Source organism: Streptomyces sp. GbtcB6 (assembly GCF_019091475.1).
Lineage (GTDB): Bacteria > Actinomycetota > Actinomycetes > Streptomycetales > Streptomycetaceae > Streptomyces > Streptomyces hyaluromycini.
This window is the reverse complement of the sequence record NZ_JAGXJL010000003.1, coordinates 411,298-468,012: the sequence shown is the minus strand read 5'-3', so window position 1 is coordinate 468,012 and position 56,715 is coordinate 411,298. Positions and strand designations below refer to the sequence as shown.

Genomic DNA, 56,715 nt, shown 5'->3' with positions numbered 1-56,715 from the left:
CTCGGCTGCGTCCTCGCCCACACCGCCACCGGCCGGCCCCCGTTCGGCACCGGCGGCGCCGCGGCCGTGCTGTACCGGACCGTGCACAGGGAACCGGACCTGGACGGCGTACCGGACGGCCTCGACGGGATCGTACGGCGATGCCTGGCGAAGGAACCGGAGTTCCGCCCCAGTGCGCCCGAACTCCGCGGTGTTTTCGGCGAGTTCACCGAGGACGGGTGGCTGCCCGAGCGGCTGCCCGCGCTGGTCGCCACCCGTGCCACACGCGTCCTCGACCTGCCCGTGCCCGAGCCCACCATGGTCACCCGGCCCTCCCCCGAGGTCTCCCCGGGGGCGCCGCCGTCGCCCACCCGGCGGCGGCTGCTCGTCGCGGGGGCCGCGCTCGGCGTCACCGCGACGGCCGGGGCCGGCGCGTGGTGGCGGTGGGGCCGGGCCCGCGCGTCCGCGAACACCGGCTCCGTACGACGGTCCCGGCACGTCGTCGCGCTGCTCGGCGACCCCGACGGAGCCTTCTTCACCGACCACCGGCGCGGCGCCCAGCTCGCCGTCGAGCAGCACAACCAGGACGCCCGGCGCACCGTGGACCTCGTGCTGCGCACCGCGGACGACGGCGGCACCGCGGCCGGCTCCGCCGCGGCGGCCGAGCGGCTGGCCGCCGACCCGGACGTGTCCGTGGTGATCGCCGCGGGCACCAACGCGACCGTGCCCGCGGCCCTGCCCCCGTGCACGGAGGCCCGGCTGGCCCTGCTGGTCACCCGCGCCGACACCGAGGCCCTCAACACCGTCAACACCACGACCGCGCTCGTGCTGCGCTCCACCCTGACCCTCGGCCCGCCCGCGGTCCTGCGCTATCTGAACCGGGCGGTCAAGCCCGCCCGTACGGTGGTCGTGCACGACCTGGCCGCCGCGGCGCAGAGCCTGCCCACGGTCAACATCGCCACGGCCCGCGGCAAACTCGACAGCGAGACGACGGTGGAGGAGGTCGCGGCCGACGAGGACTTCACCGGAGCCGCGCGCCGTATCGCCGCCCGCCCCCAGGACGCGGTCCTGTTCGGCGGGGTGAGCCCCGACCGTGCCGCCGCCTGCGCCCGCGCGCTGCGGGACGCGGGCCACCAGGGGGTCCGGCTGGCGGGCGAGCACGTCCTGGGCGCCTCCTTCCTCGCCGCGGGCGAGGGCTGGCGGATCGGCACCGGCTACACCGACGCGAGCGCCGACGCCCGCACCAAGGCGTTCGCCGCCGCGTTCCGCACCCGCCACGGACACCCGCCCGGCCCCTGGGCGGCCGAGGCGTACGACGCCGTACGGTATGCCGCCCAGGGCCTCGCCGCCCTCGACGGCGACGGCCGGTCGGTGCTGCGCTCCGAGCTCCTGCGCCGCCCCTGGCAGGGCATCACCCGACGCGTCAGCTTCGACGCCACCGACCAGTTCTTCGAGGCCAACGACGACGGCGGCGCGTTCCTGTACCGCGTGACCGGCGGAGCCGCCCGCTTCGTGACCCGCTCCGACGACATCGCCGAGGACACGTGAAACCGCCGTGGCCGGCGGAGCGGGCCGCCGCGCACGGTCCGGTCGCCCGCCGTTGGCGCCCGCGTCGCTTCGAGGACGTCGTTCTCCTCGACGACCGGACCCCGGCCGTCCGTCGGTGATCCCACCGCACAGCTCCCGACCGTAAAACTCCCCGCCGTAAAACTCCCGACCACGAGCCTCCGACCGTAAAACCCCGGCCGTTCCGGTGGCGGGAACGGCCAGGGACGGTGAGGGTGGGCGGCGGGGAACTTCTTCGCGCGCAGGGAGAAATGCACATGCCCGAGATCACCACTCCGTACGCGACCGGCACCCCGTGCTGGGTCGATCTGATGGCGCAGGACCAGCAGGCGGCGCTGGACTTCTACCGTGACCTGTTCGGCTGGCAGGGCGAGGTCGGCGAGGCCGAGTTCGGCGGGTACGCGGTCTGCACGCTGCAGGGCAAGCCGGTGGCCGGCATCGGCTCGGCCATGGCCCCCGAGGGGCAGCCGGAGCCGCCCACCGTCTGGACCACCTACCTGGCCAGCACCGACGCGCAGGCCACCCAGGACACGATCGTCTCGGCGGGCGGCACCCTGATCGCCCCGGTGATGGACGTCGGCGGTCTCGGCCGGATGCTGATCGCCGCAGACCCGCAGGGCGCGGTGTTCGGGGTGTGGCAGCCGGGCGAGTTCCACGGCGCCGGGCTGGTCAACGAGCCGGGCACGCTGATCTGGAACGAGCTGAACACCACCGACGTACCCGCCGCCACCGGCTTCTACGGCGAGTCCTTCGGGATCGAGATCCAGCCGATGGAGGGCGCCGGCGGGAACTACTGGTCGCTGAACGTCGGCAACCGCGGCGTCGGCGGCGCCGCCCGGCTCGGCGACGACCGCCCCGGCGTCCCGGCGCACTGGCTCACCTACTTCGCGGTCGACGACGTCGACTCCACCGTGGACGCCCTGGTCAAGCGCAACGGCACGGTGTTCGCACCGCCGTTCGAGATGATGGCCGGCCGCATGTCCGTGGTCGCCGACCCGCAGGGCGCGGCCTTCGCGGTGTTCAAGCCGAAGGAGATGTGAGCCGCCGACGGCAGAGCAGCGCCGCGCCGTAACCACCAGGTCCTGACCCCCTTCCGCTTTCCGTACGGCCCGGGATACCCCTGAGGGGACCGGCGGTACGGAGAGGGACGGGGACGGGGTCATGGTCATGGGAACCGAACAGGCCGAGCACGGCTGGCGGGTGGACGGGCGCTGCACGAACTGCGATGTCGCGCGGCAACTCGCCCCGGGGCTCATCGGGGAGGTGGCGGGACGCTCGGCCGTACTGCGCCAGCCGCGCGACGCGGTGGAGGCGGAGCAGTTGCACGCGGCGGCACACGCCTGCCCCACCCGCTCTGTCCGTCCCCCGGGCGGGCGGCTGGACCCGGCACGGGACCCGTTCCCGATGGCCCTCGACGACACCGGCACCGTGCAGCTGTGCGGGCACAACTCCCCGCACACCGCGGGCGCCAACTCCTACCTCCTGCGCCGCCCCGACGGCACGTCGATGATGGTGGACACCCCGCGCTGGAGCCCGGCGCTCGCCGCCCGCTACGAGGCGCCGGGGCCCGTCACCGACGTACTCCTCACCCACCGCGACCACGCCGCGCACGGCCGCCGGTACGCCGACCGCTTCGGCGCCCGGCTCTGGATCCACGAGGGCGATCTCGACGCCGCCCCGGACGCCGACCGGGTGCTGCGCGGTACCGAGCCGGCCGAGATCGCCGAGGGGGTGCTCGCCCTCCCCTTCCCCGGACACACCCGGGGCAGCGTGCTCTACCTGGCCGACGGGCGGTACTGCTTCAGCGGCGACAGCTTCTACTGGTCGCGTACGACGGCGGACATCGAGGTGGTCGACAGCGTCACCTGGTACTCCGTCCGCGAACTGGCCGCCTCGCTGACCCGGGCCGCCGGCCGGCTGCGCTTCGAGTGGCTGCTGCCGGGCCACGGCGACCGCCGCCGCCTGCCCCCGGACGACATGGCCGCCCGGATCCACCGACTGGCCGCCCGCACCCGCACACTGCGGCCCCGGCCCGTGGACTTCACGGCGGTGCGGTGGTGACGGCCGGACGTCAGCCGACGGCCCGCCTGCGGCGCACCAGGCCGCGCACGTAGGCCGACAGGAAGACCAGGTACCCGGCGCCCACCGTGACCGCCCAGGCGACGGAGAGCTTCCCGCCGACGATCACGGCCACTTCCAGCACGGCGACGAACAGCAACCGCGCGCCGTCGCGTATCTCCGTTCGGGTCATGTCCGGAATTCCACAGGTCAGGCCACGAGTGGGCCAGCCCCCTCCGGTCCCCCCTTCGGTCACGATTGGATTTCGGCCGTCTCCGGGCCCTTGCCCGACACCCGTGTAATCGATTCCAATCCTCGGTACACGCAGCCGTGTAATCGATTCCACGAGGAGGTGGAGCGGCGATGGCGAGCATCAAGGACGTCGCCGCCGAGGCAGGCGTTTCCGTCGCCACGGTGTCCCGGGTCCTGAACGACCATCCGTCGGTCAGCGACGACGCCCGTACCCGGGTGCTGGCCGCGGTCGCGACGCTGGGCTACCGCCCGAACGCCGTCGCCCGCTCCCTGCGCACCGACCAGACCCGCACCCTCGGCCTGGTCATCAGCGACGTGATGAACCCCTACTTCACCGAGCTGGCCCGCTCGGTCGAGGAGGCGGCCCGTGCCCTCGGCTACAGCGTCATCATCGGCAACGCCGACGAGCGGCCGGAGCTGCAGGACCACCACGTGCGGACGCTGCTCGACCGGCGGATCGACGGGCTGCTCGTCTCCCCCACCGACGGCGGCTCGCCGCTGATGCTGGAGGCGGCGCGGGCCGGGACGCCCATGGTGTTCGTCGACCGGTGGATCCCGGGCGTCGACGTGCCGGTGGTGCGGGCGGACGGACAGGCCGCCATCCGCGATCTCGTCGCCCATCTGTGCGGGCTGGGGCACCGGCGGGTCGCGATCATCGCCGGGCCGGCGGCCACCACCACCGGCAGCGAACGTGTGCGGGCCTTCCGCGAGGCCCTCGCCGAGTACGGCGTCCCGCTCCCCGACGCCTACATAGGCCAGGGCGACTTCCAGGCCGAGAGCGGGCGGCGGGTCACCGAGGGGTTCCTCGACCTGCCCGAGCCGCCCGACGTCGTGTTCGCCACGGACAACCTGATGGCGCTGGGCGCGCTGGACGCGGTGCGGGCGCGGGGGCTCCGGGTGCCATGTGACATAGCACTGGCAGCCTTCGACGACATCCCCTGGTTCGTGCACACCGACCCGCCCATCACCGCCATCGCCCAGCCCACCGGCGAGCTCGGCCGCGCCGCCGTACGCGCGCTGGTCGACCGCATCGAGGGCCGGCCTCCGCAGTCCGTCACCCTCCCCGCCCGGCTCGTCGTCCGCCGCTCGTGCGGCGAGGGCGCCGACGAGTACCGCGACGAGAACCGCGACGAGAACCGCGGCGACGACCGCGGCGAGAACCAGACCCCTGTGCAAAGGAGCACGTCGTGAGCAACCCGGACGAGTTGCTGCGCATCGAGGGCATACGCAAGTCCTTCCCCGGCGTGGTCGCGCTCGACGGCGTCGACTTCGATCTGCGCCGGGGCGAGGTGCACGTACTCCTCGGTGAGAACGGCGCGGGCAAGAGCACCCTCATCAAGATGCTCTCCGGCGCCTACACCCCCGACGCGGGGCGGATCCTGGCCGGCGGCGAGGAGGTGCGCATCCATGGTGCGCAGGACTCCGAGCGGCTCGGGATCGCCACCATCTACCAGGAGTTCAACCTCGTACCCGATCTCACGGTCGCCGAGAACATCTTCCTGGGGCGGCAGCCGCGCCGTTTCGGGATGATCGACCGGAAGAAGATGGAGGCCGACGCCGAGGTCCTGCTGGAGCGGGTCGGCGTGCACGTGTCGCCACGCGCGCGGGTCCGTGAACTCGGCATCGCCCGCCTCCAGATGGTGGAGATCGCCAAGGCGCTCAGCCTGGACGCGCGCGTGCTCATCATGGACGAGCCGACCGCCGTCCTCACCTCGGAGGAGGTGGAGAAGCTCTTCGCCATCGTGCGGCAGTTGCGGGCCGACGGGGTGGGGATCGTCTTCATCACGCATCACCTGGAGGAGATCGCCGCTCTCGGGGACCGGGTGACGGTCATCCGGGACGGGAAGAGCGTGGGCCAGGTGCCCGCCGGCACGCCCGAGGACGAACTCGTACGGCTCATGGTCGGGCGCTCCATCGAGCAGCAGTACCCGAGGGAGCGGGGAGAGACCGGCGGCGCGCTGCTCTCCGTGGAGGGGCTGACGCGGGACGGGGTCTTCCACGACGTGAGCTTCGAGGTGCGCGCCGGGGAGGTCGTGGGGATCGCGGGCCTTGTGGGTGCGGGTCGTACGGAGGTCGTACGGGCTGTCTTCGGAGCCGATCCGTACGACAAGGGGGCCGTGAAGGTCTCCGGTACGGCGCTCAGGCGGTCCGACGTCAACGCGGCCATGGCCGCCGGGATCGGGCTCGTACCGGAGGACCGCAAAGGGCAGGGGCTGGTGCTCGACGCCTCCGTCGAGGAGAACCTCGGCCTGGTGACGCTGCGGAAGGCGACCCGGGCCGGGATCGTCGACCTCAAGGGGCAGCATGCCGCCGCCGGGCGTATCGCCGGGCAGTTGGGCGTGCGGATGGCCGGGCTCGGTCAGCACGTGCGCACGCTCTCCGGCGGCAACCAGCAGAAGGTCGTCATCGGCAAGTGGCTGCTCGCCGACACCAAGGTGCTGATCCTCGACGAGCCGACGCGTGGCATCGACGTCGGCGCCAAGGTCGAGATCTACCAGCTGATCAATGAGCTGACGGCCGCCGGGGCCGCGGTGCTGATGATCTCCAGCGATCTGCCCGAGGTGCTCGGGATGAGCGACCGGGTGCTGGTGATGGCCCAGGGCCGGATCGCGGGCGAACTGGCAGCGGACCAGGCCACCCAGGACTCCGTGATGGCACTCGCCGTCAGCACCCCCGGTACCCCCGCCGCCCCCGCCACCGCCACCGCCACCGCCACCACAACCGACAAGGAGGCCGGACGTGGCCACTGACACGCTCAAGAACAGCAGCACGGGCGCCGCGGGCGTACGCCGGCTGCTCCTCGACAACGGCGCGCTCACCGCGCTGATCGTTCTCGTCATCGCCATGTCGGCGCTGTCCGGGGACTTCCTCACCACCGACAACCTGCTCAACGTCGGCGTCCAGGCGGCCGTGACGGCCATCCTCGCCTTCGGCGCGACCTTCGTGATCGTCGCGGCGGGCATCGACCTGTCGGTCGGCTCGGTGGCGGCCCTGTCGGCCACTGTGCTGGCGTGGAGCGCCACTTCGCACGGGGTGCCGGTCTTCCTGGCCGTCGTCCTCGCCGTCGCCACCGGCATCGCGGCCGGTCTCGTCAACGGCTTCCTCATCGCGTACGGCAAGCTGCCGCCGTTCATCGCGACGCTGGCGATGCTGTCGGTGGGGCGCGGTCTGGCGCTGGTGATCTCGGGGGGCTCCCCCATCGCCTTCCCCGACTCGGTCTCGCACCTCGGTGACACCCTCGGCGGCTGGCTTCCGGTGCCGGTGCTGGTCATGGTCCTGATGGGGCTGATCGCGGCCTTCGTGCTCGGCCGGACCTACATCGGGCGCTCGATGTACGCGATCGGCGGCAACGAGGAGGCCGCCCGGCTCTCCGGGCTGCGGGTGCAGAAGCAGAAGCTCGCCATCTACGCGCTGTCCGGGCTGTTCGCGGCGGTCGCCGGCATCGTGCTGGCCGCCCGGCTCTCCTCGGCGCAGCCGCAGGCCGCCAACGGCTACGAACTGGACGCCATCGCGGCCGTCGTGATCGGCGGCGCCTCGCTGGCCGGCGGCACCGGCAAGGCGTCCGGCACGCTGATCGGCGCGCTGATCCTCGCGGTGCTGCGCAACGGCCTCAACCTCCTCAACGTGTCCGCGTTCTGGCAGCAGGTCGTCATCGGTGTCGTCATCGCGCTCGCCGTGCTCCTGGACACCGTGCGCCGCAAGGCCGGGGCCACCCCGGTGGTCACCGGCGCGGGCGGCGGCAAGGGCAGGCAGGCCGGCACGTACGCGCTCGCGGCCGTCGTCACCGTGGCGCTCGTCGCCGCGACCTCCCTCCTGCACACGGGGTCCTCCTCGGCCAACCCGAAGATCGGCCTGTCCCTGTCCACCCTCAACAACCCCTTCTTCGTGCAGATCCGCTCCGGCGCCCAGGCCGAGGCGAAGAAGCTGGGCGTGGACCTGACCGTCACGGACGCCCAGAACGACGCCTCGCAGCAGGCCAACCAGCTGCAGAACTTCACGAGTTCCGGCCTCGGCGCGATCATCGTCAACCCGGTCGACTCGGACGCGGCGAGCAACTCCGTGAAGACCGCCGGCAAGGCCGGCATCCCGGTGATCGCCGTCGACCGCGGCGTCAACAACGCCACGACGGCGACCCTGGTCGCCTCCGACAACGTCGCCGGCGGTGAGCTGGCCGCGAAGACGATCGCCGAGAAGCTGGGCGGTCAGGGCAGGATCGTGATCCTGCAGGGCCAGGCCGGTACCTCCGCCGCCCGGGAGCGCGCGCAGGGCTTCGCCGACGGCCTCAAGGCCTACCCCGGCATCCAGGTGGTGGCCCAGCAGCCGGCCGACTTCGACCGCACCAAGGGCCTCGACGTGATGTCGAACCTGCTCCAGGCGCACCCGGACGTCCAGGGCGTCATCGCCGCCAACGACGAGATGGCCCTCGGCGCGATCAAGGCGCTGGGTTCCAAGGCCGGTTCGTCGGTCTCGGTGGTCGGTTTCGACGGCACCCCGGACGGCCTGACCGCGGTCAGGAACGGCACGCTGTACGCGTCGGTGGCCCAGCAGCCCAGCCAGCTCGGGAAGATCGCCGTGGACAACGCCCTCAAGGCCGTCAAGGACCAGCAGATCCCGTCGGCGATCAAGGTCCCGGTGAAGGTGGTCACGAAGGACAACGTGGCCGGCTTCACGGGCTGAGCCACCAAGGAGGCGGCCGGGCGGTTGAATTGAGCCCCGGCCGCCTCGACCCATTTGTTTAGGGAGTCATGTGATGTACGACTACGACCTCCTGGTCGTCGGCTCGGCCAACGCCGATCTGGTGATCGGGGTCGAGCGGCGGCCGGCCGCCGGTGAGACCGTGCTCGGCGGCGGCCTCGCCACGCATCCCGGCGGCAAGGGCGCCAACCAGGCGGTCGCGGCCGCGCGGCTCGGTGCCCGTACCGCCCTGCTGGCCCGGGTCGGCGACGACGCGCACGGCAGGCTGCTGCTCGACTCGCAGCGGGCGGCCGGTGTGGACACGGTGGGCGTGCTGGTGGGCGGGGCGCCGACGGGGGTCGCCCTCATCACCGTGGACCCCTCCGGCGACAACAGCATCGTGGTGTCGCCGGGCGCGAACGGCCGTCTCGCACCGGCGGACGTACAGGCCGCGGCCTGCCTCTTCCAGGCCTCCCGGGTGGTCTCCACCCAGTTGGAGATCCCGCTGGAGACGGTCGTGGAGGTCGTACGGAACCTGGCCCCCGGCAGCCGTTTCGTCCTCAACCCGTCCCCTCCGCAGCCCCTTCCGGGCGAGGTCCTGGCGGCCTGCGACCCGCTGATCGTGAACGAGCACGAGGCGAGGGTGATCCTCGGCGAGGCGTGCGTGAGCGAGGAACCGGCCGACTGGGCGCGGCTCCTGCTGGCCAAGGGCCCGAAGTCGGTGGTCGTGACCCTGGGCGCGGAGGGTGCGCTGGTGGCCGACGGCCACGGGGTTGCGTCGGTGCCGTCCGTGAAGGTGGACGCGGTGGACACCACGGGCGCCGGGGACGCGTTCACGGCGGCCCTCGCGGTACGGCTCGGCGGGGGCGCCACCCTCGCCGAGGCGGCGGCGTACGCGGCCCGGGTCGGGGCGGCGGCGGTGACCAGGCGGGGTGCGCAGGAGTCGTACCCGACGGCTGCGGAGGTCGACGCGCTGTGCTGTGCTATCCCGGGGGACAACCCCCGGACCCCCGGCCGGGGGTCGGACAGCGCGCCCGGGTCTGGTGGTCAAGGCGGGATGCTGTGAAGCGGGCGGGGATCCTCAACCGTCATCTCGCCGGCGCGCTCGCCGAGTTGGGGCACGGGCACGGGGTGCTGGTGTGCGACGCCGGGATGCCGATCCCGCAGGGGCCGCGGGTCGTGGACCTGGCCTTCCGGGCCGGGGTGCCGTCCTTCGCGGAGGTGCTGGAGGGGCTGCTGGCGGAGCTGGTCGTGGAGGGCGCGACGGCGGCGACGGAGGTACGCAAGGCCAACCCGGCCGCCGCCAAGCTGCTGGCCGGGCACTTTCCCGACCTGGCCCTGGTCCCGCACGAGCGGCTGAAGGACCTGTCGGCGGACGCGCGGCTGATCGTACGCACGGGCGAGGCCCGGCCGTACGCGAACGTGCTGCTGCGGTGCGGAGTGTTCTTCTAGGAGTCCGCCGCCGTGGGGAGCAGCACGGATCGGCGGGTCCCGGCGTTCCGGGGCCCGCCGATCCGTCATCCGCCGATCAGCAGGAACCCGATGCAGACCAGCGGTGCGAGCGGAACCAGTGGTTGAGGTTCGGCAAGGTACCGCCGTGCTGCGCGATGGCGTAGCAGACACCGGTGTAGTTCGCATCCGTGTAGAGAATGACCCAGTTGTACGAGGACGACGTGCCGCTGTTCTTGGCAGACCCGACGACTTGGTCGTCGGCCCACGAACACACGGTGGGGGCGTAGTACCAGTCCGCGTCGGCGTTCGACCACGTGCACCGGCTGCCCGTGCCGCCGATACCGGTCCAGACGCACAGATCGCCGCTCGGACAGTCCCACGCCGCTTGCGTCGAGGCACTCGCGGCACTCGGTGCGATCAGGCCCAGCGCGGCCGTGGCGAAGGTGAGCGCCGCGGCGACGAGGGCCCTGCGGCCCCGACGTGGTGTGCGGCTGGACTTCCGGTCGTGCTCCTGCTCGTACAAGGACATTCCGTGCCCTTTCTCGTGGACAGTGCCAACGCGCCTATGGCTGGCGAAAATCCATGTTTCCGACTGGGCATGTCACTGTCATCCTCATGCGAGTGCACTGACATGTCGCAGGTCGGCAACGGGGGCTCACGGGGATACAGATGCTCCGCTTTCATTTCACGTCCGAGGACCTCACCAAGGTCACAGTGGCGACCGAACCGCATGCGCTCTGGGAGATCGCGGTCAGTCTGCACCGGCTCCAGACCCGCGAGGGCCGCTGGGCCTACGTGCCCTGGTTCCGCACCGCACGTGCCGCGTTGCGCCAGGACGGGCTCGAACGGACGGTGCGGACCTTCCTGCTGCCACTCTTCCCGCGCGCCAGCTATTTCCCCGACTTCCTGACGCCGCCGGAGGGCACCCAAGGACTGGACGCCGGACTGGACGCCGTCCTGGCGACGCCGCGGGAGCGGATCGCGGGCGAGGTCGGCAAGCTCACCCGGGTCGTCGGTGCCCCGGCCTGGGCAGGACGGCTCACCGAGCGGGACATGCGCGAACAACTCGTGGGCGCCCTGCGCGCCTACCACCGTGCCGTGATCGCGCCGCACGAGGAGGTCATCCAGGAACGGCTGCACGCCGAGCGGGCCCGGCACGCCCACACCCTGTTCCACACCGGGACCGAGGGCCTGCTCACCGGACTCGGCCCCACGATCCACTGGCCGCCACCGGTCCTGGAGATCGATCCGTATCCGGCCCACCGCGACGTCCACCTCGACGGGCAGGGGCTGCTCCTGATCCCCTCCCACTTCTGCTGGCACGCCCCCATCGCCCTGGCCGACCCCGGCCTCCCGCCCGTGCTGCTCTACCCCCTCCACCACCTGCCGGCGATGACCCCGCAGGCCGACTCCCCACCGCTGAACGCGCTGCTCGGCCCCACCCGCGCCGCCATCCTGAGGGCCAGCGCGACCGGCTCCACCACCACCGAGGCCGCCCGTCGGGCCGGTGTGACCCCTACGACGGCAAGCCATCACACGGCCGTACTGCGGGACGCGGGCCTGATCACCAGCCACCGCCACGCCAACACCGTGCTGCACACCCTGACCCCACTCGGAGCCGCCCTGCTGCGAACCGGACCCGGCGGTCACTGACCTTCGTGCGGCGACCGCCGCCGGGTCCGGCCGCACCGCGCTGGGCGAGGCATGCTTCGAGGGGGCCCGATCCGTCGATCGAACCCCCTCGGCTTTTCCCCCTCCGTATCAGAACCCCCGCGATCCCCCCGGATCCCCCTCCGAAAGCCCTGACGCCAAGTGAGACCGCCGAGGTGGGGGGAGGGTTGTACGCCGGTACAAGATTTTTTCGAGCCGGGCCGGGCCGGTCCGCATCACGCCGGTCCGAGTCGGGCCCGGCTGCCGTGAGCGCGCCAATTAAGGACAATCTAAGGCAGCGGCAAAGACAGGTGACCCATAGGATCCATAGGATTCGGCGAGCGCGCACGCGCCCCGACGACACCTGCCCCACCCCGGATCGGACGGGGTGGGGCAGGATCTCGGGGCAGTCGGTCAGGGGAAACCGACATGTTCAGCCGCGGCGCACCGCGGACGAATTCAGCGGACCGTGACGGACACGTTCTTGGAGACGGCGCTGCCGTCCTTGACGCGGAGCACCTCCACGCCCTTCTTGTCGAACTTGTCGCCGAGCTTGTAGGCGCTCTTGCTCACCTTCGTGGTCGCGGGCAGCGAGACCCACTTCTTGCCGTCCTTGACCTGGAGGGTCACCTTGCTGCCCTCCTTGATGCCGTCGACCTTGCCGGAGAAGGTGACGACATCGCCCAGCTTTACGGTGGTGGCGCTCGCCTTGATGGTGATCGAGGGAGCCGGGGCCGGGGCGGCGACCGCGGCGGTGGCACCGGCGGCGACGAGCGCGGCGGAGGCCACGGCAACGGTGGCGATTCGCATGTTCACAGGGAACTCCTTGGTTATCAATTACCTTTTCCAACCGCAATCTTGGGCCCTTTGCTCGCCCTTGCGGATGACTCGAATCCTATAGACACGGCCAGGCCGGAGGCGGTTCCAGTCGATTGGAAAAAACCCGAACTGACAGGTGAACCACAGCAAATGCGAAACACGGAAAACGCTGAGCAGCAGACATGAAGAAAACCTGTGTGAAGAACTCCTCACACAGGAACGTCAGTTCTCCAGCCGGACCGGCATCAGGAGCGAGAAGGCGCCCTCGTCCTCGGGCCGGCGAATCGCGATCGGCGCGGCGGGCGCGCCGAACTCCAGAATCAGCCGGTCACGGGCCCCGGCGGCCAGCGCGGCCAGCAGGAACTCACGGTTGACGGCGACACGGTTCGGGTCCTCGTCGGCATCGGTGCAGAGGGTCACCGTGCCGTCGTCCTCCACCCTGAGCACGCTGAGGTCGGGTGCCCCGCTCTCCCCGGAGCGGACAGGACCCGTCTCCAGAGCGTGCCGGAAGGCCGCCACCTCGACGACGGTGCGGCGTCCGCCGGCCCGGGGCAGGAGACGACGGTAGTCGGGGAAGTCGTGGTCGAGGCACCGGCCGGCCGCCTGCCGGTCCCCGGCCTCCAGCGTCACGCGGTCACCGTCGAGAGAGAGTCGCGCAGGTCCCTCGCCGTCCGACAGCGCACGCATCGCGTCGGCGAGCGGAGTGGGCACGATGACCTGCACCCGGCTCCCGTCGTACCCGGCGACACCGGCCCGCGCGACCGCCATCCGGTACCGGTCGGTGGCCACGGCATGCAGGCTCCCGCCCTCGATGTCGAACAGAACCCCGCCGAGCATCGGCAGCTCGGGGTCGGTGCTCGCCGCGAAACGGACCGCGTCCAGCGCGGCTGCCAGCTCCGGTGCGGCGACGGACAGGCGGACGGGGGCGCTGCGGAACGAGGTCATGGCATTCTCCCGGTGATCGAGTAGCGCTCGGAGTGCGGAGAACTCGGCGCGGGCCTCGGACAGCCCCTGTTCGAGACGGCGCAGGTGTGCCCCGAGCAGCTTCCGCACCAGATCGGTGTCCGGGCCGGACCAGCCGGCCAGCACCAGCCGGACATCCGCCAGCGGCATCCCGGCCCGGCGCAGGCGGGCCAGCAGCCGGGCCTCTTCCAGCTGCCCGGGCTCGTACCAGCGGTAACCGCTCACCGGATCCACCCAGGCAGGGACCAGCACACCGGCACGGTCGTAGAACCGCAGGGCACTCACGCCCAGGCCACTGTCGCGGGCCATCTCCCCGATGCTGCGCATGTCGTTCTCCACACCCGGCACTCTGAGCCCTGCACAAGGTCGAGGGTCAACCCGGCAACCGCACGCCCCCGCTCTCGAAACTCAGGAGGCTTTCTCGCAGGCAACTTGATGAAGAGCCCGGAGCTGGTGGAAACCGTCTTCGGATGGCACAAGTCCAGCTGCAGCGGCGGTGTTGAGAACGACCGCCTGGAGATCGCCCCTGGCCACGCCACCGCACCGTCCGCGGCAGCAAGGCCGGAGCCGCCGGCCCGGCGTTGGTCTTCTCGGCGGGCGGCTGGGCCGCGTTCGTAGGGGCCGTACGAGGGGCGTTTCAGCAGCTGACCTCCGAAGTCGGCTTCCGTGATGGAGTGGCACGGGCAACTCGTCACCGCCCTCGGATACCGCAGGACGGATGAAGTCGCCTGAATGCGGAATATGAGATTCGGCCCGCCGAATATTCATGCCTCCGCTCGCCACAAAAGGCCCCGTCACGCCGTATGGTGATCTTCGTTCGAGCCGCTCGGGATGTAATTCGCCGACTTCTCCGGCGGCCGTCCCCACGCAAGTGGATTCAGAGAGCGGTGACCGATCCAGGGGACACGGACGCCATATCGAGCGCAACAAAGAACGATTAAAGATTGACTATCGATCTTCCCTGGTCCGGGCAGTCGGAAAGGGCCGTGAGGACGCTCTCTTCGACCGCGAACGCAATTACCAGGGTGCCGACAACCAGAAGGGCCGCTCTGTGGATCAGATGGTTCTCAAGGCGCAGCAATGGGTCAACGCAACGTATGCGGGCGTATCGGGATACAACCCGTGCACCGAGAACGGAATGACCGGCTGGGAGACGATCTACTGCCTCACCCGGGCGCTCCAGCACGAACTCGGCATCACCACGCTGTCCGACAACTTCGGGCCGACGACATGGGCGGACCTGAACGCGTACGGTCCGGTTGGGCGGGACTCCGGCAACATCAACATGCGGACGATCGCCGAGGCCGCCCTCTACTGCAAGGGCTACAGCGGCGGCGACATCGACGGCGGCTTCAACGTGTCCACCGGCGCCGGCCTGACCGCGCTGGTGGCCGACATGGGCCTGCCCGGCCCGGAAGTTCCCGGCTCACAGCTCTACAACGTGGAGCCGAAGGTCTTCAAGGCGCTGCTGACCATGGACGCGTACGTGCTCACGGCCGGCGGCTCCAGCATGATCCAGACCTGTCAGCGATGGCTCAACGACGCGTACTACGGAAAGGGCCAGTTCTTCATCGGCCCGTGCGACGGGCACTTCTCCCGCAACGTCCAGCAGGCCCTGGTCCTGGGTATCCAGTACCAGATGGGCCTGACGGACAGCCAGGTGACGGGCTCCATCGGTCCGACCACCGAAGGGGCGCTCAAGACGACGGCGTACGTCACCGACGGCTCGCAGGACTCGGGCTCGGCCGGCTGGGTGCGGCTGTTCCAGTGCGCCGTCGCGTTCAACGGCTACGACGCCCACTGGGGCGACGGCGGCGGGACGTTCGGCTCCGATCTGGAGGCCACGGTGAAGGCCTTCCAGCGGTTCAGCTCGCTCTCGGCTTCCGGCGCCGGCGACTACGCAACCTGGATGTCGCTGCTGGTGTCCACCGGTGACCCGGACCGCAAGGGCACCGCGTTCGACTGCATGTACCCGCTGAACGCGACCACCATCCAGACGGTGAAGGACAACGGCTACTCCATAGTGGGCCGTTATCTCACGGGCGGCACGAACAAGGTCCTCACGAATTCCGAGATCGCACTGATCTTCGACAGCGGTCTTTCCCTCTTCCCGATCTGGCAGGAAGAGGGGAACACGATCAGTGATTTCAGCGGACCGCTGGGGACCGAGGCCGGAAACGACGCGGCCGAAGCCGCGATCACCTTCGGTATACCGTACGGCACGGTCATCTATTTCTCGGTCGATTTCGACGCGACCGACGACGACATCACGAGTGCGATCATTCCGCACTTCCGGGGAATCAACAACGGCATCAGCGCGATGGGCAGCCAGTACGCGATCGGTGTGTACGGATGCCGCAACACCTGCCTCCGCCTCGAGGCCGAGGGCCTCACCACCCGGAGTTTCGTCAGCGGCATGTCCACCGGTTACAGCGGAAATCTCGGATACCCGCTCCCGGACAACTGGGCCTTCGACCAGATCAAGGACTTCACCCTGGCCACCGGCACCAGTGGGGCCGTCGAGATCGACAACGACATCGCCTCCGGGATGGACCCGGGCATCAACAGCGTCACCCGGCCGCGCGACCCCAACGACGCCTTCTACACGTACATGATCTGGGTGGAGGCCAGAGCGGGCCAGTGGATCGATCAGGGAAACACCTCGCGCTCCGCGCAGGAACTGGTCGCGCAGTACCTTCGGGCCCGCACGTCGAAGTACGTGTTCACCGGTTCCGACACGGTTTTCGGCGAACTCGACCAGGGTTTCGTCGACTTCGTGAACACCTATCCCGACGAGCCGTACGCGGGCCCGCTCCGCGACCCGGGCCTGCTGTGGGACGCCGACATCGACCACTTCGGCGCGTCCTGCGGCGCGGTCATCACCAGTGGAGTACCGGGCGACCTCACATCGGCCAACCTGACGGACTTCGGGAGTTGGGGCGGCGACCTCGTCAGCGTGTTGGCGCAGTTCTACCTGAGCGGGCTCTCCGACGACCAGGCGTACCTCTACGCCGCGGACCAGATCGCCGGAAAGGGCGACAGCACGTACTTCTCGCTCGACGACCTCCTCGCCGACATGGACTCCTACGTCCTGGGGCTTCCCGTCAGGCAGGGTTCCGGCCAACCGCTGTCGACGGGTTTCAAGGCGGGCTACGCGTCGGCCGACGCGGCTGCGGCACGCCGGGCCTCGTTCTACTCGATCCGCTTCGGCAGTTCCCCCGACACGGTGGCGGCCGCCGCCCTCAGCGCCATGACCAGCAACACCGCCGACCCGCAAATGGCCGGTATCCGGGATGCCTTCTGGCTCAAGACGACCCAGTCCGTGACCTGCCCGACTCCCGGGTTCATGTCCGACGCCGCGCTGTCCGGTGTGGCGACCGCCTTCAAGGACGCCGTCGTCCAGTACTGCTCATGAGGAATGGGGAATTCGACATGACCGACTCGAACGTCACCCGTCGGCGCGTGCTGGTACTGGGAGGTCTGACGCTGGGCGTCGGCGCCGTCACGTTCGCCGGTCCGGGCCCGGCGTGGGCCGGCACCGCGGCCGCCGGTGTGGAACTGGTCCCGGTCGCCGCGAGCCCGGTCGCCGTCCTCGCGAAAGTCGGCACCGAACCGGCCGCGTTCCCCAGACAACTCGCGGTCCAGGTGCAGCACTCCGGTACGGATCTGCCTGCCGGGACGCAGGTCGCCATCAGCTACGACCCCCGGGTCTACGCCCCGCTGCCCAGCGCGGTGGCCACCGTCGGCACCCGGCGGCTGCGCACGACGAGCACCATCGCCACCGACCCCAAGACCCTGGTCACCACCTGCACGATCACTCTGGCCGAGGCGCTCCCGGCGGGCAGCGACCCGGTGGTCGTCGTGGGGACCGCGTCTCCCGTGCTGTACCCCCGCGACCTCGTCGCCGGACCTGCGGACGCCACTGCGGCCGTGGGCCACAAGGACACGAAGCCGGGCGGTCGGCGGAGCCTCCGGCCCAGTCGTCCGCACGCCTTCGGCGGAGTCGCCACACCGTGGGGCCTGGAGGTGAGCGGCGTGTGGAACCGCTACGAGTGGGCCGACGGCAAGCGTTGGTACTACTACCCCACGCGGATCACGCTGAGCAGCGTCGGACCGGGCACGACCCCGGTGGCCGCGTCCTTCTCCGTCGCGCTGGACCCCCAGGTCGTCTCGGACGTCGAAATCGTCGGCGCCCGGCTCAACGACAAGAGGCACGACGCGGGAGTGCGGCTCCTCTCGGACACCCGGACCGCGTCGCTGTTCGAGACCCGGTGGGTCACGAGGGTGAAGCTCAAGGCCGGCGACCGGCTCGACCTGGAACTGGAGGTGAAGACCCGCAGGCCGACGGGCGACCTGCCGACCGTCAAGCACCCGACAGTAAACTTGATTGACATGGGCAACCACGTTTCCCAGCGGCTGACCGGCCGCACCACGATGTCGCGGAGCGATTCCACATGGGCGTAGTCCCCGACTATGTGTTCGTCCTGCCGGCGGTGATCCTCGTGGGATGGATCGCGTCCTGGTGGGCAACCCGGCGCATCCGGTGGGCCGGGTTGTCCAGCGCGGCCGTGGTCTCCGTGCTCTGCCTCGTCATCGGCTGGAACGCGATGGGGCCACGGACGGACCCGCGGACCCTCGGCTGTTCACCGGCCTTCGAGTGCACGGACCTGCGCTCGGTCTATGTCATCGCGGCCGGCCTGCTCGGCGTCCTGTGCTGCCTGGCGTTGGTGGTCCTGACGCTCGTGGGTGAGCTCATCGTCCATGTCAGCCGGAAGGCCTCGGCCTGACCAGGAGTGAGGAGTGGCCTGGCCGGACGGGTGCGTGGCCCAGGGCAGGGCAGAGAGGGACCGAGGTACGACCGGCGGCCGGAGAGCAGGTTCGCTTCTTCGGCCGCCGGGCCGGACTACGCCGTGTACGCCACGAACCGGTTCGCCGTCTCCGCCAGCACCTCGCGGCCGTCCCTCGCCCACAGCCCGTCGTTGAACAGTTCGACCTCGATGGGACCGGTGTAGCCGGCCGCCTCCACGTACCCCTTCCACTCGCGCATGTCGATCGCGCCGTCGCCGATCTGGCCGCGGCCGTTGAGGACGCCCGCCGGCAACGGGGTGGTCCAGTCGGCGAGCTGGAAGGTGTGGATACGGCCGCCCGCGCCGGCCCGGGCGATCTGCGCGGGCGCCCGGTCGTCCCACCAGATGTGGTACGTGTCGACGGTGACGCCGACCTGGTGGGCCGGGAAGCGTTCCGCGAGGTCCAGCGCCTGGGTGAGGGTGGAGACCACGCAGCGGTCGGAGGCGAACATCGGGTGCAGGGGCTCGATGGCCAGACGGACGCCGTGCTGTTCGGCGTAGGGGCCGAGTTCGGCGAGGGCGTCGGCGATCCGCTCCCGGGCGCCGTGCAGGTCCTTGGAGCCGGCCGGCAGGCCGCCGGAGACCAGGACCAGGGTGTCCGTGCCGAGGGTGGCGGCCTCCTCGACCGCCCGCCGGTTGTCGGCGAGGGCGGCGGCGCGCTCGTCCGGGTCGATGGCCGTGAGGAAGCCGCCCCGGCACAGGGTGGTGACGGTCAGGCCCGCCTCGCGGACCAGCTTGGCGGTCGCCTCGACGCCGTAGGACTGCACCGGCTCGCGCCACAGGCCGACGCCCGGCACGCCCAGTTCCAGGCAGGCGTCGGCCAGTTCGGGCAGCGACAGCTGCTTGACGGTCATCTGGTTGATGGAGAAGCGGGACAGGTCGCCGGTCACTGGTTCACTCCGTACAGGGCGAGGAGGGTCTTCATACGGTCCTCGGCCAGCTTCGGGTCCGGGAACAGGCCCAGGCCGTCGGCGAGTTCGTAGGCGCGCGCGAAGTGCGGCAGCGAGCGGGCCGACTGGAGGCCGCCGACCATGGTGAAGTGGCTCTGGTGGCCGGCCAGCCAGGCCAGGAAGACCACGCCCGTCTTGTAGAAACGGGTGGGGGTCTGGAAGAGGTGCCGGGAGAGCTCCACGGTGGGGTCCAGGAGGCCGCGGAAGCCCGCCGTGTCCCCGGTGTCCAGGACCCGGACCGCCTCGGCCGCCAGCGGCCCCAGCGGGTCGAAGATGCCGAGCAGGGCGTGGCTGAAGCCCTGCTCGTCGCCCGCGATCAGCTCGGGGTAGTTGAAGTCGTCGCCGGTGTAGCAGCGGACGCCCTGCGGGAGGCGGCGGCGCAGGTCGACCTCGCGCTGCGCGTCCAGCAGGGAGACCTTGATGCCGTCGACCTTGTCGGGGTGGGCGGCGATGACCTCCAGGAAGGTGTCGGTGGCCGTGTCGAGGTCGGCCGAGCCCCAGTAGCCCGCCAGCGCCGGGTCGAACATCGGGCCGAGCCAGTGCAGGACCACCGGCTCGGCGGCCTGGCGCAGCAGGTGGCCGTAGACGTCGAGGTAGTCCTCGGGGCCGGCGGCGGTGGCGGCGAGCGCCCGGGAGGCCATCAGGATGGCCTGGGCGCCCGACTCCTCGACGAGCGCGAGCTGCTCCTCGTACGCGGCCCTGATCTCGGCGAGGGAGCCGCCGGTGATCTGGTCCGTTCCCACACCGCAGGCGATCGCGCCGCCGACCGCGCGGGCCTCGGCGGCGCTGCGGCGGACCAGCTCGGCCGCGCCCGCCCAGTCCAGGCCCATGCCGCGCTGGGCGGTGTCCATCGCCTCGGCGACGCCCAGGCCGTGCGACCACAGGTGGCGGCGGAAGGCGAGGGTGGCGTCCCAGTCGACGGCGGCGGGCGCGTCGGGGTTCGTGTCCGCGAAGGGGTCGGCGACGACGTGCGCCGCCGAGAAGACCGTACGGGAGGTGAAGGGGGTGCCCGGGGTGAGGGCGAACGGCTCGGTGCGGGGTTCGTACGCCCGCAGCGACCCGTCCGCGGCGGGGAGGTGGATGGTCACAGTTCGATCTCCGGTACGTCGATGCGGCGGCCCTCCGTCGACGACCTCAGGCCCAGCTCGGCGAGCTGGACGCCGCGGGCGCCGGCCAGCAGGTCCCAGTGGTAGGGGGCGTCGGCGTAGACGTGCTTGAGGAACAGCTCCCACTGCGCCTTGAAGCCGTTGTCGAAGTCGGTGTTGTCGGGGATCTCCTGCCACTGCTCGCGGAAGGCGTAGGTGGCCGGGATGTCCGGGTTCCAGACCGGCTTGGGGGTCGCGCTGCGGTGCTGGACACGGCAGTTGCGCAGGCCGGCGACCGCTGAGCCTTCGGTGCCGTCCACCTGGAACTCGACCAGTTCGTCGCGGTTGACGCGGACCGCCCAGGAGGAGTTGATCTGGGCGACGGCGCCGCCGTCGAGCTCGAAGATGCCGTACGCGGCGTCGTCCGCCGTCGCGTCGTAGGGCTTGCCGTTCTCGTCCCAGCGCTGCGGGATGTGGGTGGCGGTGAGGGCCTGGACGGACTTCACACGGCCGAACAGCTCGTGCAGGACGTACTCCCAGTGCGGGAACATGTCGACGACGATGCCGCCGCCGTCCTCCGCGCGGTAGTTCCAGGAGGGGCGCTGCGCCTCCTGCCAGTCGCCCTCGAAGACCCAGTAGCCGAACTCGCCCCGGACCGACAGGATCCGGCCGAAGAAGCCGCCGTCGATGAGCCGCTTCAGCTTCAGCAGGCCCGGCAGGAAGATCTTGTCCTGGACGACGCCGGACTTGACGCCCTTGGCGTGCGCGAGCCGGGCCAGCTCCAGGGCGCCCTCCAGGCCGGTGGCCGTCGGCTTCTCGGTGTAGATGTGCTTTCCGGCCGCGATGGCCTGCTGGAGGGCCTCCTCGCGGGCCGAGGTGACCTGGGAGTCGAAGTAGATGTCGATGGTGGGGTCGGCGAGGACGGCCGACAGGTCCGTCGAGATGTGCTCGGACGACAGGCCGTGGCGGTCGGCGATCTCGCGGAGCGCGTGCTCGCGGCGGCCGACGAGGACCGGTTCCGGCCACAGGACCGTGCCGTCGCCGAGGTCGAGTCCGCCCTGCTCGCGCAGGGCGAGGATCGAGCGGACGAGGTGCTGGCGGTAGCCCATGCGCCCGGTGACGCCGTTCATGGCGATACGCACCGTCTTGCGGTTCACGTGTTTCCCTTCGTCCGCGTGCGTCTCAGCGACGCAGCAAGCGCTTTCTATATGGTCAGAAGCTAGCCTTTGAACCCAGGTCTGTACAAGACCGTGATGGGGTCGAGTTGTTCGAGGGGGCGAACAACAGGAGTGAATGGCCTTATGGTCTGCACGGCAAGGGGGCTTCCTATGAGCTGGCTGTTGATCGGCCTGTGTACGACGGCGTACGACGAGATGCGCGACCGGAGGACGACGAGATGACGGTGACCCTGGCGGACGTGGCGGCCCGCGCCCAGGTCTCGCCCGCGACGGTGTCGCGCGTACTGAACGGCAACTACCCCGTGGCGGCGACCACCCGGGAACGGGTGCTGCGGGCGGTGGACGAGCTGGACTACGTCCTCAACGGGCCGGCGAGCGCGCTCGCGGCGGCCACCTCCGACCTGGTCGGCATCCTCGTCAACGACATCGCCGACCCGTTCTTCGGGATCATGGCGAGCGCGATCCAGGCCGAGATCGGCGGTCCGGGCGGGCGCGCGGGCGGCGAGCGGCTGGCGGTGACCTGCAACACCGGGGGGTCGCCGGAGCGGGAACTGACGTACCTGACCCTGTTGCAGCGGCAGCGGGCGGCGGCGGTGATCCTGACCGGCGGTGCGATGGAGAACGCGCCGCACGCGGCGGCGGTGGCGGCGAAGCTGCGCAAGCTGGCGGACGCGGGGACCCGGGTGGTGCTGTGCGGGCGGCCGCCGGCGCCGGACACCGACGCGGTGGCGCTGACCTTCGACAACCGCGGGGGCGGCAAGCAGCTGACCGAGCATCTCATCGGGCTCGGCCACCGGCGGCTGGGCTACATCGCGGGCCCCGAGGAGCGCACGACCACCCGGCACCGGCTGGAGGGCCACCGGGCGGCGCTGGCCGAGGCCGGCATCGAGGAGGACCCGCGCTGGACCGTGCACGGGCGGTACGACCGCCGGGCGGGGTACGAGGCGACGCTGGAGCTGCTGCGCCGGGACCCGTCGCTCACCGCGGTGGTGGCGGCGAACGACTCCGTCGCCCTGGGCGCGTGCGCGGCGCTGCGGGAGTCGGGGCTGCGGATCCCGGCGGACGTGTCGGTGGCCGGCTTCGACGACCTGCCGTTCAGCATCGACGCGGTGCCGTCGCTGACGACGGTGCGGCTGCCGCTGGCGGAGGCGGGGGCGCGGGCCGGCCGCATCGCCATGGGCCGCGAGGAGCCGCCGCCGGGCGGGATCGCGACGGTTCGGGGGGAGCTGATGGTGCGGGGCTCGTCGGGCGTACCCCGCACCTGACCGACCACCGGACACGAGGATCCCGACACCGGGGGGCGCGGCTCAGGTGCCCCCGGCCATCCCTCGTGGCCCGGTCGTGTTTCGGCTGCGGGTGCGTGGGGGTTGCTCGCGCAGTTCCCCGCGCCCCTGAAAAACAGGGGGTTGCGCGGCGCCCCTTCTTTTGGGGGCGCGGGGAACTGCGCGACAAGCCCCCACCGGCCCGCAGCCGACCGACGACCGTCAGGGCCCCGTGGCCCTGCCTCCCAGCAGCGGCAGTGGGGCCTCGCCCCGCTTGCGGTCGTCGTACCAGCGTTTGCCCGTGGCGTAGGCCCGGCGGGCGCGGCGTACCGGTTTCAGCTGGGTGGCGAGGTGGGTCTGGTAGCGCCAGGGGGACTGGTGGCCGCCCTGGCGGACCGCCATCGCGTAGGCGAATTCGACCGGGTCGCGGTCCAGGTAGTCGTCGAGCCGCTCGAACCAGGCCATGCTGGTGCGCGCCGCCGCCTGGACGGCGTGCAGTTCCGCGCGGCGCCGCTTGTCGTACTCGCGCAGCGCGACCCGCGGATCCGGGAAGCCCTTGAGGGCCTCGGACAGCACGATCGCGTCGATCATCGCCAGCCGGGTGCCGGAGCCCAGCGTGAAGTGGGTGGTGTGCGCGGCGTCGCCGGCCAGCACGACGGGGCGGCCGTCGCCGCCGTCGACCCAGGTCCGGTTGCTGATGTGCGTGAACCGCTGCCACTTCGCCGGTGCGCCGCGCGAGCTGCTGATCAGGGAGTGCCCGTCGAGTGCGCGGTGGAAGATCTTCTCCAGCAGGGGCAGGGCGTCCTGCTCGTCGATCGTGTCGAGGCCGAGGCCCTGCCAGGTCCCCGGGGAGCACTCCACGATGCAGGTGCTGATGCCCTTGAACGACGGGTAGGCGTGGAACCAGATCCAGCCCGCCCCGGTCTCCTCGAAGGCGAACACGAAGCTGTCGAACTGCCGGTCCGTGCCGAGCCAGATGAACGGGTTGCGGCCGGTCTCCAGGCGGGTGCCGAAGTGCTCTGCGCGGCTCTGCCGGATCCGGCTGCCCGCTCCGTCGACGGCCAGGACCAGGTCGGCGTCGGGCAGGTCGGCGGGGTCGGCGAGGCGTTCCCCGTGCCGTACGTCCACGCCGAGGGACTCGGCACGCCGGGTCAGGACCTCCAGGAGGGCGGCGCGGCCCATGCTGTAGCCGTAGCCGCCGAAGTACGCGGTGCCGTCGTACCGGTTGCCGTGCACGTGGATGTCCTGCTGCTGCCAGAGCACCGAGCCGGCGCTGACCGCCCGTGCGCTCTCGGGGTCGTTGCGGTGCAGGATGTCCAGCAGGTCGTTCCAGTAGACGACGCCCCAGCCGTAGGTGGCCTCGGGCGGGTCCGCCTCCAGGACGATGATCTCGTGCCCGGCGTCCCGCAGTTTCGCCGAGATCGAGAAGTACAGTCCGGCCGGGCCTCCGCCCACACAGACGATCCTCATCCGGTCACCGCCTCCACGGCCGCGGGCCCCGGGGTCCGCAGGGGTTGGGATGCATGGGTCCGGGTGCCCAAGGGTCGGGCACCCGGATCCACCCTTTGCTGTCAGGGAGCTTCAAACGCTGCGGCCTGGCTAGTCTCCCCAGCCACCTCCGCCCCAGCCACCGTCGCCGCCGCCCCAGCCGCCGTAGTCGTCGCCCCAGCCGCCGTAGCCACCGTGACCGCCGTAGCCGCCGCCACCGTAGCCACCGTGACCGCCGCCGTAGCCGCCGCCACCGTAACCACCGTGACCGCCGCCGTAGCCTCCGCCACCGTGACCGCCGCCGTAGCCTCCGCCGCCATGGCCGCCCCCGCCGCCGCCGTGGCCTCCGCCACCGCCGCCGTGACCGCCACCGCCACCGCCGTTGTCCTGGTAGGAGACGACGTGGTCGGGCGCCGCGTGGGTGGCCGCGCTGGCGACTCCGGCTCCGGCGGCGAGCGCCAGAATGGGTGCCGAAATCGCAGCGATGGCGACCCTCTTCATACGTGTGGTGTGCGCGCGCATGGTTTCGCCCCTCTCCGAGGGTGTGGTTGTCTTACCGACGGCCGCCGCCTCAGGGGGGCCGCCCTGCGTGCGTTCCAGAGCCTGCGCGCAGCTCTGAGCGCGTCCGCCGCCCGCGATGCCGGTTCTCCGCACCCGTCCGGGCTCTCCGGCGGACCACGTCACGTCCTCGTTGAAACGGACATAAGTGACGTTCGTGTATAAACCTACGGCGCTGGCGCGACGAAGTCAAAAGCAGGACCTGACCCAGGCAAAAAGAACAAGTAAAGCCTGTGAGACCGCCGTTCGGGCCGACGCCTTCCGGCCGGGCGGGGTGGCGGGATAGCCTCGGAGGCGCGGTATCTCTGACTCAGTCAACCATCAGGGGCCAGCCATGACCGTCCAGGACATCCGCGCCTTCAACCGCTTCTACACCAACCTCATCGGCGCCCTCGACTACGGCCGCCACCTCTACGCCCCGTACACCCTCACCGAGGCCCGCGTGCTGTACGAGCTCGCGCACTCCGCCGACACCGACGCGGCCGACCTGCGGTCCGATCTCGCACTGGACGCCGGGTACTTGAGCCGGATCCTCAACAAGTTCGAGGAGGCCGGGCTGATCGAGCGCGCGCCCTCGGAGAAGGACCCGCGGCGGCGGCGCGTCTCGCTCACCCCGGGCGGCCGGGCCGCCGCCGGGCTGCTGGACGAGCGGGCCCGGGAATCGGTCGGCTCGCTGCTGGGCGCCGTCGACCCCGGCGAGCGGCCACGCCTCGCCGAGGCCATGCGCACCATCCGCACGATCCTCGGCGACGGGCACGCCCCCGAGGGCTCCGGCGAGGTCGTGCTGCGCGAGCCGCACCCCGGCGACCTGGGCTGGATCGTGCAGCGCAACGCCGCCCTGTACGCCGCCGAGTACGGCTGGAACGCCGACTACGAGGGCCTCGTCGCCCGGATCGTCGCCGACTACGCCGAGGACCACGACCCGCACCTGGAGCGGACCTGGATCGCCGAGTGGGCCGGGCGGCCGGTGGGCTGCGTGATGTGCGTACGGGACGACGCCCCGGGCACCGCACGGCTGCGGCTGCTGCTCGTCGAACCGGACGCCCGGGGACTCGGCGTCGGGGACCGGCTGGTCACCGCCGTGATCGGCTTCGCGCGCGGGGTCGGCTACCGGGAGCTGGTGCTGTGGACCAACGACGTCCTGTCCGCCGCCCGCCGCATCTACCAGCGGCACGGCTTCGTCCTCACCGCCGAGAAACCGCACCGCTCCTTCGGCAAGGACCTGGTCGGCCAGGACTGGCGGCTGGACCTGCACGGAACCGGTGAGTGAGAAGTAGGTTGGTGGGTATGAGGTTCGCCTTCTCCACTCTCGGGGTTCCCGGTCTGCCGGTGCAGGACGTGCTGGCGCTCGCCACGGCCCACGGCTACCACGGCGTGGAGCTGCGCGCCCATCCCGAGGAACCCGTGCATCCCGGCCTCGGCCCGGCCGCGCGCGCCGATGTGGCCGCCGAGTTCAAGGCGGCCGGGGTGGAGGTGCTGGGCGTCGCCGGGTACGCGCGGGTCGCGGCGCCCGGCGAGGACGCCCCGGTCCTCGAAGAGACGCGCCGACTCCTCCAGCTCGCCCACGACTTGGGCGCCTCCTACGTGCGGGTCTTCCCGGGCGCCGACCCGGACCTGCCCGCCGCCGAGTCCGACGCGATCGCGGCCCGGCGGCTCGGCACGGTCGCCGAGGACGCCTCCGCGCTCGGCGTGCGGGTCCTGCTGGAGACCCATGACTCGCACCGCACCGGCGCCGCCGCGATCCGGGTCCTCGGCCCGGTCGGCCACCGCATGGTCGGCTCGCTCTGGGACGTCATGCACACCTGGCTGGGCGGCGAGCAGCCCGCCGAGAGCTACGCGGCGCTCGCCCCGTACCTCGGCTATGTCCAGGTCAAGGACATCGCCTCGGCCGACGACACCACCCCGCTGGCGCTCGGCGCCGGGATCCTGCCCCTGTCCGAGTGCGTGGAGGTGCTCTCCCGGCACGGCTGGGACGGCTGGCTGTGCTGGGAGTACGAGAAGCGCTGGTACGAGGCGGCGGCCCCGCTGCCCGGACTGCTGGCGGCGGGGCGGGAACACCTGGCCCGGCTGCTCAACGACTCGGCGTGAGCGGAATTCCCCACCCGGCGGCCAGCTCCCCGAACGCCTCGTGGAAGCCGGGGAAGGTCTTCTTCACACACCCCGGGTCGTCGAAGGAGATCCCCGGCGCGCGCAGGCCGGTCACCGCGAACGACATGACGACGCGGTGGTCGCCGTAGGTCTTGATCTCGGCCGGGGCGGGGGTGCCGGGCCGGATCTCGATCCAGTCCTCGCCCGCGGCGACCTCGATGCCCAGCCGGCGCAGGTTCTCGGCGCAGGCGTCGAGCCGGTCGCACTCCTTCACCCGGGTGTTGGCCACGTCCTCGATGCGGACGGGGCCGTTCGCGAAGGGGGCGATGGCCGCGAGGGTCGGCATGGTGTCGGAGATGTCCCGCATGGCGACGGTCAGGCCGCGGAGCGTGCCGGTGCCGCGCACGGTCGTACTGTCCTCGGCGATCTCCACGTCCGCGCCCATCCGACGCAGTACGTCCACGAACCCCAGGTCGCCCTGGAGCGCGCCCCGCCCGAGCCCCGGCACGGTGACCTCACGGCCCGTCACGGCCGCCGCGGCGAAGAAGTAACTGGCGGTGGAGGCGTCGGGCTCGACGGCGTAGGTGGTGGCCCGGTAGCCGCCGGAGGGGACCACGAAGACATCGCCCTCCCGGGCCACCTCCACCCCGAACGACCGCATCATCGCGATCGTGATCTCCACGTACGGTGCGGACACCAGGTCCGTCACCCGGATCCGCAGGCCCTTGCGGGTGAGCGGGCCGAGCAGCAGCAGGGCGGTGAGGTACTGCGAGGACTGCCCGGCGTCGAGCGTCACCTCGCCGCCCTCGACCCCGGCCGCCTCGATGCGCAGCGGGTGATGGCCCTCCGCCGCCTCGTGGCGCAGGTCGACACCGAGGTCGCGCAGGGCGCGGGTGAGCGGGGCGAGGGGGCGGCGGCGCATCTGCTCGGAGGCGTCGAAGCGGTAGCTGCCGTGGCCGGCCGCGGCGAGGGTGGGCAGGAAGCGGGCGGTGGTGGCGCCGTCCCGGCAGTAGACCTCGGCCTCGGGCAGCGCGGGGCCCTGCGGGCGGCCGTCCACCTGCCAGGTGTCGGGGGTACGGCCGACGCGGTAGCCGAGCCGGGCCAGGCCCTCGGCGAAGCCCTCGGTGTCGTCGGAGCGGAGGGGGCGGACGAGGGTGGTGACTCCGTCGGCGGCGGCCGCGAGGAAGAGGGCGCGGGCGGTGACGGACTTGGATCCGGGGATGTCGACAGCGGGCATGGGCCGATGATCTCTGGTTTCTCGTGACTGCGGGGACGTTTGTCCATGGGGTGGAACAGGTGGATCGATGTGCGCGGGCCGGTGGGGGTTGCTCGCGCAGTTCCCCGCGCCCCTGACGGGGCGCTCCGGCTGGGCGGCGTCACATTCGTCCCGTCAGTCCGTCTTCTCCCGACTTCCGGGAATTCCCGTCCGTACGGGAACCCGCCCTCTCCCCCGCCCGTCCAACACGCAGGCTGCCGGAAGAGTCTCCGTGGTGTGGTGTCGGCCCTCGCTGCTGGCTGCGATCGCTGACCTACCCTCTCCGCCGCACCACGGCCGTCGGCCCGCCGCCATCGACGTGCCCCCCTCCAATGCGCCGATGGCGGCCCCTTTCTGGTTACTGTGCATTCCCCACCAAAAGGAGTGCACATGCCCTCCAGACGCACCGTTCTCACCGCGACCGCGGGCGTCACCGCGGGACTGGCCGTCGGCACCGGCGCTAACGCCCTCGGCTCCGACGACAAGAAGCTCCGGGCGCTCGTCGCGCGGATGACGCTCACGGAGAAGGTCGGCCAGCTGTTCGTGATGCGGGTCTACGGGCACTCGGCCACCGACCCCGACCAGGCCGACATCGACGCCAACCTCAAGGAGATCGGCGTCCGCACCGCCGCCGAGCTGATCGCGAAGTACCGCGTCGGCGGGATCATCTACTTCACCTGGACGCACAACACCCGGGACCCGCGGCAGATCGCCGAGCTGTCGAACGGGATCCAGCGGGCCTCGCTGGCACAGCCGCGCGGGCTGCCCGTCCTGATCGCCACCGACCAGGAGCACGGCGCCGTCTGCCGGATCGGCAGGCCCGCCACCCTCTTCCCCGGCGCCATGGCCATGGGGGCGGGCGGCTCCCGGACCGACGCCCGCACCCTCGGCCGGATCTCCGGCGCGGAGCTGCGCGCGATGGGCGTCCGGCAGGACTACTCCCCCGACGCCGACGTCAACGTGAACCCGGCCAACCCGATCATCGGCGTACGGTCCTTCGGGGCCGGTCCGGACGCGGTCGGGGCCCTGGTCGCCGCCGAGATGCAGGGGTACCGGGACGCGGGCGTGGCGGCCACCGTCAAGCACTTCCCGGGGCACGGCGACACCGCGGTCGACAGCCACACCGGCTTCCCGGTGATCACGCACAGCCGGGAGCTGTGGGAGAAGCTGGACGCGGTCCCGTTCCGGGCGGCGATCGAGGCCGGCGTCGACTCGGTCATGACCGCGCACATCCAGTTCCCGGCCCTGGACGGCTCCGGCGACCCGGCCACCCTCTCGCACCCCGTCCTCACCGGCATCCTGCGCGGCGAACTCGGCTACGACGGGGTCGTGGTGACCGACTCCCTGGGCATGGCGGGGGTCCGCACGAAGTACGGCGACGACCGGGTGCCCGTGCTCGCCCTGAAGGCCGGCGTCGACCAGCTCCTCGACCCGCCCGCCCTGGACATCGCCTGGAACGCGGTCCTGAAGGCCGTACAGGAGGGAGAGCTGACCGAGTCCCGGCTCGATGAATCGATCCTCCGGATCCTGCGGCTGAAGTCCCGGCTGGGGCTGCTCGACCGGCCGTACGTGCAGGCGAAGGACGTCGGCCGGGTGGTCGGCACGGCGCAGCACCTCGCCGCCGCCGACCGGATCGCCGAGCGCACCACCACCCTGCTGGTCAACGAGGGCGGACTGCTCCCGCTGTCCCGCCGCACGCACGGCAGGGTGCTGGTCGTCGGCGCCGACCCGGCCTCCCCGTCCGGTACGACGGGACCGCCGACCGGCGTGCTCGCCACCGCCCTCACCGAACTCGGCTTCACCGCGAGCGCGTTGTCCACGGGCACGGAACCCTCCGCAGCCGACGTCGACAAGGCGGTCGCGGCGGCGCAGGGGGCGGACGCGGTGGTGGTCGGGACGTACAACGTGACGGCGGGCGGCGCGCAGCAGCGGCTGGTGGAGCGGCTGGTCGCGACCGGCCGCCCGGTGGTGGCGGTGGCGGTGCGCAATCCGTACGATGTCGCCCAACTCCCCACCGTGAAGGCCTGTTTGGCGACCTACTCGTGGACCGACGTCGAGCTGCGGGCCGCGGCGCGGGTGATCGCGGGCAAGGCGGCACCGCACGGCAGGCTCCCGGTGCCGGTGCAGCGGGCGGACGATCCGGCACAGGTGCTGTATCCGATCGGCCACGGGCTGACGTATTAGACGTACGCCACGGAACCGGGCGTAACACCCACAACCGGCGGAAAGCCTCCCGGACAGCTGACATGGACCGTGATCGCGGGCCACGCTGGCAGGGGGGTCGGTATGCGCAGCAGGCGTTTTACGGGGGTTCTGGTGACGCTGGCCGTCGTGCTGCTGCCGGCCGGCTGCCGGACGTCCTCGTCCGGGGCACCGGCGGGCAGCGCCCGGTCGACGGCGAGCCCGACGCCGTCCGGGTACGGCACGCAGTTCCTCGCGGTCGACGAGTGCAGCTCGTTCGGGACCGCCAGCTTCACCGAGGTGCCCTGCGCCGGCGAGCGGGCGGCGGCCCGGGTGATAGCCCGCTACGACGGCGCCGTGGCCGACGGTCCGCTGTGCCCGACCACCACCGACTTCGTGCTGCACATAGGCGCCCAGCGCACCACCGGCGACGAGGACGGCGACGGAACGATCCCGCAGGGCTACGCCTGCATGCGCAACCTGGAGCCGCCGCACCCCGGTGACCCCGGCGGGGGCGGCGGGCCGCGCACGATCGTCGGCGACTGCGTCTACGGCTCGGGCCACGGTCAGGTCCGGGAGACCGCCTGCGACGGCTCGGGGAAGCAGCAGCCGCAGTACCGGGTGGTGCGGGCGGTGACGTCGCGGGACGCGTGCCCGGCGGCCACCGCCCTGTACGTCCAGCTCGGCGGGGAGCACCCGGTGGGCTGCGCCCGCCGCGTGTGAACGCTCCATGTCGGCGGCGGCCGGAGCCGGGTTTCTCGCCCTAAGGTGGGCCGATGCGTGCGGAGATCGGGCTCAAGGAGGCGGCCGAGCGTTACGGGCGAGACGGGGGTCTCGCAGAGTGGGACGAGGGTGCGTGAGTCCGGGAAGTACGCCGGATTCTGAGGCTGGGTCAGGTGTGCACCGGGAAGGCCGACTGGAAGGCCAGGCGCGGGGCGGCGGCCGCCCCGAGTCGGGTGAGCAGGTCGTCGAGTGCGAGGTACTCCTCCCAGGGCTCCCGTCGCGTCGCACCTGCCAGCGACCTGACGACCCTGTCCTCAAGGCCGGGGACGCGCTTGTCCTTCCACACCTTGTCGGCCGTGCTGACCAGGAGGTCCTCCATCGTCACCACGGGGTTGTCCCAGTCGGCGTGGGTGGCGGCGAACCGAGCCAGTGCGGGCGGGAAGCCGCGGCTCAGCAGCAGGTCACGACCGGCGGCCTCGTGGGCCGAGCCGGGCCCGGCGAGTTCCTCGGGATGGCGGACCTTGCCCACGTCGTGGGTCGCCGCGCCGAAGAGGACGGCGTCGCGGTCCACGGCCAGGTCCGGGTACCGGTCCTGCACCCAGTCCACCAGGTCGACCGCAACGTCATGAACCGCACGCAGGTGCGCCGCCAGCCGAGGCGGGGCGCTCAGGGAACGCAGCAGCTCCGCCACCGCGGGTGGCAGCGGCCGCAACCGGGGCTCGCCCGGGGCGTCCAGGGCACGTGCCAAGAAGTCCGTGGGCGTCGCGGTCATCCCGCAGACGTTACTCGCACCCTGCCCGCGTCACCACGACTCGGCCTGCCGGAACAGCGTGATCGCCTCGGCGAAGAACCAGACGCAGAACACCAGACACGCAAGCCACAGACCCCACAGGATCCAGCGGACCTCTCGTCGTACGCGCACAGGCGAACCGTCTCTCAGCAGAGGATCCACCCCGAGCTCACCGAACTCCGCCCGACCGTGCCCCTCACCCACACGCACCGGTGCCCGGCGTGGACCGTGACCGGACCCGCGCGGTGGCTGTACCTGCCCTTGTCGACGACCGGGCGGTTGCCGCGGGCCTGGACGCTGACGGACATCATGCGCCTGCCGCCGGACTTCTTGGGGAGGGTGATGGCGCAGACGTAGCCGCCCTGCCGGTAGACGTGCACGGTGCCGGTGGCGAAGGACAGGGTCCGCACCTCGCGTCCGGCGCAGTTGGCGGTCGTCACCGCCTGGGCCTCGGCCGGTGCCACGAGGGCGAACACCCCGGAGGCGGCCAGCACGGCCACACCGAGCGCCAGCCGCCGACGTATCGCACCACTGTCCACAGTCGTCCCCTCCCGTACCGCAGCTGTGCACCAACCATGACCGTACTGATGTACGGACGCCCGACATGTGTCGGATGGTTGCACGGCCGTCAGGAGCGCGTCCTCCCGGCCCGCGAACGGCAGATGCGCCGCGTCGCGCTACGACGCGGCGAGGCGCGCCATGACCGCGTCGAGCGCGAGGTCGAGGGTGAACCCGAACTCGGCGTCGCTGTCGAAGCGGGCAAGGTCGGCGGCGGCTTCGGCGACCCGGGGGAGACCCGACTGCTCCAGCGCGGCCTGGCGTTGCGCGATGCCGGGAGCGTCCGTCATGCCGTAAGTGGGTCCCGCGTGCACCTCGCGGAGCAGGGTGCCGATCAGTGTGGCGATCAGGCTGCGGAGGATCGAGACGGCGTCGCGTTGCGGGCAGCCTGCGGCGCGCAACGCGGTGAGGACGGCGTCGACCGGGGCGAGCCCTTCGAACGACGCGAGTTGACGGGTGAGCACGAGCGGCGCCGCCTGGGGGTGGGCGAGGGCGCGGTCGCGGAACGCGTGACCGATGGCCAGCAGGTCGCCGCGCACGTCTCCGGTGGGCTCGGGCAGGCGCATCGACCCGAGGATGTGTTCGGCCACCGCGTCGAGGAGGCCGTCCTTGCCGGCGACGTGGTTGTAGAGGCTCTTCGGGTCGACGCCGAGGATGCGAGCGACCGAGCGCATGGAGACCGCGTCGATGCCGTCCAGGTCGATGACCTTGAGGGTGGCTTCGACGATCGCGTCGCGGTTCAGCTGCGGCGCCCCCTTGGGCGGGCGACCCCGCCGGGGCTCTCGTGTCGCGGTCATCACTCCATGATGCCCGCCGTTGCGTTAATCCACAACGTGGGTATATTGGGGCTCAGCGAATACCCACGGCGTGGGTAAAAGAGGGAAGGAGCCGCGATGCGATTTCCGTGGGGTCCCGGTGACGTGGCCGACCTGCCGTCGGTCGGCACCAGGGTGGACACCTTGACCGACCTGTCGAGGTCGGACGAGCCGCCGGGCGTCCGGTTGCGGACGGCACGTGCCCAGGCCAGGGCGTTCCGCGGTGAGTTCGCCCTGACGGGCACGCCGGACTCCGTCGTCACCTGCAATCTGGTCACGCTGCCCTACCCCACGCGGTTCGGCCTGTTCCGCGCATCGCGCGCGATCGCCCCGTTCCTGTCGATCACCAACCGCATGCTCGTCATCCGGTGGCGGGACAGCGACGGTCACCCGCGGGTGCTGCTCTTCGAACCGAGCGACGTCGAACTGGGCCGCTACACGCCGTACTTCGACAACCTCGTCCAGAAGACGCCGGGCGTCCTCGAACGGCGGATGGTCCGGGAGCACGGCACGGTGCTGGGACACCTCGCCCGGCTCGGCATCCGGCCGGGCGACGTCGACTACCTGATGTTCGACCACCTGCACACGCAGGACCTGCGGCGCTGGGTGGGTACGACCGCCCACCAGGACGATCTCGACGCACGCCCGCAGGCCGCGTTTCCCCGCGCCAAGGTCGTCGTCCAGCGGGACGAGCTCGCCGGCATGGCCGAGCTGCACCCGTTGCAGCGGCCCTGGTACCAGCCGGGCACCTACCGCGACGTCCCGCCCGAGGCGTTCCTGCCGATCGACGGTTCGATCGTGCTCGGCCCGGGCGTGGCCGTGGTCAAGACGCCGGGTCACGTCTTCGGCAACCAGAGCCTCGTCGTCAACACCTCGACCGGCATCTGGGTCAGCAGCGAGAACGTCATCGCCGCCGAGGCCCTCACCCCCGAGCACTCCGGGCTGCCGGGCATCGCCAAGTGGGCGCGGCAGTGGCAGCAGGAGGTGGTGCTCAACGCCAACACGATCGAGACGACCGCCGACCAGTACAACTCGATCGTCCTGGAGAAGACGTTGGCCGACCGCAGTCAGGCCGACTCACGCTTCCTGCAGTTCTTCCCCTCCAGCGAGCTGACCGGTGCCTGGACGAACCCCGGCACCACGCCGACGTTCAGCCACCGCCACATCACCCACGGCGTCCAGCCGGTCTGAGGAAGCCACCATGTCGCGATTCACCCTGCCGTCCGAGCCCGTGCTGCGCGCCCGCGAGAAGCTCGTGCTCGATCACTTCCGGGACGAGGTCCGCCAGGACTGGGACGCCACGCTGTCGACGTTCCCGCATCCGCACTACGAACTGATCGCCCAGATGACCGTCCACGACGGCGACGGAGAGGTGCGCGAGTACTACCAGGACACCCGCGTGGCCTTCCCCGACCAGGATCACGAGATCATCGCGTTCCGGCACAGCGTCGACGCCGTGATCGTGGAGTTCTGGCTGCTGGGCACCCACAACGGGCCGCTGGGCAGGATCCCGCGGACCGGGTCGAGGCACCGCACCCGTATGACGGCGTACTTCGTCTTCGACGAGCACGAACGCCTCGTCACCGAGCGGATCTACTTCGACCAGCTCACCATTCTCAGGCAACTGATCGACGGCGTCGACAAGCGCAGCCCGGGTGGCCTGCTCAAGCTTCTTCGCATCCTCAGGGGTCTCCTCTCCATGTCCGGTGCCGCACCCGACCCACGGCTGCTCACGACCACGCCGCCCGACTTCGTCCGCTGACGACCATCGATCAGAGGAGATCTCCGATGACCCCGACGACCACCATGACGACTCCGGCCACCATGCGCGCACTCATCGGCGGGAAGGGAGCCGACTGGAGCCTCGAAGAGACCGAACCGCCCTCACAGCTGGGAGCCGTCCGCATCCAGGTCCACGCCGCCGGCCTGAACCGGGCCGACCTCTACGCCCTCGACGGGACCTACACCGCCAACTCCCAGGGCGAGGGCCCGTTCACCGCCGGAATGGAGGTCGCCGGCGTCGTCGAGACGGGGAGCCTGCTGGCACCCCACCTGCCCGCGGGAACCCGGGTCATGGGCATCACCGTCGGAGCCTTCGCCGACTACGCCCTGTGCCACCCACGGCTCGTCGTCCCGGTCCCGGACCGGCTCACCTTCGAGGAGGCCGCGACCCTCCCCGTCGGCCTCGTCACCGAGCACGACGCGCTGGTCACCCAGGCCGGGTTCACCGCCGGCAAGTCCGTTCTGATCGTCGGCGGCACCAGCTCGATCGGACTGATCGGCATCCAGCTCGCCAAGGCGCTCGGGGCCGGCACCGTCATCGCCACGACGACCAGCGACGCCAAGCGAGCCGCCCTGCTGGACGCCGGCGCGGACATCGTCGTGAACTCCGCGACCGAGGACCTCGCCGCCGCCGTCCTCGCCGCCACCGACGGGCAGGGCGCCGACGTCACCCTCGACCACGTCGGCGGAGACCTGTTCGCCGTGCTCCCGTCGGCCACCGCGGTCGGCGGCACCGTCGTCAGCATCGGGCGGCTCGCCGGGCCTGCGGCCACCCTCGATCTGGACACCGTCGCCTTCCGCCGCCAGAAGCTGATCGGCACCACCTTCAGCATCCGCACCCGTGCCGAACTCGGCGAGGTGGTCGCGGCGTTGGGCGAGCACGTGCTGCCCGCGGTCGCCGACGGAAGGATCGCCCCCTGCCTGGACACCGTCTACCCGGTGTCGAGGGCCCACGAGGCCGCCCGCCGGCTTCGCGCCGGCGACGCCACCGGCAAGATCGTGATCTCCTTCGCCGACGCCCACACCGGACCGGCGCCCGCACCCAGCACGGTGGCGAACCTGTTCGGCAGCATCGCGCAGATCGGCTACGTCGTACGTGACATCCAGGCGTCGATGGAGAACTTCACCAAGGCCGGCATCGGCCCGTGGTTCCATCTCAAGGGCGTCAGGCCCGGAGACTTCACCTACCGGGGCGAGCCTTCCGACATGGCCATGGACGTGGCCGTCGCCAACAGCGGCGGCATCCAGATCGAGCTCATCACCCCGGTCAACGACGCACCCTCGATGTACCGGGACTTCCTCGCCGCCGGCCACGAAGGCGTCCAGCACATCGCCTACTGGAGCGAGAACTACCAGGACCTCTACGACCGTGCCCTCGCCGCCGGATTCACCGTCGGGCAGGAGGGCCGGATCGGCGGAGCCGACGGACGGTTCGCCTATCTGCAGACCGAGCACCATCCCGGCACCGTCATCGAGATCTCCGATGCCGGCGGCAGCAAGAAGTTCGTCTTCGACCTGATCAAGCTGGCCGCCGCCCACTGGGACGGCACCAACCCGATCCAGGAGATCGACGCCAACCTCATCGGCGGCGATCCCGCTGCCATGACCGCGATGATGGAGGCGTTCGGGTGAAGGTCCATCATCTGAACTGCGGCACCATGCGTCCCTGGGGCACACCCGGGGGGCTGGTCTGCCATGTCCTGCTCGTCGAGACCGGCACCGGACTGGCCCTCGTCGACACCGGTCTCGGTCTCCTCGACAGGGCCGCACCGGGCCGGCGGTTCGGACCGGCCCGGCACTTCGTGCGCCCCGCGTTCGAGGAGTCCGAGACGGCCGTCCGGCAGGTCGAGAGACTCGGCTTCGCTCCGACGGACGTCCGCGACATCGTGCTCACCCACTTCGACGCCGACCACGTCGGCGGACTGGCCGACTTCCCGTGGGCCCGCATCCACCTCACCGACGCCGAGGCCACCGCGGCGCTCCACCCGTCCACCCGGATCGAGAAGGAGCGCTACAAACCCGCGCAGCGCACCCACGCTCCGACGCTCGTCCGCCACACGCCCGGGACGGGCGAAGCCTGGCGCGGGTTCGCGGCCGCCACCGAGCTCACCGGGATCTCGTCCGGCATCGTGCTGGTCGGCCTGCCCGGACACACCCGCGGGCATGCCGCGATCGCCGTCGACGCCGGCGACCACTGGGTGCTGCACGCCGGTGACGCGTTCTACCACCGCGGCCAGGTCGACGGCGTCGGCAGGGTTCCGAAGCCGCTGCTCGCGATGGAACGTGCCATCGCCCACGACTGGCGCAGGGTACGGGCCAATCACGAGCGACTCGCCGAACTGTGGCAGGCCGCCGAGCACGACCTCATGCTCGTCAACGCCCACGACCCGAGCCTCCTCGCCTCGGCCCGGGCCCGCACGGCCCCCTCCTGGCCGGGCCCTGATCCGACCCACCACTGAAGCGCACACACCCTCGGGAAAGCCGTGGCCGGCGGTCACACGGTCGTCGGGTCCTGTGACTTCTCCGAACCAGTGCCGCATCAGGACCATGCCGAGTTCTCTCTGCCCAGGATCGGGGAGGGCACTGCGGCCCGCCGGTGTCCACGAACGACACCTGTGCCAGGCCGACCGCCAGATCCCGGCCGCCGGCCGGCACGATGGCCGGGACGGCTCGTTCGGCGGCACCCCAGATCCGGCACCGTCCGTCGTCTCCGGTGACGAGTCGGGAGCGGTCCGGCGCGGCCCGGATGCCGAACCCCGGCTCAGCCCAGGTAGAAGTCTCTGCGGGCGGCCACGAACGCCTCGACGGACTGGGCGGGGGTGCCCGTCACACGCGCAACGCCGTCGGCCGTGCGGTCGTAACGGTTGTCCCGGTGCAGCCGGGCCATGGTGGCGATGTGCTGTGCGACGTGCGGCGGCATCCCCAGATTCGGGAGCTGTGCCTCCCACCTCTGCGCAGGCACGTCCACGTAGGACACCGGCCGGCCCGGCGCCCGGGAGAATTCCGCGGCCAGGTCCGTCATGTCTACCGAGCGCGGCCTACCAGGACCTGGGATGTCCGGGGGCTCGGGTGTGGTCGGTTGCCGCCCGGGTGTCGCCGGCTCGGTCAGGGGCGTTCATGCCGGCGAGCAGGCGCAGGCGTTCTTCGGAGGCGCTGCCCGGCTGTGCGTGGTAGGTGACCAGGGTCTGCCCGTCGGTGCCCGGCAGCAGCAGCTTTTCGTAGTGCATTTCCAGCGGGCCGGCCTGGGGATGGCGGAACAGGGTGATGCCGGTGGTCTTGTGCTTGACGTCCTGCCGTGCCCAGAGGGTGCGAAAGCGTTCGCTGCGCAGGGAGAGTTCGCCGACGATCTCGACCAGGCGCGGGTCCTCGATGTCCGCGCCGGCGACCGAGCGCAGGTAAGGCACGACCCGGGCGGTCATGTCCTCCCAGTCCTGATGGAGCTCCCGCATCTCCGGTTCCAGGAACGCGGCCAGGATGCCGTTGCGCCCCGGCGCGTTGAACGGTGAGAGGGCGATGGCGAGGCTGTTGGCGGCCAGGATGTCCATGTACTTGCCGTGGACGTACGCCGGGGTCAGCGGCCAGGAGCCGATGAGCGTGCGGATGCCGTCGCCGACCTTCTCCGGCCTGCGGGGCCGCCTGCGGCGCGGGCTCCTGCGGGTGGCGATCTCCAGCAGGTAGGCCGTCGCCTCCTCGTCCAGTTGCAGGGCGCGGGCGATGCTGCGCAGGACCTGCTCGGAGGGGTTCCTGTCGCGGCCCTGCTCCAGCCGGTTGTAGTAGTCGGAACTGATCCCGGCGAGGAAGGCGACCTCCTCGCGGCGCAGCCCCGGGACACGCCGGTTGCCCGTTTCCCGGGCGTCGTCGGGCTGGACCAGTTCCCTGCGGGCGCGCAGATACCGGCCCAGTGCGTTCGCATCTCCGGCGGGTGTCATGTTGCCAGCGTACGGACGTGTTCCGGGCTTGCGGGTGGCCCTGCCGGTCCCAGTCTCAACCCGTCCTGGTGCGCCCCACGGCACTCGGCGCAGTCTGGCAGCGCCATACGAACGACCGAAGGAATGCGTCATATGTCCAAGATCTTCGCGACCCCGTTCAACCGCGCCAGCACCGCCTCGGAGGTGATCGAAGGCGTCGATCTGTCCGGCAGGCGGGCGATCGTCACGGGGGCCAACTCGGGCATCGGCGTCGAGACCGCCCGCGCTCTGGCGGCCCGCGGCGCCGAGGTCACTCTCGCCGTCCGCCGCCCGGAAGCGGGCGAGCAGGTCGCGGCCGACCTGCGCAAGGCCACCGGGAACGACGCGGTCCACGTCGCCCGCCTGGACGTGGCCGACCTGGACTCGGTGCGGGCGTTCACCGCCGCCTGGCAGGGCCCGCTGCACATCCTGATCAACAACGCCGGCATCATGATGCCGCCGGAGCTCGAGCGGGGCATCGCCGGGCACGAGCAGCAGTTCGCCACCAACTACCTGGGGCACTTCGCCCTGACCCTGGGGCTGCACCGCGCTCTCGCCGACGGCGACGGGGCGCGTCTGGTCTCGGTCTCCTCCGCTGGCCACCTCTACTCGCCGGTGGTCTTCGACGACATCGACTTCCGCTTCCGCCCGTACGACGCGCTCGCCGCGTACGGCCAGTCCAAGACCGCCGAGGTCCTCCTCGCCGTCGAGGCGCAGCGCCGCTGGTCCGGCGACGGAATCACGGCCAACGCCCTGCACCCCGGCGCCGTCGCCACCGATCTCCAGCGCCACACCGGAGGCCTGCGGACCCCCGAGCCCTACCGCAAGACGGTCGAGCAGGGCGCCGCGACCACCGTGTTCCTCGCCGCTTCCCCGCTGGTCGAAGGGGTCGGCGGCCGTTACTTCGAGGACGTCGACGAGGCGCCTCTCGTCCACGCCCGGCCCACCGAACCGGGCGTCCCCGGCGTGGCCCCCTACGCGCTGGACCCGGAGAACGCCGAACGCCTGTGGAAGCTGGCGAGCGACATCGTCCGCTGACCGCCAAAGGGCGCCGGTCTCGCGTTCCCCACCCGGTGACGTCGGCGCCGCTCTCCCCCCTCGTCCTGGGGCACGAGATCGCGACAGGCGCTTCTGCTTCTCAGCGGGATGCTGCACGACGAACAGCCGGAACACCCCGGCTGTCCCTTTGCCGCGCGTGGAGAGGTCAGAGGGTCGCGCCCACCGGCTCCTCCGGTTCCTCGGGCTGGCCGATGAAGGTGCGCCACAGCTCGGCGTAGCGGCCGTCGAGGGCCAGCAGTTCGTCGTGGGTGCCGTCCTCGGCGACCCGGCCGTGGTCCATGACCACCACCCGGTCGGCGCGGGCCGCGGTGGTCAGCCGGTGGGCGACGACGAGGGTGGTACGCCGGCCCGTCAGACGGTCGGTGGCCATGTTGACCTGGGCCTCCGTCGCCAGGTCCAGGGCCGCCGTCGCCTCGTCGAGGAGCAGTACGTCGGGGTCGACCAGCTCGGCGCGGGCGAGGGCGATCAGCTGGCGCTGGCCCGCGGAGAGGTTGCGGCCGCGCTCGGCCACCTCGTGGAGGTAGCCGCCGTCGAGGGTGGCGATCATCTCGTGGGCGCCGACCGCGCGGGCCGCCGCCTCCACCTCGGCGTCGGTCGCGTCCTGGCGGCCGTAGGCGATGGCGTCCCGGACGGTCCCCTGGAAGAGGTACGCCTCCTGCGGGACGACCCCGAGCCGGTGCCGGTACGAGGTGAGGTCCAGGTCGCGCAGATCCGTGCCGTCGACCGTCACCCGGCCGCCCGTCGGGTCGTAGAACCGCGCCACCAGCTTGACGAGGGTCGACTTGCCGGCGCCGGTCTCGCCGACGAAGGCGACGGTCTGCCCGGCGGGAATGGTCAGGTCGATGCCGCCCAGGGCCGCCTCGCCCTCGTCGGCGGCGCCGTACGCGAAGCGCACGTCCTCGAAGGCGATGTCGCCGTGGAGCGAGGCCACTTCGAGGGGCTTCGCCGCGGACTTGGTCGACGTCGGCTCGCGCAGGAGTTCCTGGATGCGGCCGAGGGAGACGGTCGCCTGCTGGTAGCCGTCGAAGACCTGGGAGAGCTGCTGGACGGGGGCGAAGAACAGGTCGATGTAGAGCAGGTACGCGACCAGGGCGCCGGTGGTGAGGGTCGCCGCCTCCACCCGGTGGGCGCCCGCCATCAGCACGCACGCCGCGGCCACCGACGACAGCAGCTGGACGAACGGGAAGTAGACCGATATCAGCCACTGGCCCCGGATACGGGCGCGGCGGTAGCTCTCGCTGCGTTCGGTGAAGCGACGGCCGCTGTCCTGTTCGCGCCGGAAGGCCTGCACGATCCGCAGGCCCGCCACCGACTCCTGGAGGTCGGCGTTGACCACCGACACCCGCTCACGGGCGAGTTCGTACGCCTTCACGCTCGCCCGGCGGAAGAAGAAGGTCGCGACGATCAGCGGGGGCAGGGTGGTGAACACGACGAGCGCGAGCTGTACGTCGATCACCAGCAGGACGACCATGATGCCGAAGAAGGTGACGACGGAGACGAAGGCGGTGACCAGGCCCGTCTGCAGGAAGGTGGACAGCGCGTCCACGTCCGTGGTCATCCTCGTCATGATCCGGCCGGTCAGCTCCCGCTCGTAGTAGTCGAGTCCGAGCCGCTGCAGCTGGGCGAAGATCTTCAGGCGGAGGGAGTAGAGGACCCGCTCGCCGGTACGGCCGGTCATCCGGGTCTCGCCGATCTGCGCCGCCCACTGGACGAGCACCGCGAAGAGGCCGAGCAGCGAGGCCGCCCAGACCGCGCCGAGCGCCATCCTGCTGACGCCCTGGTCGATGCCGTGCCGGATCAGGACCGGGAGCAGCAGGCCCATGCCGGCGTCCACGGCGACGAGGCCGAGGCTGACGAGCAGGGGCGCCCCGAAGCCGCGCAGCAGGCGGCGCAGGCCGTAGGAGTCCTCGGGGCGTACGGCACCGGCCTCGTCGATGTCGGGGGTGTCCGTCGCCGGGGGCAGCGCCTCGACCTGGGCGAGGAGTTCGGGGGTGGCGGGGGTGCCGGTGAGGGCGAGGTCGCGGGGCGTACGGTCACCGGTCCACAGGCGGGGGGTCACGCCCCGCTCGGCGTCGAACTCGGCGTCCAGCTCGTCCCGCACGGACGTGTCCTCGTGCGGTTCGAGGGGCAGCGCGTGTCCCGGGGAGACCCCGCCCAGCTCGTCGGGGTCGGTGAGGAGCCTGCGGTACAGGGCGGACCGCTGCTGGAGTTCCTCGTCGGTGCCGATGTCGGCGAGCCGGCCGCCGTCGAGGACGGCGATGCGGTCGGCGAGGTTCAGGGTGGAGCGGCGGTGCGCGATGAGGAGGGTGGTGCGGCCCCGCATCACGTGGGCGAGGGCCTCGTGGATCTCGTGCTCCACGCGGGCGTCGACGGCCGAGGTGGCGTCGTCGAGGACGAGGAGGCGGGGGTCGGTGAGCAGGGCGCGGGCGAGGGCGATGCGCTGGCGCTGGCCACCGGAGAGGGTGAGGCCCTGCTCGCCGACCTTGGTGTCGTAGCCGTCGGGCAGCTCGGCGATGAAACGGTCGGCCTGGGCGGCGCGGGAGGCGGCGAGGATCTCGTCCTCGGTCGCGTCCGGACGGCCGTACGCGATGTTGTTGCGGACCGTGTCGGAGAAGAGGAACGAGTCCTCCGGGACCAGGCCGATCGCGGCCCTGAGCGAGTCGTGGGTCAGCTCGCGGACGTCGTGGCCGCCGATCAGGACGGCGCCGTGGGTGACGTCGTAGAAGCGCGGCAGGAGGAGGGAGACCGTGGACTTGCCGGAGCCTGAGGAGCCGACGACGGCGAGGGTCTCGCCCGGCCGGATCTCGAAACTGAGCCCTTGGAGTACGGGGCTGGTCCTGCCGGGGGCGCTGTCGTACCCGAACGACACGTCGTCGAACTCGACGGTCGCGGGTGCGTCGGCGGGGAGGGTCTTGGTGCCCTCCTTCATGGTCGGGCGGGTGTCGATCAGCTCCAGGACGCGTTCGGTGCCGGCGCGGGCCTGCTGGCCGACGGTGAGGACCACGGCGAGCATCCGGACCGGGCCGACCAGCTGGGCGAGGTAGGAGGAGAAGGCGACGAAGGTGCCGAGGGTGATGTGACCCCGGACGGCCAGCCAGCCGCCGACCGCCAGCATGGCGACCTGGCCGAGGGCCGGGACCGCCTGCAGGGCCGGGGTGAACTTGCTGTTCAGCCGTATGGTGCGCAGCCGCCCCGCGAAGAGCCGGCGCCCGACCTCCCGGAGCTTCCCGGTCTCCTGCTCCTCCTGTCCGAACCCCTTGACCACGCGTACGCCGCTCACCGCGCCGTCGACCACACCGGCCACGGCGGCGGCCTGGGCCTGGGCGTACCAGGTGGCGGGGTGGAGCTTGCTGCGACTGCGCTTGGCGATCCAGTACAGGGCCGGGGCGACGGCGAGGGCGACCAGGGTGAGCGGCGGCGACAGCCAGGCCATGATCGCGAGGGAGACCAGGAAGAGGAGGACGTTGCCGATGGTCATCGGCAGCATGAAGAGCAGGCCCTGGATGAGCTGGAGGTCGCTGGTGGCCCTGCCCACCACCTGGCCCGTGGACAGTTCGTCCTGCCGCCGCCCGTCGAGCCGGGTGATGGTCTCGTACATCTCGGTCCGCAGGTCGTGCTGGACGTAGAGGGCGAGACGGCCGCCGTAGTAGCGGCGGACGAAGGCGCCCGCGTAGACGAGGACGGCGGCGCCGATCAGGGCACCGGCCCAGGGGCCCATGGAACGGCTGTGATCACCGACCACGTCATCGATGATCACCTTGGTGATCAGCGGTACGACGCCCAGCACGGCCATGCCGGCCAGCGAGGACCCGAGCGCGAGGACGACGTCCCGGGGATGCCGCCAGGCGTATCCCGCCAGCCTGCGCGCCCAGCCGCCCTGCCGCCGCTCCCCCTGTTGCGCTGCCACGCGGGTGCCCTTCGTTCGCCCTGTTCTTCCTCATGGCCACAACACGAAAGGAAGCGGATTTCATCCCTCCGCAACAATTCAGGGGCGTTTCCCGGCGGGCCGTGTGAAGAAGTTGACGAGGTTGCCGTCGGGGTCGCGGAACAGCAGGGAGCGGTTGCCCCAGGGCATCGTGGTGGGCTCGGTGACGAAGTCGGTGACGAAGCCGGTCAGGTTCTGGTAGACGCGGTCCACGTCGTCGACGAGGAACTCGGTGATCACGCTGTGGTTGTCCGCCGGGCGGGCGGAGCCCGGGGCGAACAGCGGGACGGTGCGGGTGCCGGCGATCGCGAGGGTCGCGCCCGCAGTCCTGAGTTCGGCGAAGTCCTCGGTGGCCCAGGCCGCCCGCACCCCCGTGGCCCGCTCGTAGAACTCGACGAGGCGCGCCACGTCGCCGGTGATGATGCGGATCGAGACGAAGTCCATGGGATCTCCCTGGCCGTTCCGTAGGTGCTGCGCCGAAGGTGTGCACTGCGCAGGCTAGGAGAGATAGTGGACAGAATCGGTCCGGTATTCACGGTTTTCAACGTTAGGTTGTGCCCATGTCCCGACCCACCGGCCGCGTGCTGACCCTCCTGGAACTGCTCCAGTCGGGCGGCACCCGGACCATGGCCGAACTCGCCGACCGGCTCGGCGTCGAAGGGCGCACCGTGCGGCGGTACGTGGACCAGCTGATCGACCTGGACGTGCCCGTGGAATCGGTGCGCGGCCGCTACGGCGGCTACCGGCTCGCCCCCGGGTACCGGCTGCCTCCGCTCATGCTCAGCGACGACGAGGCGCTGGCCGTGCTGCTCGGCCTGGTCGCCGGCCGCCGGACCGGGCTGACGACGACGGAGCACACGGCGGGCGAGACGGCGTCGGCGAAGATCCGGCGGGTGCTGCCCAAGCACCTCGCCCGTCGGCTCGACACCCTCCTGGAGGCCCTCGCCTTCACGGACCGGCCCGGCGGGTTCGACACCCCGGACGCGGGCGTCCTGCTCACCGTCGCCGATGCGGTGCGCCACCGCCGGCCGGTCTCGATCCGCTACACCGACCGCGACGGACGGCGCAGCGAACGCACCCTGCACGCGTACGGGATCGTCGCCCACTCGGGCCGCTGGTACGTCACCGGCACGGACGCCCGGACCGGCGAGGACCGGACCTTCCGGCTCGATCGCATCGCGGACGCGAGGACCCTGCCCGGCTCCTTCGAGGCGCCCGTGGGTCCCGGTCCGGCCGAGCGCGTGTTGTCGGGGTTCGCCACGGCCGAGTACCGGCACGAGGTGACCCTGCGGATCCACGGGACGGTCGAGCAGGTCCGCGCCCGCCTGCCCGCCGGCGTCGCGACCGTGGAGGAGCACGAGCCCGGGGCCGACCGGGACCGGGCGGCCGAGCGCTGGCTGCGCGTCGGGCTGCGGGCGGAGCGGCTCGACTGGCTGCCTCCGCTGCTCGCCGCACTCGACCGGCCGTTCGTCATCGAGCGCCCCGCCGAACTACGCGCCCTCGTCGCCGCATTCGCCGACCGCCTCGCGTCCCGCGCCCGCCAGGTCTGACAGCGCGGAACCGGTATCCGGGACCGGCCCACCCGCTCCCGTGCCTCCGTTCGCGGATTCCCCGCGAAGCCACCAGGATGCGTGGCAGAGGAACGTGGCGGCACCGGCCGTCACCGGAGGTCCGCATGGCCAGGTTGCTGTCCGTCAACGTGGGGATGCCCCAGGACGTCTCCTGGCAGGGCAGGACCGTCCGTACCGGGGCGTGGAAGTCTCCCGTGCGCGGCCGCCGTATGGTGCGGCGGCTGAACGTCGAGGGGGACGGCCAGGGCGACCTGGCCGGGCACGGCGGCGAGATCCGGGCCGTCCTCGTCTACCAGCTGGAGTCCTACCGGTACTGGCGGAAGCGGCTCGGTCGCGACGACCTGGCCTTCGGGATGTTCGGGGAGAACTTCACCGTCGACGGCCTGCCCGACGACGAGGTGTGCATCGGCGACCGGTACCGCATCGGCGAAGCCGAGTTCGAGGTGACCCAGCCCCGCGTCACCTGCTACCGCGTCGGCATGCGCCTGGGCGAACCCGCCATGGCCTCGCTCCTGGTCGCCCACCACCGTCCGGGCTTCTACCTGCGGGTGATCACCGAGGGACGGGTCCAGGCCGGTGACGGCATCACCCTCACCCGCCGGGGCCCGGGAGAACTCAGCGTCGCCGACACCGACGCACTGCTCTACCTGCCCGACCGAGACCCCGCGAAGCTGCGCACCGCCCTGCGCATCCCCGCCCTCAGCCCCGGTTGGCAGCAGTCCTTCCGTGACCTCGCCGCCGCCGGGCAGTCCGGTCAGCCCGGCAGTCCCGAGCCGGGACCGCCGGGTTTCAGGCCCCTGCGTGTCGCCCGCATCGTCCCCGAGACCGCCGACGTCTCCTCGGTCCACCTCGGCACCACCGACGGCACGCCCCTGCCCGAGGCCCGCCCCGGCCAGTACCTCTCCCTCCGCCTCGCCGTCGACGGCACCGCCCGCGCCGTACGCAGCTACTCCCTGTCCTGCGCGCCCGCGGCCGGCACCTACCGCATCAGCGTCAAGCACGAGCCCCACGGGAAGGTCAGCGGCTACATCCACGCCCGGCTCCGCGCCGGGGACCTCATGGACGTCGCCGGGCCGCGCGGAACGTTCGTACTCGAAGAGGGCACCGGTCCCGTCGTCCTCCTCTCGGCGGGCATCGGCGTCACTCCCGTGCTCGCCATGCTCCACCGGCTGGCAGCCGTACGGGACCCACGCCCCGTCTGGTGGATCCACACCGCCCGCGACCGCGCCCACCACGCCTTCGCGGACGAGGCCCACGCCCTCCTGGCGTGGCTCCCCCACGCCCGCGAGCACGTCTACTACACCGCCGCGACCCCCCACCTCGACGAGAACCACATCACCCTTGGCCGCCCGACCGCCGCCTCGCTCACCGCCCTGGGCATCCCCGCGGACGCCGACGCCTACCTCTGCGGACCGACCGCCTTCATGGACGACCTCAGCGGCCACCTGCGCGAGCTCGGCCTGCGCCCCGAGCGGATCCGCACGGAGCGGTTCGGCACGCTCGCCGCCGTCAACCCCGGCGTCACCCCCACCGCCCCGGTACGCCCGCACCAGCCACCCGGCCCGCCGGGCACCGGTCCGCTCGTCACCTTCACCCGCAGCGGCATCACCACCCCGTGGTCACCCGCCCGCGCCTCGCTCCTCGAACTCGCCGAAGCCTGCGCCATCCCCACCCGCTGGTCCTGCCGCACCGGCGTCTGCCACACCTGCGTCACCCCACTGGTGACAGGCGACATCACCTACACCACCCCGCCCCTCGAACTCCCCGAGCCCGGCACGGTCCTGGTCTGCTGCACCACACCGGCCACCGAGGTGGTCCTCGATCTCTAGGGGGTCGCCTTGACCGCCGTGACGAACGGAAGCCAGGCGTCGGGCGCGAAGATCACGGCGGGGCCGTGGGGGTGCTTGGAGTCCCGGACGGGGACGCCGGAGAGGTGGGCGTCGAGGACTTCGAGGCAGCTGCCGCCGTCGGCGTTGCTGTACGACGACTTGCGCCACCCGGTGAATATGGCGGCGTTCGAGATCGTTCGGTCAGTCACGGTGTTCGTAGTCCTTCGCAGTGGACCTGAGGAGGGCGAGCGACTCCTTGAGTGGCAGTGCGTCGCTGAGCGCGAGATCGAAGCGAGTCTGCAATTCACGGACCGTGGACGGGGAGTCGTGCAACCTTCCCATCCGATCTCCCTCGCTGTATGCCACCGGCGGCTGGTCTTCGAACCACATCAGAGTGAGCATGTTCTGCATCAGTGGATGGTGACCAGCGCCGAATGGCAACACGTGTGCGCGAATGCGTCCGGTCTCCGCGAGGGCGACGATGTGCATGATCGCCTCCGCCATGATGTCCCCGGCGGCGACGGGACGCCGTAGAACTGTCTCATCCAGCACCGCCCACACTACGGGAGTCACCGGATCCTCAAGGATCTTCGCGCGCTCCAAGCGTGTGACAACGCGCCTGTCACACTCCTCATCACTCACCGGAGGGAACGCCGCGCCCAGAACCGCACGCGCGTACCTTTTCGTCTGAAGGATGCCCGGGAAGTACGCCAGAGCGAACTCCCGGATCATCACCGCCTGTTGTTCGAGTTCGCGCACCGCCCCGAAGTAGTCGGGTACCGTCGCGTCCTGCTCCGGCAGGAAACTGCTCAGCACATCCCCCGTGTTCAGAGCCTTGTCCAGCCGTCGCGCGTCCTCCTTCGAGGGGATCCGCCGCCCCGCTTCGATGTGCGCGATGTGCGAACGCGTCATCACCGCGATGTCGGCAAGCTCCTGCTGTGTCAGCCCGGCCGTCTCCCGCTGCTGCCTGAGCCAGTCACCGTAAGTGTTCGCCATGGCCAACTCCCTTGTGACAAACGCCTGGTCACACTCCGCCCCCTGGTCAGGCTAGCCGCGCCCGCCCCACTCTGTGAGCAGATCGCTACAGAATGGAGTCGCCCCGTGGGCCACCGCGTCACCCGTCTGCTCCCGTGGGCGGGTCCCGAGGGCAAGCCCTGTTTCCTTGTCACCGACGGAGACGGCTATCTCTCCCGGGCCGCCGACGCCGTCGAGTCCGTGCAGCTGGGGATGGCCGCCGGACTCCTCGACCACTCGGCCGCCATGCTTGAGGAGCGGCAGGCCACGAGGGCCGAACTCCGTTTCCTGGTGGCCCGGATGCGCGAGGCGCTGACCGACGTACTGCGGATCGCCGAGAGCCGACGCGGGTAGCCCCCGGCGGTGTGTGTCAGGGTGGCGGGCATGGACTGGCAGGTTGAGAGCCCGGAGCTCTGGGCGTTCCTGGAATCACTGCACCGAGGCGAGATCATGTCGGGAACCGTCGCGGCGATCGAGCGGTTCGGGGTTTTCGTGGCCCTGGACGACGGGCCCGCCCATCCCGTGTTTCCCGGCGTCGGATTCATCACGATCCCCGAACTGTCCTGGCGGCACATCGACGCTGTCACCGACGTCGTCACGGTCGGGCAACGCGTCACATGCGAGTTCCTTCAGTTCGACACCCACAACGCCGAGGCCAGACTGTCCTTGTGCGCACTGCAACCCGACCCCTTCCAGGTGTTCGCCGACCGCACGGTGGTCGGCGAGACCCTGCTCGGAACGGTCGACAAGGTGCTGTTCTTCGGCGCCTTCGTCACCGTCGGGGACGGCATCGTGGGGCTGGTGCCCTTCAAGGAGATCCAGGGCAGGCCTGCGGCCGGTTCGCCTGAGGAATTCCGGACCGGCGACGAGATATCCGTCGTCGTCACGGAGATCGAGCGGTCTCGGCGCAGGGTGCTGCTCGCTACATCAGAACGCAAAGATCAGTTGCAGAACTAGCTCTGGCGCCCGACGGTGATCGCCCACCGTACGCCCGCCGACGCGGTCACCCGTACCGTGCCCGGCGTGTGGGGGCGCTTCATGTTGAACTCGTTGTCGATGCTGTTGACCTCGCCGGCGGTGCAGGCGAACGGGAAGTTCGCGCCGAGCGGTTCGACGGCGACGGTCAGCTCGCCCTTGCCCTCGCAGAGCACCTGGACGGACAGGGTGCCGCTCCCGACGCCGCCCTTGATCTCCATCTCCCGGCCCCCGGTGACGTTCGCCGCCTGGGCGACGACCTCGCCGTCGGGGAAGGCAGGCGCCTTGGTGACGGAGTCCGAGGTCCTGGTGACCGAGGCCGGCCGCGTCGTCGCGGAAGCGGGCGGCGACGAGGTCCCGCGGGCGGGTGCGGCATGGCCAGGGCCTCCGCTGCTGCAGCCGGCGGCGGCGAACAGCACGACCATGGCCGCGGCTGCCGTCCTTGCCGCAACACTCGGGTTTCTCATGGGCGCCATCATCACCCGGCGGCGATGGCCGGCGCAGGTGACGTTTGGTTAAAGCCCTGAACGCTCGTACAACCATTCGCGCGAACCCGTGTGTCAACGTGGGTATGACTCACAGACGAAGGAGAGGGCTGGTCGCCACCGCACTCGGCACCGGGTTTCTCATAGCCGGCGTGGCCGGGGCCGCGCCCGCCTCGGCCGCCACGCCCACCGTCAGCTGCACGTCGGCCAAGGCGGCCCTCGCCACGAAGCTGAAGAACGACATCACCACGGCCATCGCGAACCGCAAGGGGACGATCGCCGTCGGGCTGTACGACCGTTCGACGAAGACGACCTGCACCCTCCGCTCCACCACGCACTACGACTCGGCCAGCACGGTCAAGGTGACCGTCCTCGCCACGCTGCTGTGGGACGCGAAGAAGCACAACCGGTATCTGACGGCCACCGAGCAGTCGCTCGCCAAGGCCATGATCACGCAGTCGGACAACGACGCGACCTCCAAGCTGTGGAAGCAGCTCGGCCTGACGAAGATCAAGGGCTTCCTGAGCGCCGCCGGGATGACGCAGACCACCCCGGGTGCCAACGGCTACTGGGGCCTGACCCAGATCGACGTGCACGACGAGCAGCGGCTGCTCGCGCTGGTCACCGCCAAGAACACCGTGCTCAGCGACAGTTCGCGCGCCTACATCCTGAAGCTGATGGGGCAGGTCATCTCGTCCCAGCGGTGGGGCACTCCGTACGGCGCCCCGTCCGGTGTCTCGGTGCACGTCAAGAACGGCTGGCTGCAGCGCGCCACGCACGGCTGGCGGGTACACAGCCTCGGCACGTTCACAGGCGGCGGCCACGACTACCAGATGACCGTCCTGACCCAGGACAACAGCACCATGAGCTACGGCATCAACACCATCCAGGCCGTCGCGAAGGTCGTCCACAAGGACCTCGCGGCCTCCTGAGGCGGAGGGCGGAGGGGGCGGCGGCTCTCGTGTTCCGGACCTGTCGCAGCGCCGCGGCGGCCGGAAATCGACCCTTTCCTTCACGGGGCGGTCTCCACCCCGTCACCGATCCCCCCTACGGTGACCGCCATGCGCCTGAGAACCGTACTCGCCACCGTCACCGCCGGCCTGGCGGCGGCCACCTGTCTGTCCGCCGCCGGGTCCGCCAACGCCGTCGCACCCGGCACCGGCGCGGCCGACACCGCCGCCGCCCACGCGTGTTCGCCCTCGGTCTCCCTCGACGGCTTCTCCGACGCCCTCGACAAGACGACCTTCGGCGGCTACTTCGTCGGCAACCTCTCCGCGCTCGCCGTGGACAAGGACGGATCCCTGGCCGCCCTCGCCGACCGGTCCTACCTCTTCGACCTGGACGCGAAGACACTCGCGCCGAAGTCGGTCGTCGGGCTCGCCGACGAGAACGGCGCCGCGCTCGACTCCGAGGGCCTGGTCGTGGACCGGGACGGCACCCGCCTGATCACCTCCGAGACCGAGCCGTCCATCCGCCGCTACTCGGTGGACGGCAAGATCCTGGACCGCCTCCCCGTGCCGTCGTCCCTGCTCGTGTCCCCGGCCGGGCGGGCCACCTCCAACCAGACCTTCGAGGGCCTGACCCTCCTCAACGGCGGCCGCACCCTGCTGGCGTCGATGGAGTACGCCATCTCCGGGGACACCGCCGGGATCGTCCGCTTCCAGACCTGGCAGCGCACCAAGGGCGACCACTTCAAGCTGTCGGCCCAGTACGCCTACCGCACCGACGGCCCGATCCTCGGCGTCCCCGAGGTGCAGGCGCTGCCCGACGGCCGTCTCCTCGTCCTGGAGCGCGGCTTCACCTCCGGCGTCGGCAACACCGTCCGCCTCTACCTGGCCGACCCGCGGCACGCCACGGACACCAGCGGCATCGAGAACCTCACCGGGCAGGCCGGCGTCCGGCTGATCAAGAAGACCCTGCTGACGGACATAGCGAGCTGCCCGACGCTGGGCGCCACGGCGAAGCAGCCGCAGCCCAACCCGCTCCTCGACAACATCGAGGGCATGGTCGTCACCGGCCGCGCGAAGGGCGCGTACAAGGTCCTCCTGGTCAGCGACGACAACCAGAACGCCGTACAGACGACGCGGTTCTACCGGCTGTCGGTCCGCGCGCACTGACACAGCGGCACCCGGGTAGGAGGGCGGCCGCACCGGCCGCCCTCTTACCGACATCTCATCCACCCACAGCCTGCACCCAGGATCGGCACAGCCCGCGCCCATCGGCCGTCTGCATGGTGGGATGGTGACATCTGCCACCGATCCCGTCCCCCACACGCCCGTGTCCCCCGACTGGGGCCCGCCCACGGCGTCCCCCACGCCCGCCCCCGCGGCTCCCCAGCCGGACAAGGCGCCACGCTGGTCGCTCCCCGCGTTGATCGCGATCCTGGTCCTGGCGGCGGTGCTCTACTCCTGGAACCTCTCCGGTTCCGACATGAACACCTTCTACAGCGGCGCGATCTGGGCCGGTACGAAGAGCTGGAAGGCCTGGTTCTTCGGTTCGCTGGACCCCGGCAACTTCCTGACCGTCGACAAACCGCCGTTCGCGCTCATGGTCATGGGCCTGTCCTGCCGCATCTTCGGCTTCGGCACCTGGCAGATGATGGCGCCCGAGGTCGTGGTCGCGCTCGCCACGATCTGGATCCTGCACTCCACCGTGAAGCGGGTGTGGGGGCACGGTGCGGCGACCGTCGCCGCGCTGGTGCTGGCGCTGACCCCGATCACCGTCGCCATCAACCGCGACAACAACCCCGACACCATCCTCGTCTTCCTCATGGTGTCGGGTGCGGCGCTGGCGTTCCGCGCCACCCGTGACGAGAAGCTGCTGCCGCTGCTCGGCTCGGCGGCCTGCTTCGGTCTCGCCTTCAACACCAAGCTGCTCGCGGGCTGGATCGCGCTCCCGGCCGTCTTCGCGCTCTACCTCTACGCGTCGAAGGCCACCTGGGCGAAGCGCGCCGTCAACCTGGCCCTTGCAGCGGTCGTCCTGGCCGTCTCCAGCTTCTGGTGGGCGGTCGCCGTCTCCCTGGTCCCGGCCTCCGACCGGCCGTACATCGGCGGTTCCACGGACGGCTCCGCCTGGAACCTGATCATGGGCTACGACGGTCTCGGCCGCGTCTTCGGCGGCGAGGGCAACGGCGCGGGCGGCGGTGGCGGAGGCGGCGGCTTCTCCGGCTCCGCGGGCCTCGGCCGCATGTTCAACTCCATCCTCGGCGGCCAGATCTCCTGGCTGCTCCCCTTCTCCGCGATCGCCCTGATCGGCGGCCTGGTGCTGTGCGGCCGCGCCCCGCGCACCGACCTGAAGCGGATGGCGCTGGTCCTGTGGGGCGGCTGGACCCTCCTGCACTACGTGATCTTCGCGACCGCCCAGGGCACCATGCACCCCTACTACACGACCGCGCTCGCCCCCGGCATCGCGGTGCTGTGCGGCGGCGGTGGCGCGATGCTGCTGGAGGCGTTCCGCACCGACAAGCGGTGGATCTGGGTCCTCCCGGCCGCCTTCGGTGTCACCGGCATCTGGGCGATCGTGCTGCTGCGCCGCGCCTCCGGCTGGAACACCTGGCTGTGGCCGGCGATCGGCGTGCTGACCGTGGCCGGCATCGTGGGCATGATCTTCTCCCGCTCCGGCAACAAGGCCCGCCTGCTGGCGGCCTCCCTGGCGGCGGCCGTGATCGCGGCGCTCGCGGGTCCGACGGCGTACGCGGCGACCCTGCCGTTCGGCAGCAGCAGCGGCGGCGGTATGCGCGGCGGCACGAACCCGACCGCGGGCCCCTCGACGGGCAGCGGCTTCGGCGGCGGACCCGGCGGCGGTGGCGGCGGCAACCGGGGCGACTTCCCGGGCGGCGGCGAGCTGCCGGGCGGCACCCAGCAGGGCGGTGGCCAGAACAGCCAGGCCGGCGGCGAGGCGGGCGGCGGTTTCCCCGGCGGTATGAACGGCGAGGCCCCGACCGGCGGCACGAACGGCCAGGCCCCCGGCGGCGGCAGCGGTCAGGTGACGCCCGGCGGCGGCACCGGTGAACTGCCGAGCGGCGGCTTCGGCGGCGGCGAGGCTCCCGGCGGAACCGGAACCGGCAGCACCGGCACCGGCACCGGTCGTGCGGCAGGCGGCGGCTTCGGCGGCGGTGGCGGCATGGGCGGCAGCGTGAGCAGCGATCTGATCGCCTACCTGAAGAAGCACATGGACGGCGCCACCTGGCTGCTGGCCGTCTCCAACTCGCAGTCCTCGTCGCAGATCGAGCTGAGCTCGAACGAGCCCGTCATCTCCATGTGGGGCTTCACCGGGTCCGACAACGCGATGACCGTCGCCAAGCTGAAGGAACTGGTGAAGGCGGGCAAGCTGCACTACATCCAGGTCGGCAGCAGCGGCATGGGCATGGGCGGCAACAACACCCTCAGCTCCCAGGTGACCGCCTGGGTGGAGAAGAACGGCACGGCGGTGAAGGAGAGCGCGTACAGCAAGAGCACGACGAGCAGCTCCGGTTCGAGCTCCAGCTCCTCGTCCTCTTCCTCGTCCTCCTCCTCGCAGAGCACCACCTCCACGATCTACCGGCTGGACCCGTCGGACGTCAGCTGACGCACCGGCAGCACCGAGGCCCCCGACCACACGGTCGGGGGCCTCTTTTTACGTCCCGTTTACCTGCGCGTCCTCATGTTCATGTCACTCTCCTTCTTGCCGCCTCGTCAACCCGCGTAGATGGGAAGCTCTTTATGCTGGCGACACACATCCGGCGCTGGAAGTCGGTGGCCCTGACGACCGCAGCCGTCCTGGTGGGCCTCACCGCCCCCGCGCTGACGGCGACTCCGGCCGCCGCCACCACGACCGCGTACGACTCGACGTACTACAAGAACGCGATCGGCAAGACGGGTACGAGCCTCAAGTCGTCCCTGCACACGATCATCAGCGCCAACGTCACCAAGCTGTCGTACTCGGCCCTCTGGGACGCCCTGAAGAAGACCGACCAGGACCCGAACAACAGCAGCAACGTGATCCTGCTGTACTCGGGCATCTCGCGCAGCAAGACCCTCAACGGCGGTGACAGCGGCGACTGGAACCGTGAGCACGTGTGGGCCATCTCGCACGGCGACCTCACCACGTCCACCGGCCCCGGCACGGACCTGCACCACATCCGTCCCGAGGACGTGGCGGTCAACGGCAAGCGCGGCAACCTCGACTTCGACGAGGGCGGCTCCACCTTCACCAACAGCGGCGGCAGCAAGGTCGACTCGGACTCCTTCGAGCCCCGTGACGCCGTCAAGGGCGACGTGGCCCGCATGATCCTCTACATGGCCGTCCGCTACGAGGGCGACGACGGGTTCGCGAACCTGGAGCCCGACGACAAGGTCGGCAACGGCTCCAACCCGTACATCGGCAAGCTCTCGATCCTCAAGCAGTGGAACGACGAGGACCCGCCGGACTCCTTCGAGGAGAACCGCAACCAGGTCATCTACGACACCTACCAGCACAACCGGAACCCGTTCATCGACCACCCGGAGTGGGTGGACGCGATCTGGTGAGCGGGCCGGTCGTACTACTTACCTCACACAGGTGAAGTCGATCTTGGGCTCGGGCGTGTCCGAGTGACCGCCCAGCAGCATGGGGGCGCCCCGGCAGTTCCGCCGGGGCGTCCCCAACTCCCGTTCCGGAGAGTCCCGTGAAGCTTCGTTCCTGGTCCCTCGCCGCCGCCCTCGCCCTGACCGCCCTGGTGGCGCCCGCGCAGAGCGCCTCCGCACACGCGGCCGCCGCCCCCTCCTGTCCCGACGGCTCGGTGTGCTTCTGGAGCGGCGAGGGCTTCGGCGGCGACTACTGGGAGTGGACGGCCCGCAGCGGCTACCGCGACATGCCGCCGAACCTCCACGACCACGTCGGCTCCTTCGTCGCCTCCACCCGCGCCTGCCTCGTCAACTGGTCCCCGACCGAGAAGCGCGACGTCTTCAACGGCGACTGGCGCTCCCAGTACCTCGGCGACTTCGGCGGCCGCATCGACGGGGTGGGGGCGGGCGGCTGCTGAGTCCGCCGCCCTACCGGGACGGGCGCCTCGGCAGCATCTCCCCTGTCACCCGAGGACCTCTCTCGCGACCCTGTCCTGACGTTGCATCAGGGACCGCCAGGTCGCGAGAACCGCGGGGTGCGCGTCGAGCCAGGCGCGCTGGACGACGGCCAGTCTGGTGTAGGCCGTACGCAGGTAGTCGGTGTCGGACTTGCAGCGGATGTCGGCCTTGGCGACCGGGCTGGTGGCGAAGTCGGTGTCGCGGGGGAGGCTGTTGAGCAGGCGGACCGGGTCGTCCGTCTCGACTCCGGCGGCCAGCATGCAGCGCGCCCAACGGGCGTCGGCCGCACGGAAGGCCGGGTCCTTGTCCAGGTTCTTGCGGGCCTGCTGCTCGCCCTCGCCGAGTTGGATGGTCACCTGGAGCCACCGCCGGCGCTGGGAGCCCAGCAGCCGCTTCTTGGCCTCGGCCTGGCAGCCCGTGGCCGGCACGGACACCTTGATGAGCTTGCCCCGGGCGGAGATACGCCGGTCGGCGGGACCGTAGAGCGCGACGAGGAACGCCTTGCTCTTCGGCTGTTCCGACGCGCCCGGTTCGGGGGCGGCGGTGGCGGTGGCGAGCGACTCCAGGCCGAACGGCAGCGGGTGGTCGACGGTGGCCGCGGTCGGCCGGGGGACGGCGGCCGGCGTGTACCGGTAGCCGCGGGCGGCCATGCAGGTGATGGTCAGTCTCCGGACCGCCTGGTCGATCCGCCACCGCCGATCGCTGGGCGCGTGCCGGAGCGGATAGAAGGGCAGGCGGGCACTCAGGCGGCCGACGTCCGGCCCCGGCTGCGGGGTGCCGGTCGCGGACGGACCCGACCGGTCGACGTACACCCAGGCGGCACAGGCGACGACGACCACGGCGGTCGCCAGTGCGGCGAACTTGCGCGTTACCAAGGTCTTCCTCCTCCCAGCAGG

The 56,715-nt window shown here is 71.2% G+C and carries 53 protein-coding genes (1 of these 53 only partly in view); 32 read left to right on the top strand and 21 right to left on the bottom strand.

What is annotated here, in order from left to right:
* The 3 genes from KVT45_RS07565 to KVT45_RS07555 form a co-directional block, all read left to right on the top strand.
* Positions 1–1,527, top strand: partial view of a bifunctional serine/threonine-protein kinase/ABC transporter substrate-binding protein gene (locus KVT45_RS07565; RefSeq protein WP_308310671.1) — the 3' portion only. 594 nt of this gene lie to the left of the window's left edge; the window shows 1,527 of its 2,121 coding nt (coding positions 595–2,121); the start codon falls outside the window, past its left edge; the stop codon is at positions 1,525–1,527.
* A gap of 275 nt (positions 1,528–1,802) precedes the next feature.
* Complete coding sequence (locus KVT45_RS07560) at positions 1,803–2,585, top strand: VOC family protein (RefSeq protein ID WP_217545705.1); 783 nt, start codon at positions 1,803–1,805, stop codon at positions 2,583–2,585.
* A 127-nt stretch (positions 2,586–2,712) separates the two neighbouring features.
* Entirely contained in the window at positions 2,713–3,606 is an 894-nt protein-coding gene (locus KVT45_RS07555) for an MBL fold metallo-hydrolase (protein WP_217545704.1), read from the top strand.
* A 10-nt stretch (positions 3,607–3,616) separates the two neighbouring features.
* Here KVT45_RS07555 and KVT45_RS07550 read toward each other — a convergent pair whose 3' ends face one another.
* Positions 3,617–3,796, bottom strand: a complete 180-nt coding sequence (locus tag KVT45_RS07550; protein ID WP_217545703.1) for a hypothetical protein — start codon at positions 3,794–3,796, stop codon at positions 3,617–3,619.
* Positions 3,797–3,966: 170 nt separating this feature from the next.
* Here KVT45_RS07550 and KVT45_RS07545 point away from each other — a divergent pair, with 170 nt between their 5' ends.
* The 5 genes from KVT45_RS07545 (at position 3,967) to rbsD (ending at position 9,981) form a co-directional block, all read left to right on the top strand.
* Positions 3,967–5,046 carry a LacI family DNA-binding transcriptional regulator gene (locus tag KVT45_RS07545; protein ID WP_254646398.1) on the top strand — a complete coding sequence of 360 codons (1,080 nt, stop codon included), beginning with the start codon at positions 3,967–3,969 and terminating at the stop codon, positions 5,044–5,046.
* Entirely contained in the window at positions 5,043–6,605 is a 1,563-nt protein-coding gene (locus tag KVT45_RS07540) for a sugar ABC transporter ATP-binding protein (RefSeq protein ID WP_217545702.1), read from the top strand. Before KVT45_RS07545 ends, KVT45_RS07540 begins: the two co-directional genes overlap by 4 nt.
* Positions 6,595–8,532 carry a substrate-binding domain-containing protein gene (locus KVT45_RS07535; RefSeq protein WP_217545701.1) on the top strand — a complete coding sequence of 646 codons (1,938 nt, stop codon included), beginning with the start codon at positions 6,595–6,597 and terminating at the stop codon, positions 8,530–8,532. The genes KVT45_RS07540 and KVT45_RS07535 overlap by 11 nt, the downstream gene beginning before the upstream one ends.
* Positions 8,533–8,605: 73 nt before the next feature.
* Positions 8,606–9,595, top strand: coding sequence for a ribokinase (locus tag KVT45_RS07530; RefSeq protein ID WP_217545700.1), 990 nt, complete (start codon positions 8,606–8,608; stop codon positions 9,593–9,595).
* The gene (rbsD, locus tag KVT45_RS07525) at positions 9,592–9,981 is read left to right on the top strand and encodes a D-ribose pyranase (RefSeq protein ID WP_217545699.1); all 390 of its coding nucleotides are present in this window, start codon (positions 9,592–9,594) and stop codon (positions 9,979–9,981) included. Before KVT45_RS07530 ends, rbsD begins: the two co-directional genes overlap by 4 nt.
* A gap of 76 nt (positions 9,982–10,057) precedes the next feature.
* Here the strand turns inward: rbsD and KVT45_RS07520 are convergent, their stop codons facing one another.
* Positions 10,058–10,510, bottom strand: a complete 453-nt coding sequence (locus tag KVT45_RS07520) for a peptidase inhibitor family I36 protein (protein ID WP_217545698.1) — start codon at positions 10,508–10,510, stop codon at positions 10,058–10,060.
* A gap of 140 nt (positions 10,511–10,650) precedes the next feature.
* On the opposite strand from KVT45_RS07520, the gene KVT45_RS07515 reads away from it, so the two are divergent.
* Positions 10,651–11,634 (top strand): helix-turn-helix transcriptional regulator, encoded by a 984-nt coding sequence (locus KVT45_RS07515; RefSeq protein WP_217545697.1) that lies wholly within the window; start codon positions 10,651–10,653, stop codon positions 11,632–11,634.
* Between the two features lie 456 nt (positions 11,635–12,090).
* Here KVT45_RS07515 and KVT45_RS07510 read toward each other — a convergent pair whose 3' ends face one another.
* Positions 12,091–12,441, bottom strand: coding sequence for a hypothetical protein (locus KVT45_RS07510; RefSeq protein ID WP_254646466.1), 351 nt, complete (start codon positions 12,439–12,441; stop codon positions 12,091–12,093).
* A 231-nt stretch (positions 12,442–12,672) separates the two neighbouring features.
* Positions 12,673–13,740 (bottom strand): MerR family transcriptional regulator, encoded by a 1,068-nt coding sequence (locus KVT45_RS07505; RefSeq protein ID WP_217545695.1) that lies wholly within the window; start codon positions 13,738–13,740, stop codon positions 12,673–12,675.
* A gap of 254 nt (positions 13,741–13,994) precedes the next feature.
* Between KVT45_RS07505 and KVT45_RS58040 the strand changes: the two genes are divergently transcribed.
* The 4 genes from KVT45_RS58040 (at position 13,995) to KVT45_RS07485 (ending at position 18,200) form a co-directional block, all read left to right on the top strand.
* Entirely contained in the window at positions 13,995–14,135 is a 141-nt protein-coding gene (locus KVT45_RS58040; protein ID WP_308310670.1) for a hypothetical protein, read from the top strand.
* 416 nt (positions 14,136–14,551) lie between these two features.
* On the top strand, positions 14,552–16,828 hold the full coding sequence (locus KVT45_RS07495; RefSeq protein WP_217545694.1) for a glycoside hydrolase domain-containing protein: 2,277 nt from the start codon (positions 14,552–14,554) through the stop codon (positions 16,826–16,828).
* Positions 16,829–16,845: 17 nt separating this feature from the next.
* Positions 16,846–17,877, top strand: a complete 1,032-nt coding sequence (locus tag KVT45_RS07490; protein ID WP_217545693.1) for a hypothetical protein — start codon at positions 16,846–16,848, stop codon at positions 17,875–17,877.
* On the top strand, positions 17,868–18,200 hold the full coding sequence (locus KVT45_RS07485; protein ID WP_217545692.1) for a hypothetical protein: 333 nt from the start codon (positions 17,868–17,870) through the stop codon (positions 18,198–18,200). The genes KVT45_RS07490 and KVT45_RS07485 overlap by 10 nt, the downstream gene beginning before the upstream one ends.
* Positions 18,201–18,316: 116 nt before the next feature.
* Here KVT45_RS07485 and KVT45_RS07480 read toward each other — a convergent pair whose 3' ends face one another.
* From KVT45_RS07480 to KVT45_RS07470, 3 genes are read right to left on the bottom strand one after another with little or no spacing between them, the layout of a single operon-like run.
* The gene (locus tag KVT45_RS07480; RefSeq protein WP_217545797.1) at positions 18,317–19,114 is read right to left on the bottom strand and encodes a sugar phosphate isomerase/epimerase; all 798 of its coding nucleotides are present in this window, start codon (positions 19,112–19,114) and stop codon (positions 18,317–18,319) included.
* Between the two features lie 32 nt (positions 19,115–19,146).
* The gene (locus KVT45_RS07475) at positions 19,147–20,298 is read right to left on the bottom strand and encodes a dihydrodipicolinate synthase family protein (protein ID WP_217545691.1); all 1,152 of its coding nucleotides are present in this window, start codon (positions 20,296–20,298) and stop codon (positions 19,147–19,149) included.
* Positions 20,295–21,452 (bottom strand): Gfo/Idh/MocA family protein, encoded by a 1,158-nt coding sequence (locus KVT45_RS07470; protein WP_217545690.1) that lies wholly within the window; start codon positions 21,450–21,452, stop codon positions 20,295–20,297. Before KVT45_RS07470 ends, KVT45_RS07475 begins: the two co-directional genes overlap by 4 nt.
* 239 nt (positions 21,453–21,691) lie before the next feature.
* Between KVT45_RS07470 and KVT45_RS07465 the strand changes: the two genes are divergently transcribed.
* Positions 21,692–22,738 (top strand): LacI family DNA-binding transcriptional regulator, encoded by a 1,047-nt coding sequence (locus KVT45_RS07465; protein ID WP_217545689.1) that lies wholly within the window; start codon positions 21,692–21,694, stop codon positions 22,736–22,738.
* A 219-nt stretch (positions 22,739–22,957) separates the two neighbouring features.
* Here the strand turns inward: KVT45_RS07465 and KVT45_RS07460 are convergent, their stop codons facing one another.
* Both KVT45_RS07460 and KVT45_RS07455 read right to left on the bottom strand, forming a co-directional pair.
* A complete protein-coding gene (locus tag KVT45_RS07460; protein WP_217545688.1) occupies positions 22,958–24,205 on the bottom strand; it encodes an FAD-dependent monooxygenase in 1,248 nt (415 codons plus the stop codon).
* 129 nt (positions 24,206–24,334) lie between these two features.
* Positions 24,335–24,745: a hypothetical protein gene (locus tag KVT45_RS07455; protein ID WP_217545805.1), complete on the bottom strand. Its 411-nt coding sequence runs from the start codon at positions 24,743–24,745 to the stop codon at positions 24,335–24,337.
* A 370-nt stretch (positions 24,746–25,115) separates the two neighbouring features.
* On the opposite strand from KVT45_RS07455, the gene KVT45_RS07450 reads away from it, so the two are divergent.
* Entirely contained in the window at positions 25,116–26,051 is a 936-nt protein-coding gene (locus KVT45_RS07450) for a helix-turn-helix domain-containing GNAT family N-acetyltransferase (RefSeq protein WP_217545687.1), read from the top strand.
* Positions 26,052–26,068: 17 nt separating this feature from the next.
* Entirely contained in the window at positions 26,069–26,869 is an 801-nt protein-coding gene (locus tag KVT45_RS07445; RefSeq protein WP_217545686.1) for a sugar phosphate isomerase/epimerase, read from the top strand.
* Here the strand turns inward: KVT45_RS07445 and aroA are convergent.
* Complete coding sequence (gene aroA / locus KVT45_RS07440; RefSeq protein ID WP_217545685.1) at positions 26,853–28,106, bottom strand: 3-phosphoshikimate 1-carboxyvinyltransferase; 1,254 nt, start codon at positions 28,104–28,106, stop codon at positions 26,853–26,855. The two genes, KVT45_RS07445 and aroA, sit on opposite strands and share 17 nt — an antisense overlap.
* A gap of 408 nt (positions 28,107–28,514) precedes the next feature.
* On the opposite strand from aroA, the gene KVT45_RS07435 reads away from it, so the two are divergent.
* Together KVT45_RS07435 and KVT45_RS07430 are read left to right on the top strand one after the other, a co-directional pair.
* Entirely contained in the window at positions 28,515–30,308 is a 1,794-nt protein-coding gene (locus tag KVT45_RS07435; protein ID WP_217545684.1) for a glycoside hydrolase family 3 protein, read from the top strand.
* A gap of 102 nt (positions 30,309–30,410) precedes the next feature.
* Positions 30,411–31,028 carry a hypothetical protein gene (locus tag KVT45_RS07430; RefSeq protein ID WP_217545683.1) on the top strand — a complete coding sequence of 206 codons (618 nt, stop codon included), beginning with the start codon at positions 30,411–30,413 and terminating at the stop codon, positions 31,026–31,028.
* 169 nt (positions 31,029–31,197) lie between these two features.
* Here the strand turns inward: KVT45_RS07430 and KVT45_RS07425 are convergent, their stop codons facing one another.
* The 3 genes from KVT45_RS07425 to KVT45_RS07415 form a co-directional block, all read right to left on the bottom strand.
* Entirely contained in the window at positions 31,198–31,800 is a 603-nt protein-coding gene (locus KVT45_RS07425) for an HD domain-containing protein (protein WP_217545682.1), read from the bottom strand.
* Positions 31,801–31,964: 164 nt separating this feature from the next.
* Positions 31,965–32,357 carry a hypothetical protein gene (locus KVT45_RS07420; RefSeq protein WP_217545681.1) on the bottom strand — a complete coding sequence of 131 codons (393 nt, stop codon included), beginning with the start codon at positions 32,355–32,357 and terminating at the stop codon, positions 31,965–31,967.
* Positions 32,358–32,495: 138 nt separating this feature from the next.
* The gene (locus KVT45_RS07415) at positions 32,496–33,173 is read right to left on the bottom strand and encodes a TetR/AcrR family transcriptional regulator (RefSeq protein ID WP_217545680.1); all 678 of its coding nucleotides are present in this window, start codon (positions 33,171–33,173) and stop codon (positions 32,496–32,498) included.
* 96 nt (positions 33,174–33,269) lie between these two features.
* Here KVT45_RS07415 and KVT45_RS07410 point away from each other — a divergent pair, with 96 nt between their 5' ends.
* The 4 genes from KVT45_RS07410 to KVT45_RS07395 are packed head-to-tail and all read left to right on the top strand — an operon-like array spanning position 33,270 to position 37,432.
* Positions 33,270–34,382: a hypothetical protein gene (locus KVT45_RS07410; protein ID WP_217545679.1), complete on the top strand. Its 1,113-nt coding sequence runs from the start codon at positions 33,270–33,272 to the stop codon at positions 34,380–34,382.
* A gap of 10 nt (positions 34,383–34,392) precedes the next feature.
* Positions 34,393–34,953: an ester cyclase gene (locus KVT45_RS07405; RefSeq protein WP_217545678.1), complete on the top strand. Its 561-nt coding sequence runs from the start codon at positions 34,393–34,395 to the stop codon at positions 34,951–34,953.
* 26 nt (positions 34,954–34,979) lie between these two features.
* The gene (locus tag KVT45_RS07400; protein WP_217545677.1) at positions 34,980–36,605 is read left to right on the top strand and encodes a zinc-binding dehydrogenase; all 1,626 of its coding nucleotides are present in this window, start codon (positions 34,980–34,982) and stop codon (positions 36,603–36,605) included.
* A complete protein-coding gene (locus tag KVT45_RS07395) occupies positions 36,602–37,432 on the top strand; it encodes an MBL fold metallo-hydrolase (RefSeq protein ID WP_217545676.1) in 831 nt (276 codons plus the stop codon). The genes KVT45_RS07400 and KVT45_RS07395 overlap by 4 nt, the downstream gene beginning before the upstream one ends.
* Before the next feature lie 302 nt (positions 37,433–37,734).
* On the opposite strand, the gene KVT45_RS07390 is transcribed toward KVT45_RS07395, so the two are convergent.
* A complete protein-coding gene (locus KVT45_RS07390; RefSeq protein ID WP_217545675.1) occupies positions 37,735–37,995 on the bottom strand; it encodes a hypothetical protein in 261 nt (86 codons plus the stop codon).
* Between the two features lie 16 nt (positions 37,996–38,011).
* Entirely contained in the window at positions 38,012–38,902 is an 891-nt protein-coding gene (locus KVT45_RS07385) for a helix-turn-helix transcriptional regulator (protein ID WP_217545674.1), read from the bottom strand.
* A gap of 132 nt (positions 38,903–39,034) precedes the next feature.
* Between KVT45_RS07385 and KVT45_RS07380 the strand changes: the two genes are divergently transcribed.
* Complete coding sequence (locus KVT45_RS07380) at positions 39,035–39,958, top strand: SDR family NAD(P)-dependent oxidoreductase (protein WP_217545673.1); 924 nt, start codon at positions 39,035–39,037, stop codon at positions 39,956–39,958.
* A gap of 166 nt (positions 39,959–40,124) precedes the next feature.
* Here KVT45_RS07380 and KVT45_RS07375 read toward each other — a convergent pair whose 3' ends face one another.
* Complete coding sequence (locus KVT45_RS07375; RefSeq protein ID WP_217545672.1) at positions 40,125–43,886, bottom strand: ABC transporter ATP-binding protein; 3,762 nt, start codon at positions 43,884–43,886, stop codon at positions 40,125–40,127.
* A 78-nt stretch (positions 43,887–43,964) separates the two neighbouring features.
* A complete protein-coding gene (locus tag KVT45_RS07370; RefSeq protein ID WP_217545671.1) occupies positions 43,965–44,348 on the bottom strand; it encodes a VOC family protein in 384 nt (127 codons plus the stop codon).
* Between the two features lie 116 nt (positions 44,349–44,464).
* On the opposite strand from KVT45_RS07370, the gene KVT45_RS07365 reads away from it, so the two are divergent.
* Positions 44,465–45,454, top strand: coding sequence for a YafY family protein (locus tag KVT45_RS07365; RefSeq protein WP_217545669.1), 990 nt, complete (start codon positions 44,465–44,467; stop codon positions 45,452–45,454).
* A gap of 125 nt (positions 45,455–45,579) precedes the next feature.
* Entirely contained in the window at positions 45,580–47,304 is a 1,725-nt protein-coding gene (locus KVT45_RS07360; protein ID WP_217545668.1) for an MOSC and FAD-binding oxidoreductase domain-containing protein, read from the top strand.
* Here KVT45_RS07360 and KVT45_RS07355 read toward each other — a convergent pair.
* Both KVT45_RS07355 and KVT45_RS07350 read right to left on the bottom strand, forming a co-directional pair.
* Complete coding sequence (locus KVT45_RS07355; protein WP_217545667.1) at positions 47,301–47,513, bottom strand: DUF397 domain-containing protein; 213 nt, start codon at positions 47,511–47,513, stop codon at positions 47,301–47,303. The two genes, KVT45_RS07360 and KVT45_RS07355, sit on opposite strands and share 4 nt — an antisense overlap.
* A complete protein-coding gene (locus tag KVT45_RS07350) occupies positions 47,506–48,300 on the bottom strand; it encodes a helix-turn-helix transcriptional regulator (RefSeq protein WP_217545665.1) in 795 nt (264 codons plus the stop codon). Before KVT45_RS07350 ends, KVT45_RS07355 begins: the two co-directional genes overlap by 8 nt.
* 105 nt (positions 48,301–48,405) lie before the next feature.
* On the opposite strand from KVT45_RS07350, the gene KVT45_RS07345 reads away from it, so the two are divergent.
* Together KVT45_RS07345 and KVT45_RS07340 are read left to right on the top strand one after the other, a co-directional pair.
* Positions 48,406–48,672: a hypothetical protein gene (locus KVT45_RS07345; protein WP_217545664.1), complete on the top strand. Its 267-nt coding sequence runs from the start codon at positions 48,406–48,408 to the stop codon at positions 48,670–48,672.
* A gap of 30 nt (positions 48,673–48,702) precedes the next feature.
* Positions 48,703–49,275 carry a S1 RNA-binding domain-containing protein gene (locus tag KVT45_RS07340; RefSeq protein WP_217545663.1) on the top strand — a complete coding sequence of 191 codons (573 nt, stop codon included), beginning with the start codon at positions 48,703–48,705 and terminating at the stop codon, positions 49,273–49,275.
* On the opposite strand, the gene KVT45_RS56155 is transcribed toward KVT45_RS07340, so the two are convergent.
* On the bottom strand, positions 49,272–49,760 hold the full coding sequence (locus KVT45_RS56155; RefSeq protein ID WP_254646397.1) for a hypothetical protein: 489 nt from the start codon (positions 49,758–49,760) through the stop codon (positions 49,272–49,274). The two genes, KVT45_RS07340 and KVT45_RS56155, sit on opposite strands and share 4 nt — an antisense overlap.
* 104 nt (positions 49,761–49,864) lie before the next feature.
* On the opposite strand from KVT45_RS56155, the gene KVT45_RS07330 reads away from it, so the two are divergent.
* The 5 genes from KVT45_RS07330 to KVT45_RS07310 all read left to right on the top strand — a co-directional run bounded on the left by KVT45_RS07330 (position 49,865) and on the right by KVT45_RS07310 (position 55,779).
* Positions 49,865–50,710: a serine hydrolase gene (locus tag KVT45_RS07330; protein ID WP_217545662.1), complete on the top strand. Its 846-nt coding sequence runs from the start codon at positions 49,865–49,867 to the stop codon at positions 50,708–50,710.
* Between the two features lie 129 nt (positions 50,711–50,839).
* Positions 50,840–51,895, top strand: coding sequence for an esterase-like activity of phytase family protein (locus tag KVT45_RS07325; RefSeq protein ID WP_217545661.1), 1,056 nt, complete (start codon positions 50,840–50,842; stop codon positions 51,893–51,895).
* 124 nt (positions 51,896–52,019) lie between these two features.
* Entirely contained in the window at positions 52,020–54,344 is a 2,325-nt protein-coding gene (locus KVT45_RS07320) for a glycosyltransferase family 39 protein (protein ID WP_217545660.1), read from the top strand.
* Between the two features lie 134 nt (positions 54,345–54,478).
* Entirely contained in the window at positions 54,479–55,285 is an 807-nt protein-coding gene (locus KVT45_RS07315) for an endonuclease I family protein (RefSeq protein WP_217545659.1), read from the top strand.
* Positions 55,286–55,422: 137 nt separating this feature from the next.
* A complete protein-coding gene (locus KVT45_RS07310) occupies positions 55,423–55,779 on the top strand; it encodes a peptidase inhibitor family I36 protein (RefSeq protein ID WP_089105218.1) in 357 nt (118 codons plus the stop codon).
* Positions 55,780–55,824: 45 nt separating this feature from the next.
* On the opposite strand, the gene KVT45_RS07305 is transcribed toward KVT45_RS07310, so the two are convergent.
* Positions 55,825–56,694 carry a hypothetical protein gene (locus KVT45_RS07305; RefSeq protein ID WP_217545658.1) on the bottom strand — a complete coding sequence of 290 codons (870 nt, stop codon included), beginning with the start codon at positions 56,692–56,694 and terminating at the stop codon, positions 55,825–55,827.
* Between the last annotated feature and the right edge of the window lie 21 nt (positions 56,695–56,715).

Coding starts and splice junctions, on each gene's coding strand:
- KVT45_RS07410 (WP_217545679.1), top strand. CDS start 33,270: ATGCGATTTCCGTGGGGTCCCGGTGACGTGGCCGACCTGCCGTCGGTC.
- KVT45_RS07405 (WP_217545678.1), top strand. CDS start 34,393: ATGTCGCGATTCACCCTGCCGTCCGAGCCCGTGCTGCGCGCCCGCGAG.
- KVT45_RS07515 (WP_217545697.1), top strand. CDS start 10,651: ATGCTCCGCTTTCATTTCACGTCCGAGGACCTCACCAAGGTCACAGTG.
- KVT45_RS07340 (WP_217545663.1), top strand. CDS start 48,703: ATGGACTGGCAGGTTGAGAGCCCGGAGCTCTGGGCGTTCCTGGAATCA.
- KVT45_RS07510 (WP_254646466.1), bottom strand. CDS start 12,441: ATGCGAATCGCCACCGTTGCCGTGGCCTCCGCCGCGCTCGTCGCCGCC.
- KVT45_RS07370 (WP_217545671.1), bottom strand. CDS start 44,348: ATGGACTTCGTCTCGATCCGCATCATCACCGGCGACGTGGCGCGCCTC.
- KVT45_RS07530 (WP_217545700.1), top strand. CDS start 8,606: ATGTACGACTACGACCTCCTGGTCGTCGGCTCGGCCAACGCCGATCTG.
- KVT45_RS07485 (WP_217545692.1), top strand. CDS start 17,868: ATGGGCGTAGTCCCCGACTATGTGTTCGTCCTGCCGGCGGTGATCCTC.
- KVT45_RS07455 (WP_217545805.1), bottom strand. CDS start 24,745: ATGCGCGCGCACACCACACGTATGAAGAGGGTCGCCATCGCTGCGATT.
- KVT45_RS07380 (WP_217545673.1), top strand. CDS start 39,035: ATGTCCAAGATCTTCGCGACCCCGTTCAACCGCGCCAGCACCGCCTCG.
- KVT45_RS07550 (WP_217545703.1), bottom strand. CDS start 3,796: ATGACCCGAACGGAGATACGCGACGGCGCGCGGTTGCTGTTCGTCGCC.
- KVT45_RS07465 (WP_217545689.1), top strand. CDS start 21,692: ATGACGGTGACCCTGGCGGACGTGGCGGCCCGCGCCCAGGTCTCGCCC.
- KVT45_RS07490 (WP_217545693.1), top strand. CDS start 16,846: ATGACCGACTCGAACGTCACCCGTCGGCGCGTGCTGGTACTGGGAGGT.
- KVT45_RS07390 (WP_217545675.1), bottom strand. CDS start 37,995: ATGACGGACCTGGCCGCGGAATTCTCCCGGGCGCCGGGCCGGCCGGTG.
- KVT45_RS07520 (WP_217545698.1), bottom strand. CDS start 10,510: ATGTCCTTGTACGAGCAGGAGCACGACCGGAAGTCCAGCCGCACACCA.
- KVT45_RS56155 (WP_254646397.1), bottom strand. CDS start 49,760: ATGAGAAACCCGAGTGTTGCGGCAAGGACGGCAGCCGCGGCCATGGTC.
- KVT45_RS07495 (WP_217545694.1), top strand. CDS start 14,552: ATGACCGGCTGGGAGACGATCTACTGCCTCACCCGGGCGCTCCAGCAC.
- KVT45_RS07385 (WP_217545674.1), bottom strand. CDS start 38,902: ATGACACCCGCCGGAGATGCGAACGCACTGGGCCGGTATCTGCGCGCC.
- KVT45_RS07325 (WP_217545661.1), top strand. CDS start 50,840: ATGCGCCTGAGAACCGTACTCGCCACCGTCACCGCCGGCCTGGCGGCG.
- KVT45_RS07330 (WP_217545662.1), top strand. CDS start 49,865: ATGACTCACAGACGAAGGAGAGGGCTGGTCGCCACCGCACTCGGCACC.
- KVT45_RS07560 (WP_217545705.1), top strand. CDS start 1,803: ATGCCCGAGATCACCACTCCGTACGCGACCGGCACCCCGTGCTGGGTC.
- KVT45_RS07425 (WP_217545682.1), bottom strand. CDS start 31,800: ATGACCGCGACGCCCACGGACTTCTTGGCACGTGCCCTGGACGCCCCG.
- KVT45_RS07505 (WP_217545695.1), bottom strand. CDS start 13,740: ATGCGCAGCATCGGGGAGATGGCCCGCGACAGTGGCCTGGGCGTGAGT.
- KVT45_RS07435 (WP_217545684.1), top strand. CDS start 28,515: ATGCCCTCCAGACGCACCGTTCTCACCGCGACCGCGGGCGTCACCGCG.
- KVT45_RS07480 (WP_217545797.1), bottom strand. CDS start 19,114: ATGACCGTCAAGCAGCTGTCGCTGCCCGAACTGGCCGACGCCTGCCTG.
- KVT45_RS07445 (WP_217545686.1), top strand. CDS start 26,069: ATGAGGTTCGCCTTCTCCACTCTCGGGGTTCCCGGTCTGCCGGTGCAG.
- aroA (WP_217545685.1), bottom strand. CDS start 28,106: ATGCCCGCTGTCGACATCCCCGGATCCAAGTCCGTCACCGCCCGCGCC.
- KVT45_RS07460 (WP_217545688.1), bottom strand. CDS start 24,205: ATGAGGATCGTCTGTGTGGGCGGAGGCCCGGCCGGACTGTACTTCTCG.
- KVT45_RS07450 (WP_217545687.1), top strand. CDS start 25,116: ATGACCGTCCAGGACATCCGCGCCTTCAACCGCTTCTACACCAACCTC.
- KVT45_RS07360 (WP_217545668.1), top strand. CDS start 45,580: ATGGCCAGGTTGCTGTCCGTCAACGTGGGGATGCCCCAGGACGTCTCC.
- KVT45_RS07315 (WP_217545659.1), top strand. CDS start 54,479: ATGCTGGCGACACACATCCGGCGCTGGAAGTCGGTGGCCCTGACGACC.
- KVT45_RS07430 (WP_217545683.1), top strand. CDS start 30,411: ATGCGCAGCAGGCGTTTTACGGGGGTTCTGGTGACGCTGGCCGTCGTG.
- KVT45_RS07555 (WP_217545704.1), top strand. CDS start 2,713: ATGGGAACCGAACAGGCCGAGCACGGCTGGCGGGTGGACGGGCGCTGC.
- KVT45_RS07415 (WP_217545680.1), bottom strand. CDS start 33,173: ATGACCGCGACACGAGAGCCCCGGCGGGGTCGCCCGCCCAAGGGGGCG.
- KVT45_RS07545 (WP_254646398.1), top strand. CDS start 3,967: ATGGCGAGCATCAAGGACGTCGCCGCCGAGGCAGGCGTTTCCGTCGCC.
- KVT45_RS07350 (WP_217545665.1), bottom strand. CDS start 48,300: ATGGCGAACACTTACGGTGACTGGCTCAGGCAGCAGCGGGAGACGGCC.
- KVT45_RS07365 (WP_217545669.1), top strand. CDS start 44,465: ATGTCCCGACCCACCGGCCGCGTGCTGACCCTCCTGGAACTGCTCCAG.
- KVT45_RS07400 (WP_217545677.1), top strand. CDS start 34,980: ATGACCCCGACGACCACCATGACGACTCCGGCCACCATGCGCGCACTC.